Below are 57,671 nucleotides of genomic sequence, written 5' to 3'. Positions count from 1 at the left end.
ATCCTGTAGCTAAGCTGTACATTTTTCAACCGGATAAACGAAGCATCCCCGATTGCTGCCGTAGAATTCTGAAATAATGAATGTGCAGAGGTTTTTGCCGCCACATTCCCTGAACTGTACGGCATGTAAGTTCCCAAAGGATTGGAAGAAGACCACACATCCAAAACTTCAACAGGCTGGTTGTTCATCGAACCCGGAATGACCATCTGCTTATTGTAGTTCCAGTTTCGCTGCTTCACGAAATACCACAGGAATGATGCTGACCACGGACCATAGCTCAAGGTATTTGACCAGCCTCCGAAAAAGCGCATTCCGATCCTCTCGATCACCTTATTGTCATCAGGAGAAGATATCTTTCCGTCACCGTTATAATCCGTGAACTGGTAAAGCCCCGTCTGCGGATTGATGCCCTCGTACTGATAGACCTTTACCAGTGATGTCGGATAGCCGATCATATACTGGTTCGCATAGGTAGAACCTTCAAGATTCGGGAACTCCGTCAGCCTGTTATCGGGGATTGACATATTGAATGAAGTGTCGTACCTCAGCTTCGAGTTCCTCAGCACCTGAACAGAAGTTTCAAGCTCCCAGCCTGTATTTCTGACCTTTGCCGGAAGATTGGACTGTATGCTTGGAAACCCTGTGGTTGCAGGCAGAGGAATGCCCACCAGCTGGTTGGATGACGTATTTTCATAATAGGCTGCCGAAAGATTCCATCGGTTCCTGAACAATGAAAACTCAGCCGCTATCTCCTTTTTCAAGGTCTTCTCCCAGCTGAAGTCAGGATTGTAGAGCCTGGAGGGATTAAGCCCCGTCGTATTATTGTAAATATTGGTAGAGACCGTGTAGGTGTCAAGATACTGGTAATCACCGATCCTGTCATTTCCGGAAGTCCCGATGCTCCCCCTGATCTTGGCCAGGCTAAGCCATGAGATATTTTTCATCCACGGCTCTTCAGACATCAGCCAGGCAGCACCCACCGCCCCGAAATTCCCGAAACGGTTGTTCGGTCCGAAACGGCTTGAGCCATCCCTCCTTCCGGTCACATTCACGATGTACCTTTTCAGGTATTTATAATTGAGCCTCGCAAAAACAGCCGTATAATTATACTGGTTATTCACCTGGTCCCCGATCACCTTGGTCTTAGCCGCTGCAATATTTCGGATGAGGGCATTGCTCTCAAAGCCGTACCCCTGTATGGTTCCCGATTTGGTCTCCGACTGCTGCAATGTCGCGCCGATCAGCATTTCAAAACTGTGCCGACCTGCATGATACTCTCCCACGATCTGCGGCTCCAAGATATAGGAAAAAGCAGAGCTGTTGTTTTTCGAGGAATTGGAAGTCGAGCTGTTCAAACCGAATGAAGGATTGTACATCGTATGAGGCTTGAGAGAATATTCCTCAAAATTATTAAAGGTCAGCCCGCCGTTAAACTTCACAGACAGGAACGGGAACAACCGATAAGACAATTGGGTACCTGTATTGATAAAGCTTGAGGTATTGAGGTATTCGCTCACGAATGACGCCACAGGATTGGTAAATGTATTGTTCTCCCAGTTCAGAGACCCATCAGCATTATACAAAGCAGGCGCATTGGGACTCAGGGTAAGGCTCCGCTTGGTCAGGTCATCATTCACGACATTATTATCCTGAAATGAGACCGTATTGTTTAGATTCACCTCCAGCTTACGGTCAGGACTCCTGTAGCTGAAATTCCCTGTAAGATTATTGGTCCTGTACCGAAATCCGGCAGGTAATACCGTTCCCTGTTCAAGATGACCATAGCTGATAAGATAAGATGTGTTTTCAGAACCGCCGCTCAAGGAAAGCTGTACCACCGAGGCATCAGCCGTATTTCCTATCAATTCTTTCTGCCAGTCTGTATTCCTCTCCTGACTCCACGTATTGAGATCATAGGCATTAGCAGGAATTGCAGTGATCCCGTCATTCTGGAAGGCCTGCCTCCTCATGCCGAGATACTCTGAGGTATTCATCATTTTCAGACGATTGGCCACCGTACTAAGCGAATAAGAGGTATTGAGCTTCAGTTCCGTCCTGCCCTTCCTGCCTCTTTTAGTGGTTACGATGATCACCCCGTTTGCGCCACGGCTCCCGTAGATCGCCGTAGCATCAGCATCCTTCAGCACCTCGAAGCTCTCAATATCATTAGGATTGATCGCATTGAGAGGACTCACGGAACCATAAGGTAAAACCGTTGCACTGTACACAGACGGCGATTCAGATAGGATCGGCACACCGTCAATAATGTACAGGGGCTCATTCCCTTCCCTACGGATACTGTTCTTACCCCTGATCTGGATATCAAAACCTCCTCCCGGCGTTCCGGAGTTCTGCGTGATCGACACCCCGCTCATCCTTCCCTGCACCGTAGAAAGCACATTTGCAACAGGCTGGTTTTCGATCTCTTTTGCGGAAACCCGCACAATGCTTCCCGTCCGCTCTTTGTCACGAACCTTATAGTACCCTGCATTGAGCACCACCTCCTCGATCTCCTTCTCCTTACCTAGCGAAACGTTCAGAGTATCCCTGTTCCCAGGCATTACCTTTCGTTCAGGATAATCCGGATGCCGAAAGATCAGGACAGGGTTATCTCCCGTCACCTGCACGCTGTATGTTCCGGAACTGCCAGTAAGCGTAACAGCACTGCTGCCCTGCTGAAATACCGAAACACCGGAAACAGGCCTGCTCTGTTCCGTGACAATGCCTGTGATCACACGCATCTGCCCTATTGCCACGCCTGAGACGAGCAATGTTAAGCCAAGAGCCATTTGGATATGACCCAGGCTGCAAAAGTTTTTTTTCATACTTTTGTTATAGTTTAATTTATTAGACTTTGCTCTTTCCTGCGCGGCGTCAACTTTGCGGAAAGGGCTTTTTTTTGGTTTTTATGGTATTCTAAATACTTTCATCATACGGTCATCCTTTTTTCATTCTCTGCTTTTTTTTATAAGAATTATCTCTTCTTTTCCTTCCTCTAGCCAGAATCAGGAATGCGGCATCCAGCATTTTGGTTAGGTGGATACAAGGACCTACAATCTTACTCTCGGCCGAGTGCGTATAAACGCCCAGTGAGAAATACACCGAGACCGAGATATAATACTCGAAATCTTTGAGGCTGTATTCTGCAAAAGCCTTTTGGAATACAAGGAACGGATTACGGTACTCCTGATCAGAAAGCGACCCTATTATTGGAGGAGCATTATTTTCAGCATACATCTTTAGATAAGATTTCTCTTGCTTTAGACCCAGCACATAACAAGCACGCACAAATGAGCGCAGGGCCTGATGAAAGTGAAAGACTGCCGAATGATCTTCTTTGATCACGTATTTCTTTTTTACCGCACAGATCATAATATTATGGAGCATTTCCTTAGCCGTCGCCAGCTCATTGAACTGGAAAAAGGTTTCAATAAGCCCCAACCCGGAATACGTATCACTCCCGGACCAAAACCTGGCCTCAAAGTCAATTCTGTTGTTTTTCAATGGTTCAGTTTACATAATTTTTCAATAGCCGAAGGCAGGAAGTTCTACCAATACATAAAACCTCCCTACCCAAAGGCCATCAATATGAATAAAATTAACGTCACGTGTAAGCTCTAAAGCCGCAATAGGTTGTACACCCCATTGTATCGTACAGTCTGATACTATATTATAAGAAAGCGGCTTAGAAATAACTGTAGAGAAAAGCGGACTGCATTGGAAAATAAAACGGCGTGGAACTCTACAATATCCGCCCAGAGGTACTGCCATACCCATAACAACAGATAGAGAGAGCCCACGCCTAGGTCGTGAGCCTTCTGCTTATCCTCTCGTTGTTATTTGAAAATTGGCAGTTTTCTTAGGCGAGATTCTAAGCGAATAGCTTCCAATATTTTTGAAGGTTCGCAAAATTACAATTAAGTAACTTGTTTTACAAAGATAATAAAAAACATTTCGGTATACAAAACTATACCAAAATATTTTTCATTATGTGCTTAATTGCATCTATGATTAAGGAAAGTGAAAAAATTATAATTTTAAAGACAGCGATTACTTTGCGTAAAATGCTTAGTAAAAATAAGAGTTACTCGTCGAAAACTGATGGTAATTCTGATGTAGTTAATAGTTATGATAAAATAGCTGCTAACTCCAATTCAGAATTGACCAAAGCGACTGTTAATAGTGCCTTTAGTGGAAAGAAAAGGTCAACAATGGCAACTATTGTTCTTATAATTGAATCAATGGGTTACTTAATGAAAGACTTTTCAGAAATTTATGATAAACTTTCAGAAAAGGAAATCTCTAAATTCAGAGACGAAGTGATGAAGAAATAGAAAATGATTGCCAGCTAAGCGCATTCATCAAAATATTCGCTAGTTTACATATATCCTTAAGAGCTATTTTATCATTTCTTATTTCAAATAATACTACTCAGAATTAGATAAGTAAATCCTGACGAGAGTTGGGATTTTTCACAAATTTGTATATCAAAATATAATGTAGAACTTGTTCTATATATGTCAGTTTTTTTAATTTACTAAATCTTCTTCTTAAAGCATATATCAAATTGGCTTTACACTTACAGCAATTAAGGTAGTTATTGTAAATTTTATATGTTTCATGTCTGTAGACATAGTTAATTTTCAACTTCTTGTTCAACAATTACTTGAGCTTCAGATAATAACTTATAAAGTTCTAATTCTGTTCCTATAGATTCAAAAGAAACACAAATTGAATACTGTGTTTCATTATCTAAATTCCTATCCCATCCAACATGCCCAATAACTGAAATACTAAATTCCTCAGCAAATTGATGAGGTTCAATAATTGCCCAACTTTTTTGAGCCGTAGAATTATTTCTATTAATTTCATTCTTAGAGTAAGCAGGGTTTTCTCTTAGGCACCACCGTATAGAATTTAATCCTTCATCTACCCCATTTTGGTTTACTGTTAGATCATCTAATTGCAAATACTCAATTGTTCTTGTTCTAAAACTAACAAAGCGTTCATTATATTTAGAAGATTGCCATTCTAGCCAATTTGAGAGGTATGAATGCGATCCTTTTCTTGTTAACCTTGTTTTTGCAGTAAAAGTAAGAGTTACTTCAACTAAAATTTTATAATTCTTGCCTTCACCTCTTAACTCAGTAGGAATATTCAATTTGTATATATCCGCATTTTTTGGTTTAACTTTACCATTTTGAATAAAAGTAATTCGATTTGATGTATTGTTTAATGCTCTGTTTAAATCAGGAACACCATAACCATACCTTCTTATATCATTTAAAGTTGGATTATCAAAACAATGTCCAGGCAATCTTGCACTTTGAACCACTAATGCTCTATACATTTGTGAGCTTTCGTTAGGATATTCAGCATGAAGTCTAGAAACTATATAACTAACTTTAGGAGCGCTATAGGAAGTTCCATACGCATCTCTACCTACAGCGTTTGCATTATGTAAAGTTGAGTTTACTAATTCAGGACATAGCTCTGCCTGAGTTTTAATTTGTGATGAGTTCTTATTTATAACTAAATCACCACCAAACTCCACTACATCTGGTTTAATATTACCCCACATTCCTAGTCCGGTCCTGGAAAAGGGAGAAACGAAACCTTCGCCAGCAATCGATTTATAATCCTCATCTTCATAATTACTAATGGAAATAGAGCCTACCGTGATAGCAAAATAACTAACTCCAGGACTAGCAATTTGCGATGTAATTTCATCAAGATAGCTTGGATAAGCCCTATCATTATTAAGATGCTCAACAATACCCGGATTTCCTTCTACCTGAGAACTCTCAAATAAATTCCCACTAGCTAATATAAATAATACATCTTTTTCATGAATAAGTTTATCTATTGAAGCAGCTAAAGCCGGCATATGAGTCCCATAATATGCGGAATCTTCACAAACAGATAGATTAAATATTCTAGTATCAGTATAGTCTTCAACAATTTGTTCTAATAATGAAGGAACAAATTTCCTATCACTTATTCTATTTGACTTATCTAATATCCTTGCATTTTGAATAATACTTTCTAACTGATATTGGCCATCTTTTGGTATAAAATAGGGATACAATACAGCCCCTGCCACCTTCGTGCCATGACCGCTAAGCATTACATAATCAGCTTTTGAATCATCATTTTCGACGTAAGAGCGAGAACTAGCAGTATCAATTGCCAATGAAAGTAACCTGTGATCTTCTTGTATTCCGCTATCTATAATACAAACTTTTGGTGCATTTTCTGCGGGACGTTCAATTTCAAAATCATAATCATCAACTAGAACCTCTGAAGTATTATCAATGTTATAAGTTGTACTTAGCTTAACTTCAAACAAATACTGGTATGTAATAACAATATCACGTAAACCTGATCCATTTATTGATATTTTAAAGTACACTGCATCAGTTTCATTGTCCCATATATCATACAACTCCCCTCCATAAATTTGGAGATATTTTTCTATTTCTCCTTCTCTCTCCATTTGTTTTGAATCCCTTAGTATATTTAATGATTCTACGTGCTCATTAAATTCTTGAACTTTTTGAAAATATTGTTCATCAGTAAGATCAGCGGAATTAGTAGGATATTTTTTTTTATTATGAATGTAACAAGATACTCCCAATTCAACCATATAGATAGACTCATTATGTAAAGTACTCCATATAGACTTTAAATCTCCTTTTAACAATTCATCACGCCGCCAATTACTATCTGTTTTTACTTCCCAAATTTTCGAAGCAGTATCTTTGTATTTTCCTTCCTTACTTAAAAACTTATTTACTTTTTCTTGAAAACTGGCAAGATTATCAAAAGATGCTCCGATAATATACCCATCTGGTTCTTCTGAAATAACTTCAATTCCCCAGTTAGAGAGGGAATCAATGTTAAATGCACTCGTATCAACTTTTAGAAATACAGGAATATCATTTTCATTTGGTGTTAATATTCCTTTTCTCCGCTTCTCATCCTTTAGCTCAGTCCAACTTCTACTCAAAGATTGCGCTGAGTTACTTAGATAATTACCATGTTCTTGTCTATTACGTTTATTATGTAAAGTAATTTCATGTTTTTTAGTTCTTGGTCTTTTTCCTGAAGGTTTCAAGATACCATCTACCTTAAAAGGTAATCTCAAATGAGGAAATTCTGGCATATTTATTTTATATAAAAAGAATTTTCAGCTAATGATTTTTCTAAGTGCAACGGTGTTAATATTTGTTCATTACCAATAACTGCTAGTTTAGCGGCGTCATTAATAACTTTTACGACAATAGCAGCGCTATATCCGTCCATTCTTTCTGCAATATTATTCCAATCTATATCTTTTGCTTTCTCAATTGATGATAAGGTCAATTTTATTAAACGAAGTATTTCTTGTTTGCTTGGTTTAGGAATCTCAATTATATCATCAAATCTTCGAAATAATGCTCTATCTAATACATTTTCCAAATTAGTTGTAGCAATTAATAAACCTTTTGAATTATATTCTTCTAAAAGGCCTAGCAACATATTAACTATTCGATGCATTTCACCAACATCTTGGGAGCTGTTCCTTGTTTTACCTACAATATCAAATTCATCAAATAATAAAACGCAAGGATAGTCTTTTATACCCTCAAATAATTTTGTAAGATTAGCAGCTGTTTCTCCTAAGAAGGATGAAATAATTACATCAAATTTTACTTTCAAAAATGGAAGCCCTAAATTCCAAGCGATTCTTTCCGCACTCATGCTTTTTCCGCATCCAGGTTCCCCAAACAAAAGAATCTTTTGTTTATATTTTAATCCATGATTGGCAAGACGTTCTTTAGCTGCAAATTCTTTTTCTATTCTACGTATTTTTTCTTCTGTTTCTACTGGAAGCACCATCTCGTGCCTTAGCAGTTCTTTATCAATTAACGTGGCTAAGGGAAAGTTGTGTCTTTTATCAGTTGGAATAGAAATATTACTAGGTAACATTTTTCTAAACTCATTTTTGTACAACCGAGGAGAAGAAGTATTTTTATCCAGTATTATTCTTAATTTTTCAGCAAGCTTACCATGTCCTTTCTTGTTTTCATTATCAATAATTAAATTCGCAACAGAAACAATGTTATCATTTTTTTCACCTTCTATAGATCTAAATAATCTAATTAACAAGTCTTGATTCATTTTTATATGTATAATGGAATGAATTCTATATTTGATACTATAAAAGTTAACTATAATTTAAATTATAGCAACTCTAAAGCATTCACAGTTTTCAATTTTTATAAAACTAAATACCATTTGTTACAATATAACACCCAAATAATGAATATTATATAAACTATTTAACAAAGCTAATGAAAATTTATTTGAGCAAAGTAATGTTAAGTATAAAATTTAATTGAAGTATTTCTTTAGCAATTAAACAAAGAAATTAAGTCACCTGTATTAAATAATCTTATAAATCTAGTAACTAAGGAAATTCGGATTTTTCTGCTTTTAGAGAACGACTAGAATTCTTATTCGTAAAGAAATTCCGTAAAAATACTGACCGCCAATTTTCTAGCAATTTCTATTTTTATTTACGGAAAACCGTAACAAACCGATAATATTTTGATATACATTTGGCTATTAGATTCTTATTGCTAATTACTCATAATCAGTTACTATTAAAAAAACTAATAATGGAAACAAAAAAACGCTCTATTTTAAAACTAGACATTCCAAAATCTGATACTGGAATTTTAGTTTCAGATCTATTTAAATTATTAATTTCAACAGACCAAACAGCAAATCAAATTAAAGATATTTTGAACAAACAATTCGAACAAGATGAATTTATTCCCATTCCAGGAGCTCAAACCCTTGTAAACTCTCAAATTGTTCAGAACAATAATTATATCAAAAAAGATTTAATTTCAACACTTGATAATATTACTTTCTATTCAGATAATACTTTCACTATCAATTTTAATAACGTTAATGATCAAGAGAATTTTGGAGGTAAAACGACTCTAAACACCTATCCAAAATATTCTGCTCAACGTGATTTTTTCGGTAATTTGTTCAGCATGGACAAGTATGCAAAAAAGCTAATAGATAATGGATTTAAGAAAATTGTAGAAGCAAATCTAGAACTCTTAAAAGAAGAAAAAATAAAAGACAAAAAATATAGGTTAATACATTATAAACCCGATAACAATTATTATTTGCGTGCAATAGTTTCTACAGATAATTATTTTGATTACAATAATTCAATTGCAGTTGTAATAGCACTACTAACTCTATATAAAGAAATTAAATCCTCCGGCGTTGCTTATTCTCTTAAATTATGTGAGTATAATGAATCAAATATCAGAATGTTTTTTGATTCAACAGGCGAAAAAGAACTTGAAGGAATTGGTTATGTGAAAAATATCGTTGAAATTTCAAATGATGAAATTAAAAGAGAAGCATTACGTTTTTCAGGAGTCTGCACGATTAGCTATGATAACAACAAGCAAAAAAATGAAATTTATATCAAGCCAAAAGATGTTAAATCAAAAATATTAACTATTAAGCATAATCAAAAACCTAACAATGGATTAAAGAGTTTAACTGATTTTGAAAATGTAGATAAAGTCCATAATGAGCTTTACGAAGATATAAAAGCGATAAAAAATATTAAGAATACAGAGCAAATAAAATTTCTTGTGCGTCGAAAGATAGATAATGCCAAAAATGATGATATCAAGAGATTCAAAGCATCTATTTTGAATGAATTGACAAAAACAACAACTAAAAACATTATCGATCTTTTAAATGTTTTCAATAATATTCAAGTCTTAGCGAATGAAGATATAGAAGCCTCAGAATATTTGAGATATGTGATTTATGAAGCTTTGATAAATAAGAAGTAAAATATTTATAAAATTCAGTAAGAAAGCAGCTACAATTTCTTTTATTTTTATAAAATTATTAAATAAAAAAACAATAAAATTTCATTAATCGTGTAAAATTTGACCATAATTATATAATTATTATTTTAATGAATATTTTATTAATTTTGATTTAAAACTAAATAACTCATGGCATCAAGAAGTGCAGAGGCATCAATAAAAGGATACTTCTATCAATTTGACAGTGCAATTATGGAACTATTGCAACTTTCTAATAGTTCTGACTCAATTACTATAGAAGGTATAGAAGATGTTGACATAACTACTGCAACTGATAAAACCGCGATTCAATTTAAGTATTATGAAGGTACGGAGTACAATCACTCTGTAATAGCTGAGCCAATTCGTTTAATGTTAACCCACTTTTCAGAATTGAAAAAAACTGGTTCAACTAGTATAAAATATATTCTTCGTGGACATTACAAATCTGGTCACCATAAACTGACTCTACCTTTAGATTTAGCATTCCTCAAGACTAATCTCCTAACATATAAGGTAAAAAATATCAAGCATGAGCATTTTACAAATTTGTCACTTAGCGACGCTGATCTTATTGAATTTATAAATTTGGTAAAAATTGATATAAATGCAAAAAGCTTCACTGAACAATATGCTGAATTATTATCGTTACTAAAGCGTCAATTTAGTTGTGGAGATTTTTCAGCTGAACATTTCTACTATAATAATTGTTTGAAACAAATTAGGAATTTAAGCATTCAAGCCTCAATTAACAACAGAAAAATAACTAAAGAGGATTTCATTACTTCAGTTAATACACAAAAAGTACTTTTCAATGAATGGTTCATATTCTTAAAATCTAAAAAACAATATATCACTCAAATAAATAGTAATCTTAAAACAATTAAAGCTTTAGAACAAAGTAAATCGAAAATAATTCTAATTGGTAATAATATTTTAACAGCAGACAACTCAGAGATGCCATTTGTTCATTTTGTTGAAAATATAGTAAACAAATTTTACAAAATGAATTCGTCACTAAGAGATGCTAAGCCTTTAACATTTATTTTAGATTGTCATGATGCTGAAATAAAAAAAATCAAAGCACTTCTTATTAATGATAACTGGGTTTTTAATGATGGATATGAACATATTAATTTTTCGCCAGCAATTTTCAATGCTGATCCAGTAAAAAATATAAGTCCAAACTTGACCAAGATAATTAAATCATCATACTTTTTTAGAATTATATCCAGATCTACATTTGAAAATAGTTTTGATAAAATGCATACCCCTAAAATTTTCCTAAATTTTTCGAATACAGATATAGTTAAAAAAAATCAGGATAGCCAATTCTTTGATTTGAAGTATTGCGAAAACTTAAATGATATTTATCAGGTTCTAACCAAATAAAATATAGATTATGTCAGAGAATACATTAAATGATATTTTTAAAATTTTAACTGTTGCTCCAAACCTAATTCAAATAGAAGTTATAGATGCAGATAAATTTAAGCAAGATACTTCAGACTTTACAATTGGTAGTTATTTGAAAATTTCCGATGATTCAAATACATCTATAATTGCATTAGTTCAAAGCTTTAAAATTAAAGAGATAACTAATGGTGGTGGAGAAAATCATTTTGGAAACCCTACATTTATTCTAGATGCACAACCAATCGGATTTTTAGATGAAGACGGCAAATTTAGAAGAGGAGGACAACAAATAGCAATACCTCCAAATCAAGTAGCTATAGCAGATATTTCTATTTTGAAAAGTATTTATGCGGCTACTGCATCAGATAAAGAATTTATTTTCTCAAGTCTAGCGCAAAATACAAAAATTGATATTGCAGTAGATGGCGATAAGTTTTTTAGTAAACATATTGCTGTTATCGGATCTACAGGGTCAGGAAAATCAGGTACTGTTGCAAAAATTTTACAAGAAGGTATTAATCCTAGTAGCGAACAAGTTAAAAATGGGATTCTAAATAACTCACATATTATTCTTTTTGATTTGCATGGTGAGTACTCTCCAGCCTTCCCAAAAGCAAAAAAACTTGATGTTGATAATTTGGTATTACCATATTGGTTGATGAACTCTGAAGAACTTGAAGAAATGTTTATTGAAAGTTCTGAAAGTAATTCTCATAATCAGATATCTCAATTTAAAAATGCAGTTACATTAAACAAAAAACGTCATAATAAGCTTCTTAAAAAAATAAATTATGATACACCCATCTATTTCAGTATTGATGAAGTTTTCAGGTATATTTCTAACAATAATATTGCAACTAAAGATGCAAAAACTGGTGAATTGAAATTAAAAAATAGAGCTGAAGATGTAGATGATATTTATCAATTATTCGAGAAAATAGAATTTGAAGATAAAGCAACTGGAAAAATCAATGCAGGACCTTACGCAGGCGAATTTGATAGGTTTGTCCCTCGACTTGAAACAAAATTAAATGATGATCGATTAAGCTTCTTATTAAAACCAAGAAAAGAAGACAAGTCAGAATATAAAACCGATGATTTAGCTACTATCCTAAAACAATTCCTAGGATATAATGAGGAAGATAAAACTAACATCACAATCATTGATTTAAGTGGAATCCCCTTTGAAGTTCTAAGTTTAGTAGTTTCATTAATTAGTAGATTAGTTTTTGATTTTTGTTTTCATTATAAATCTATAAAATCTGGCACAAACGAAATTCCTTTTCTTCTCGTTTTAGAAGAAGCACATAATTATATTCCACAAAGTCAGGGCTCAAAATATCATTCTGTAAAAAAATCCATTGAAAGAATTGCTAAAGAAGGACGAAAATATGGTTTATCATTAATGATAGTAAGCCAACGTCCATCTGAAATTTCTGAGACAATATTTTCACAATGCAATAATTTTGTTGCTATGAGATTAACTAATCCTACAGATCAACAATATGTTAAAAGACTAATGCCTGATAGTGTTAGTGCTATAACAGATACATTACCGATATTGGAACGTCAAGAAGCTTTAATTATTGGTGACAGTATCCCAATTCCCACCATTGTGAAAATAAAAGATCTAATATATAAACCAGCTTCTAATGATATTGATTTTAGAACAGAGTGGAAAAAGGATTGGTCATCAGTAGCATTTGATCAACTTATAAAAAAAATGAAAAAAGACGTTTAAAAAAATAATACTTCTTAACTGAATGTTAAAACACGAAATATTGAAAAGAAATGAAAAAACATAATTTTAAAAATGGAAGACATATTTAAACCACAAAGTTTAACAATAGGTGAACTATTTGGTAACAAGGATGCTTTATATCAAATACCACGTTACCAACGTCCCTACTCATGGGGAGAGGATCAACTTAATAAGCTTTGGGATGACTTAAGGGAAGCTCAACAAAATGAACCTAATTATTTTCTAGGTTCTATAATTACTGCCAAGCCCGAAGAAGCTTCAAATTATTTAGATATTGTTGACGGGCAACAAAGACTTACCACTCTTTTAATATTACTTTGCGTTTGTAGAGACATGCACCCAGAACTTAATGCATCGATGTTAGAAAAAGATCCATTTGCTATTGATGGCTATACCATAAAATCGTCTATTAGATTGAATGATAGATTTGAACGTCTCAGATTAAAAACACATTCTAACCATGAGAGCGATTTTAAAGATTTAATAATAAAAGAAGGAAGGACGCTGGAAAATAAAAGACCCTACAAAAAAGATTTACGCATTGAACAAGAACCGAAATTTAAATTTCAAAATACCGCTGCATTTTTTAAGGAAAAAATGGATGATCTTGGGGAGCAAGAGACAGGAAAATTTATAAATTATCTCTTTAATTGTGTAAAAATCATCCGAATAGATTGTCAATCAGTAAGTTTTGCTATAAAATTATTCCAAGTTTTAAATGATAGAGGTCTAGATCTCTCTAATGCTGATTTAATTAAGAGCTTCCTTATCGAGAAAATCCATAAAAAATATGAAGATGAATCTGAGTTAAAAAAACATCACGAAGATCAATTTATGGATGATTGGAAAAGTTGTGAAAATATGGCGACAGACACTGACGAAAGTATGAATAATCTTTTTGTGATGTATGAATATTATTTATTAGGCAAAAACCCTGAACGTTCATTATATGATGAACTAAGAAATTTATTTGCAACTAAAGATGCGAATGATGTAATTAAACAATTTAAAGATTTTGTCTCAACCTACAAGCTAAAAATTTATAATTCAGAAAATACTATCATTTACTCATTGTACTATTTAAGATGGAGTGTTTATTGGCGAACTATTGTCACTACAGCTTTGTACGAAAAATATCCTGATTTTGAGAATTTCCTTATAAAGTTTAGAAGATATTACTATCTTAATTGGCTATCAGGCAATACTTTATCAAAAATCAAACAAACCTCGTTTAATCTCATAGGATATTTGAAAGAACATAAGCCTTTAGAAGAGATAGAAACAGAGTGGAATAGGCAATTGAATGAAGATATAATCCAACGCGCAATTAATAATTTGAATGGTGATATTTATTTTGAGCCTTGGTGTAAACCTTTGCTATTTATGATTGAATATGAACAACAGGATAATCCTCAGTTTTATTCAATGGGAGACAGAAATATTCAAACTGAACATATTTTACCACGTGCATACAAAAATGTAGAAGAATGGCAGTTCGTAAATAGTATAAGTAATATTGAAGATTGGATAAATACCGGCGCAAACCTAACACTATTGAGCGGAAGTAAAAACTTAAATGCAAGAAACTATGCGTTTGCCGTCAAGCAAAAATCATATGATGGTACAGGATTGGAAAATGCAGATGATAAAAAAATTAGCTCTTTTAAAATGACTCAAGATATCGTCAATGATTATCATGCTAATAAATATAATGGGGAATGGAGTGTCGAAGCAATTAATGCTAGATGGAATTGGTTTTGCAATCAAGTTGAGAAAATATTAGATATAGATTTAAGTAAAAATAAACTTATCCAACTTGAATACGACGTTTATGACAAAAAATAAGCAACACTATGCATAGTCAGAAGTTTGCCTTCAATATTATAATTTTCTTACCTTGTCACATTAAACTGTTAAAAATAGTATGCCCACACTTCATTGGATTGGAAAGGAAAAGATTATTAATCATCATTTAGAGGTTCCATATAAAATATTAGAAAAGAAATATTCGGTTTCTTCGAAAGAGATAAAGGACTCAAATATTTTGTCTGAAAATAAAATTATTCATGGCGATAATCTCGTAGCTCTCAAGTCTTTACTGCCTCAATACGAAGGGAGAATAAATTGCATTTACATAGATCCTCCATATAATACTGGTAACGAAGAATGGATATATAACGATAATGTAAATGATCCAAAAATTAAAAAATGGCTTGGTGAAGTTGTAGGTAAAGAAGAAGAAGATTTAACAAGACACGACAAATGGCTTTGTATGATGTATCCTAGATTAAAATTATTAAAAAAATTACTTCATCAAAATGGTTGTATAATTATAAGCTTAAGTCATCATGAAATATCATCATTACAGTTAGTTTGTAAAGAAATTTTTGCTGAAATGCAGATTACAATAGTAACAGTTCAGACATCGGGAGGTAAACCCTCAGGCGGATTTAATTATACTCATGAATACCTTATATTCATATTACCACAAGATTTCAAACCCAATGCACTATCTTTTTCAGGTGGCAATGTAAGATCTCCATTTGAGGGTATGACTTTAGCTACATTTAACAAAATTCAAAGACCTAACCAAGCTTATCCAATTTACGTTGAATCAAAAACAGGCTTGTTACATAGTGTTGGAAAATCACTTGCAGAAAGAATAAAAGACAAAACGTATGTTGGTAAATTGGAAGACTTTATTTATGATTATAATGAAGCACCTGAAAATTGTGTAGCAATATGGCCTGTTACAAGTAAAGGAGATGACTGTGTTTGGAGACTAATACCATCTCGTTTAAAAAATGATTGGGGCAAAGGATATATAAAAATATCTCCAAATCAGTCAAAAAATAATTTAAATTCATATAGTATACAGTATTTACCATCAGGAGTAATTAAGAAGATTGAGACGGGTGAATTAGTTACTTCTGAGAGTGATAATGATACTCCAACTTTAAATTTTGGCAAAAATAAAACTGTAGGAAGTCAAATACCTACGATGTGGATGGAAAAAAAATTTCATACTGTTAATGGCACACAATTGCTCAACGAAATATTTGGTTCTAAAATTTTCAATTACCCAAAACCTCTTTCACTCATTGAGGAAGTTATTAGAGCTGTAAGTAACAAAAATGATATAGTATTAGATTCATTTGCAGGTTCAGGTACAACAGCTCATGCCGTCCTAAATATTAATAAGGAAGATGATGGAAATCGCAAATTTATTCTTATTGAGATGGAAAACTACGCCGAAGCAATTACTGCAGAAAGGGTTAAAAGGGTCATAAATGGATATGGAAAAGGAGACAAAGCCGTTGAAGGTACTTTGGGGCATTATTCATATTACACACTTGGTCAAACAATATTTGTTGAAAACGGAATGCTCAACCAGGAAATAGAGTTACACAAAATTTATGAATATGTTTGGTATTCTGAAACTAAATTACCATTTGAAATACAATCAGAAAACTATTTATTGGGGGTAAAAGATGAAACTGCATATTATTTTTACTATGAGAAAGAAAAAATGACAACGTTAGATGAAAGTTTTTTGAGAACTATTAAAACAAAATCAGATCAATATATCATTTATGCAGATAACTGTTTACTTTCAAATGATTTGATGCAAAAATATAGTATTGTATTCAAGAAAATCCCTAGAGATATTACAAAATTATAATTACTCATAGACTATTGTAGATGGAGCTAAAATCATATCAAAAAGATGTCATAAATGATTTAGAAAATTTTCTAGATTATCTAAATAAATATCAACACCCTGGAAAAGCGTTTAACCAATATTGGTTTGACAAAATAGGTAGCTATAATCCGTTGACTAACACTGGAATGAAACCTTATAAAAATAGCATTCCTAATGCAGTACATATTGCGATAAAAGTTCCAACAGCAGGAGGAAAAACTTTTATAGCTTGTAATGCTCTAAGCTCTATCAATAAATATTTCAATCAAGGAAATCCCAAAGCAGTTGTGTGGTTAGTTCCGTGGACAAATCTTCTTCAGCAGACGTACCAAAATTTCACTAATCCTAACCATCCATATAGAGAAAAACTTAATTCATTATTTAATAACAAAGTAGAAGTTTATCAAAAAGATCAGCTTCTACAAGGTGCAAATTTTAATCCATCATCAACTAATGAGCAGTTAAACATTTTTATATTAAATTTTAGTAGTTTAAGAATTGATAAGGCAAAAAAGGAAGATAGAAAAATTTTTCAGGAAAATGGTGCCTTAGAACAATTTAGACATATAATTGAAAAAGACATTGTATTAGAGAATACTGATGAAACTGCTCTAATTAATGTCATTCGAAGTTTGAATCCGATCGTGGTTGTCGATGAAAGTCATAATGCTGAAAGTGACTTGAGCGTTGAAATGTTGAGAAATTTAAATCCTAGCATGGTTTTAGATTTAACTGCAACGCCTAAGGAAAACAGTAACATTATAAGTTTTGTTAGTGCTTTGAAGTTAAAAAAAGATCACATGGTAAAATTACCTGTCATTGTTTTCAATCACAATAGAAAAGAAGAAGTTATATCAAGTGCTTTAAATCTTCAAAGAAAACTGGAACTTCATGCATTAGAAGAGGAAAAAATAACAGGGAAATATATTAGACCTATTATATTATTTCAGGCACAATCTAATATTAAAGGAAAAAATAACACAACATTCCAAAAAATAAAAGAGCAGCTTATTAAACTACAAATTCCTGAAGAACAAATTAAAATTAAGGTCAGTGGTATTGATGAACTTAAAGACATAAATCTAATGTCGAGAAATTGTTCTGTCCGTTATATTATCACCGTAAATGCTTTAAAGGAGGGATGGGACTGTCCAAATGCATATATTTTGGCATCACTTGCAGATAAATCTTCAGCTGTTGATGTTGAACAAATTCTAGGAAGAGTTTTACGGCAACCTCACGTAGCAAAGCACAACGAACCATTATTAAATATGTCATTTGTTTTAACTGCTTCAGCAAAGTTCAATGAGACTTTAAGCAATATTGTTAAAGGTCTACAGGATGCGGGATTCAGTAAAGATGACTATTTTGCAAGAGATATAGCAGAATCAACGAAAACAAGAGAAGAAATTTTAAAAGAAGATTTATTTAGTGATAATATTAAAATGGCCACAACAGAATCTTGTGATGACGATGATTTTGATTTGAATGAAATTAAATTTAATCCAAATGATAATGTTACTCTTAAAGATTACGAAGACAAATCTCAATTTGAAAAATTATCTGACCTAACATTAAAAGCTGTTGCGCAGTCAGAGATCTTTGAAAAACAAGTGCAGAGATTGGATATGGATGAAAACACAATTCTTTTAATGGAAGTTATGAATAAAGAGCCAAAAAGATATTTTATAGAGGAATCATATAAACTTATTGCAAAGTCATTACTTCTTCCTCAATTCTTCATTAAAATAGAGGAAGAACTTGGTGACGGAATTCTTTTTGAAGAACTCAAAAAAAGTGAAAGATTACTTAACAAATTAAGCTTACTTAAAGGATTTAATTTGCTCCAATGTGATACTAGTATTAACTTTGATGCTACTTCGGCTGAGATGTATAAGGTTGATTTTGACGAACACAAAGGAACATCAACAATAGATAAAATAACTAAAAGATCAAAAGATATACTTTTAGATTCTATTTTATCAAAACCAAAAGATAGTCAGATCAGGCAAGTTAGCTCAATGATTGTTTCTAAACTAGGTGATATGACACCGATCTCTGATCAGGACTTAAAAAAATATGTTTCAAGAATATTTGAACAATTGACTGTTGAACAGGCAAGAGACATTGTAAATAATGACTTTTTATATATAAATAAGATCAAGGAAAAGATTACTCAGCTAACCAATATTTATGCTAAAGAACGTTTTAATATATTGCTAGATGCAAACGAAATAATTGTCAAAAAAAGCTATTCACTTTCTGACTATATTGTTCCTTTAAATCCGTCCTTACCAATTTCAAAATCATTGTATGGCCAAGAAGCAAATATGAATGAGTTTGAGAAAAAAATGATACTAGAAATTGCTTCGCTAGAAAATATTATGTTTTGGCATAAAAATATTGTTAAAGGCCAAGGATTTTACATAAATGGTTACAGTAATAATCATTATCCTGACTTTATTGCTTACACTAATAAAGGAAATATATTAGTAATTGAAACTAAGGGAGATGACAGAGCAAATGATGACAGTAAAGAGAAAAATAAATTAGGAAAGACATGGGCTGAAAAAGCAGGCTCAAATTATAAATACTTCATGGTTTTTCAGAAACTAAATGTTGATGGCTGTTATAATTCAAGCAATATTATCGAAGTTTTAAAGCGACTATGATTCCGTAATTTTCCTTAGAGTAATTATAAAATTCAAATTATAGTAAATATAGAATTGCATGTTTAGGATTAAATCTCTCTCATTAAGAAATCATTATAAATTTGGAAATTTAGATTTCGATTTTTGCAATTTTGATCAACAAGAAACTTTAAATTATTATACAATTCTAATCGGTCCTAATGGCACAGGAAAAAGCCTAATTCTTGAGATTATTATCAATTTATTCAAACTAATATCGAATAGACAATTAGAATTATTTGATGATTTTAGTTCAGGTTTTAAAATAGAATTCTATTATAACTCAAAGCTTTTTTTTTACAGTAATCTTGATGGTTTGACATCTACAAATATTAGTAATAAAGACGATCTCCCCAAAAAGATTATAGCAAATACATTTTCTGCAAATGATAGATTTCCATTTATTGATAAAAGGAGGATCATGGGAGAATTAGAGTATTTTGAAAAAGCATATGAATATCAGGGGCTAAGAACAATTTACAATGCAATTTATAAAGGAAGTAATCTTAAAAAGCTTTTTTATAGTATAGTTGGTATTAGCCAAAGAATCGAAAAACTGAAAAATCTTCAAATTTTGTTTGAAAACATTGGTTTTGAACAGATGATCACATTCAATCTTAAGCCTGGTAAAGGTTTAAAGATAAAACATAGAGATCAGAAAATCTATGATTTTCTAAGTGATGAAAATAGTTTTAAAGATTATTTTGACAATACTATTTTAAGAAAGTATTCTTCTTACTCCCGTAATAACAATCGCTACAACTATCTTAGAACATTTGTTGATGACAAAGATATTGTCAATAAAGCGTCTGTATTTTTACAAAGACTGCTATATAAAAATGACTTTTCTATAAAAAATAAAACTAACATAAAATATTTGCTAGATTTCAGTGATTTAGAATCTTTTGAAGAAATTCGTGAATTTGCAATATCAATTGAGTTATTGATCGAATTGGAACTTATTGATATTGCTGAGATTTCATTTATTAAAAATCAATATGAGTTAGGTATTTACAGTATGAGTTCGGGTGAGTTCAATATTCTATCATCTATAATCAATATTGCAGCCAAAATTGAAAATAACAGTATTATAATGGTTGATGAACCTGAAATTAGCTTACACCCTGAATGGCAAATGAAATATTTAACAATACTAAAAAAGGCATTTGAAAATTTCATAGGCATACATTTTATAATTTCTACACATAGTCATTTTATCCTGTCAAACTTATTTCCAACAAATTCAAAGATTATAATTTTAGATAATGAAGCAGATTACGTTTCAATTAATTATTTTGAAGATAGTACTTATGCAAAATCTGCAGAAGAGATCTTATTACATGTTTTTAAAACTCCTACAACCAGAAATTTCTATATAAATGATCTTGTTGGAAATATTTTAGATAAAATGGCAAACCCAGAAACACCTAATAATGTCATTATTGAGGATATTCAAAAACTAAAATCTCTAAAATTAGAATCATTAAATGACTCTGATCCTTTAAAAGATATTGTACTAAAACTTATTTCAAAAATTGAATGAGAATTGATCCGTTACGAAATAAAATTCAGAAGAGTTATCTTTGGAAAACAGTTGATAGGAATATAATACGTTCTTATCCACTCACATCTCACAACGATTGGACAAACTTAAATTATAGATATCAACCTATTAAAAATCGAATAAAGGATCACTACTCTATTGAGCAGCGAGATCACTGTGTATATTGTCGTCAAAAAATAAATTTCAAAGGATACGATGAACCAATAGAACATATAATTCCGAAGGAAGCAAGGTATGATTTAATGTTTACTCCACTAAATTTATGTTTATCATGTAGGACTTGTAATACCAAAAAGTCGACAAATTCTCCTTTATCAAATCGTTTCAGAAATAATTTATCTTTAAACTATGATATATATACATCAACTCACTTTAGAATACTCCATCCACATTTTGATAATTTTCACGATTATGTGTTTATAGATGACGGTTTATTTTATAGATCTTATAATAGAGATAAAGGACTACTTCACATATATTTCTTCGATCTTAATTCTCCTACTAAAATAATCGACTTAGCAAGAGATCAAAAAATTGATAAGTTTAATTTTCACAAGAAACTAACTCATAAAATGAGAGATCCATCCCTATCCCAAAAGCAAAAAAGAAGGATTAGAGAGATTTTATTAGAAGTTATAGACAGAAGACCTCTTTAGATTTTAGTTAAATACCTTATTTTATAAGAATGTAATTTCCGCAATTTTTTAGAAACATAGAAAAGCAATAGCTGGGGACTATTTTATAATAGGGTTGCTCCAAATTCCGCAAAAATGCGATTCCGACTATAGTGAGGAATCGCATTTTTGCCCCAAATTTCCCCGTCTCACAACCTCAAAAACCTGTGAAGCCATACACTCTACAGGTTCGAAAAGCAACATTAAAAGCTAAAATAATCCTTTTACATCAGATTCCTGAAGCCTCGATAATACAGATGATTATCTTGTGGGCTTCTTAAAAGAAAAGACAATCCTCGCAACCTCCTTATCAAAACGAATATACCCCTGATATCCCCTTCCTTTTTCACTCACCAACCCATTGATATAAGCCATCTCCCCCATCTTTAATTTCTGAATCTGCCAACGACGAAGCTTCATTCCCCTAAAAGTCGAAGGAACTACAAACTCAAAGCTATGTTCATCATTCCCTCCTTTCGGTTTCTTATTGAAGAAAAATTCCAACCACTGCTTTTCTGCATTAAACTGCAACGTCGCATTAAAAAGCCTTTTACTCTTAGATAACATATTTTCAATAAACAAAGGTTTTCCCGAACGAAGAAGCCCCTGTTGTTCCGAGCTCAAAACCACGCCACAGACCACCACAGGAACTCTGACAAAATTGATGGGCAAAGAAAACAGTTCGTTGGTCAGCTTATCCCTGCTAATCAATGACGGAACCAATTCTCCTGTGACAGGATTAACAAGATGCACAACCCTGCCCATATTTCCGATATTCAGAAGATTTAATCGATCCTCTTTTGAAAACTTATGACCCAAAAATTTTTTCCTGAAATCAGGCATTTTTTGTGATCTGTAAACGTGAAGCACCACTTCCCCATTGTCATTTAACTTTAACTGTAACCTGGCATTAACAGTACCGCTTTCTTTCTCATAATCATCTCGTACAGGAACCAATACCGAAGACTTAAATCCTTTCAGTAATTCATCCAAAACATTACACTTTTCCAACATCTGCTGATCAAGTCCGATCTTAGCTATCGCATTCCAGTCTACATCTTCGATCTGATAACGGTATCTTGGATTAATTACTTCAATAGATGGTCCCTTAGAATAAGAAATCCCATTCGAGCTATCACTGTCCAAATTCTTTTTATTCCTCAAAACCTCAACAGTATCAATCGAAACCTCATACTGCTTCAGGTCTTCTCTATTAACAGATGATGAACTATCAATATAATCCTGTAATTCCAACGCAGTTTCTACTGCTTCAAATTCTGTCACCTTAAAAAATGAGTAGGCTTCGGGATTTTTAAGCTGATTATAAAAATCCGCATAGAATTCGGTAAAAGACTCCGCTGATGAATCGATTCGTATCATTGAATCGACACCATCAGAATCTGGAGCAACATCGATAAGATGTCCATTTTGATTGACATTCTGAACCATTCCAACGGAATTAGTACTGTGATGAAGAACCAATAAGGTATTGGCTTCTGAAATTGATGTGCTATTGATTGTATTATTCATAACGTTGATTTTATGAGTTGTTATTATTGTCTTTAGTCTTTAATTAAAATTGATGTACAAACTTGTTTGAAATACCTGCAATAGTGTGATAGATTCTGCAAAGGATAGGATTTGCCGTATTTCAACAACATTGTAAGATGAATCGTTAAAAAAGCTGTCTTAAGAAAACCCGTTCTCAGAAACTCCCAACTTTTATAATTCCATGGCGTTATAAAAGCCTGAGCACTTTGCATTATATTCTAAGACAGCTTTTTAAGAATCTATATCATCCCATCATCCGCAAACGAGAAATGAAAATCCGAGGTCAGGATCACATGATCCAGCAGAGTCAGGCTCAGAATCTTTGCCGCCTCTTTGATCTGGGAAGTCATTTTGATATCGCAGGAGGATGGTTTCAGATTTCCGGAAGGATGGTTATGGGCAACAATCATTGTCGAAGCATTGCAAAGCAAGGCAGCCTGCATCACGATCCGTACATCCACCAGTGTGGAAGAGATCCCGCATTCAGAGATCTTCTTAATTCCCAGCACCTTATTCGACTGGTTCAGGTACAAGGCAAAGAAAGATTCCCGATAATCCATTTCCTCCGCATCAAAATGCGCCCTGAAAACCTCCACCGCATCCCTTGATGACGATATCGATCTTTCACAATTTCCCTTTCTTGAATAGCTCAGCTTAATTTCGTTAACAATATTGAATTTCATCTGAATTGCTCCGTGTGCGGCGGAGACCTGTTTTTCCCGCACCTGCTGTTAAAAAACCTGTAGATTGCAGCTTGAAGGAAATCTTGACCTTTCTATTTTACCTGATCGTATCATTCATTTTACGAATGGTTATTAAATGTTTTAGAGATGGTATCATCTGATCAAATGATCTTTTTACGATATATGAGAATGTTTTATAATCATTCAGATATATGAAATAATACCATGGTAATCATAAGAATCATAATTTCAATGAACTGCATTTGCATCTTGTGAGGTTTCTGACTTTTCTATGCAGATACACCATTCAGGCAGGCACAAGGAAAACTGGAATCAATTCCAAAAAAACAGTAAGAAAGTGTATTGATGTAAGCCTGAAATCTTTTTGCGGAGGCTCCGGGATCTCCGATCACGGATACCCAAAAAGATTTTTTTCAGCAGGGACAACGGAATAAATTTGCTATAGAAAATCGGATAGCCTCAGATAGAATTATGGCAGTAGAAATTATGATCAGTTTATTATGGCTTAAGAAGAATTAAGGTGATAAATAATTAAAATATTTATCTTCAGAAGAATAAAATATTGATGAAAAATTATTTAATCATCCAGAAAGAATTTTTAAGTGAAATTTAAGATCTTTTTCAGTGAGTCATACTTTAATAAATTTGTGTATATAAAAACTTTAAACGTAAGAATAGATGTATGAAACTTTTTCGTTAAAAAATCAGGAATGAAAAATATCAAATATCTTAAGAATTTATATTTTAATTTTGTAGTAACTTGATAGCATATCATTTTGTTATAAAATAGATAGATTTTTGAGTTAGAGCAAAAAACCAAAACAAAAACTATGACCGATCACTCCGAAACTATTATCACAAGAGAAATAAAGTATAGCATAACTGTACAAACAAATTTTCACATTCAAAACTATTTAAGTAATAACAGCAGAATTAATGATTCTTATTTTTGGGTGGAAGAAAGCGAATTTAACGACACTTTATGCTTTTCATCAATTCTACTTAATGAACTTACAGACGTACAAGAAATATATGATACTGCAAATCAAATTATTTCTATCTATGAAGGAATTTACAAATTACTTGATAGGACAAGACATAATCAACAATATTTTACTCTTTTAGAAATAGTCAATCTGGATGAAAGAAGGATCATTTCACGGTCAGGTCATTCAGAGCTTTATAAAATTGACATTAATCTCAAAGGGATCAAAAGCGAATCGCCCAAAGGTCCTGTCAATCCAATATATTCTTTGTTTGCAGAAATTGTAAAAGATGACTTCTTAACTAATTTATTTTTCCTACTATCAAATAAAGTAGATTTTAGAATGCTTTATATTATTTACGACGATATACGATTTTATCTAAAATCAATTGATGACAATGAATTTTTAAAAGAATTTTCGACCCCTTTAAATCGTTTTACTCATACAGCAAATAACTACGAAGTATTAGGTTTTTTTGCACGACATGGACGGACTAATCATGAACCACCCAAATCACCAATGCATTTAAAAGAATCAATGAATTTAATTTTTGACATCATAGTTAAATTGTTAAGAGAAAAATTTTCTATTGTTCTTCCTTCTTTTTGGGGACTTATGTATGTTGATTTTTCTGAGGGTGAAATTGAAAAATTATTTGAAAAATAATAAAAGTACCTGACAAAAGTTTGACAACATAGCTACTACATTGAATCTATGGTGGATTTTTGCAAGAATTCATAGCAGAAATTGTATTAGTTGAGTGGTTAAACAGATCCGACAAAAATGGTTATTGGCTAACAGCTAAAGAGGTTATGAATTAGTTTATTAAAAACTTAAAGCTTATGAGTCCTGAAGAGATAAATAAAAAATTATTACAGAAGATGAAAGATGATAAAAAGACTGAATTAGCGCAAAATTCAGTTTTGATCGATCAATTCATTGCGCACTGTAAAACATTGGGAATAAATATTTCCTTGTCAAATATTGACTATATCCAATCCATCGGAATCATTGCAGAGTTTCCTGACTTGGTACGATTGCTGAATCACGACATGGTTCCGGACAAAGAAGGACTGATCAACACAAAAACTTTGGAGGCACAATTCTCTAAAAAACAATTTGAAGGTTACTATTATGGAAGTAACTTTATGGTTATGGCAAACCATCTTTTCAGAAGAGGTTATTCAAAAAATGCGAATTTTGCACCAGAATTTTTAGATTTCTTTTGGAAATTGGAACAACCTAGCAATGACACTTACATTGCCATTGACCCAGACAGAGTCAGAATCAATGTAGACAGCAGAATGTACATGGAGTACGATACATGGTATGGTGCAAAATTCAAGAAGTCAATTCATGAAATATCCGATGGCGTTGTAAAACTACGGCCTCCAGCCGAGCTTACTGATTTTTATCTTGACTTTCTTTTTGCGGGAAGCTATTCGCTTGATATTTTATGGTATTCAACTATTGAAAATATTAATGATATACAAAAGAAGATCAAGGTATTTCAATCAGAAGAATTCAAAACAGACAATCATTTCCTATGGATTGATAAGGAAAAATATTATCCAGTCCGCTATGTTCATGCCGAATTTGACGTTCAAGAGAATCATTTCAGACACTTTGACGGTGCCATACATTTCTACACCGAGGAAGAATATATTCAGAGGAGAGATAGCGATCTCAACTTCAATAACAAAAATAATTTCAAATTAAAGACACAATCACAAAAATTATTTAAGATAAACGGTTCGGTTTCAATTGATGACTGGATCAGTTTAACCAGCCAATTCATGTCCCAGAATCCTTTAGTTAATGAATACTTTGAAGGAGAACTGCCCCAAAAGGTAACAGAAATCCTATCCGCATTGAAAAAAGAAGAAGAAGACCTTTAAATACTTTATAATTATCGTGTTGAGAAGCTCTTTAGAATTCCAAAAGGAAAGCTTTAAGCTAGTTTAATAATATTTTAATAAAATTAAATGACACTATAACTTTTAATTGAAATCATTAAATAATTCAAATCCCTATAAAAATCGGGATTTGTCTTGATACGGAAACCCGTAAAAGAAGAATTAATAGTTTTTTTACTTTTAAAGCTCCACATTTCAACTATGAAAAATCTAGTCCTGCTTTCTATCTTATCATTAATTTTATCATGTAGTGCACCTGCTACAAAAAACACGCTTAAATTCACCAAACAGGATTACATCGGTGAATGGCCATTTTCCGTCAATGAGATCGAGGTCTACTGTTCTGGTTACAAAGAGATCTATGGCAGAACGAGTAACGGAAAGGTCTATGCCATGAATGGATCTGCGAAAGGAGCCTCACACAATGACACTTCCATCAGCAAGATCGAAGAGATCTGGCTCGATGATCCGAAATGGGCCGGGCTAAAGATTTCCTATGGAGATTTTATTACCCAGGGTCTCACACTTTGTGAGAGTAAGTAATAAATTTTAAAATTGCAGAAATTAATCGGGTGGCTATCGATATCAATAGTCTCTGTATTAAGGAATATAATACCAAGACATCAAAATACCTTTGCCAAAACAAATCCGATGGCCAAAGCAAGTATAAATGCAAAGATGATCTTTGCATAATCAGTTTTGCTATTTTGTAATTCCTGATTAAGCCTAATATTATCCTTATTCAGTGTTTCCAGTTGCGCCTTCATTGAGGCTGTCTTTTCATTGACGGCAGACTGCAAATTCTTTTCATGCAAGGCTGAGATCTCCTTTTTGTAACTTTCCAATTCCTCCTTTCGTTGCTTCTCCTGCTCGGAGAAGTTCTTCTGCGTGTCCTGAAGCTGTTTGACAGACGATTCCTGAAGCTTCTGAAATTCTTCGTTTCTTTTGGACAGTTGTTCAGTTAAGGTTTTAACCTGCTCAGAAAACTGTTTTGAAACATCTTTTTTAACCTCATCGATTAATAGAGCTCTTGAGTTGGATCTTTCCAAAGACAGTTTTTCTGCTATGGCATGCAATCCTGCTCCATAATCATGGGGTAAATGGAAACGTTTATCCGCAAGTTTGTCAAGCAGGGTTTCATCGACCGTATGTCCGATTGCTGTAATAGTTACTGAATTAAGTCCAATGAACAGCTCAGAAAGCTGAATATTGTTAAACGTCTCCATGCTCTGACGGTCACCGCCTCCCCTTACCAAAGCAACTATATCATATTCCATCGATGAGATTTCATTCAATTTGGAAATGATTGCCGTTGAGGAGGTAATATTACAGCTATGGTCATCGATTTCAAAATATTGCACGGAAACATCCAGTCCTTCAGAAAAGTCTTTCTGGACAATAGCATTATTCCCATAAATATTGGCAATCTTTACCTTTTCATCTTTCAGCATCTTCTCTCTAATAAGGGTTTCAAGATCCTTTGATCCTGTTTCAAGCTTTTTCTGGATCAGCTCATATCTTTGCAATTCCTCTTCCGATATAGATTTTTCTTCCTGCTGGATGATCTCGTCCACTACAAACCGTAATTCAATAGATGAATTTTTGATGCTCTTTTCAATAAACCCTCTGAGCGTATAGATTTCATTATTGATCATCTTACTTCTCAACAGAGAAGAGATGCGAACCCCTATTGAAACGTGGTCACCTTCCGAGAATAGGAGGTCATAAAAATAATTACCGTAGGCTTTACCCCCACCGAAGGAATATCTACCTTTCAAATAGATGATATTGACCGTAGCATTCAGCTTCAAAGCATTGCTAAAGATTCCAATGACGGATGCCGGTGAATAAACCGGATACGTGATTTCTTGTTCTGACATAGATGAAAATCATTCAAAAAAATTCCTAACAAAGATATTGTTATTTGTCACGAAATAAAATACGATCGTTTTACAGAAGTTTCACCTTTTTTATGAGATTAAATTACCCTATCCTCGATTGGGCTTCAAGTAGTCTCGATTGGGTTACATTAATTTTAGTTTTAATATCCATCTTTGCTTCATTAAATTAAAACAATAAGATTATGCAAAACAATGAAAATAAAGTGGCACTGGTATCGGGCGCGAACACCGGTGTGGGATTCCAGATCGCTAAAGCCCTTGTAGAAAACGGCTATATTGTGTATGTGGGTTCACGTGACCTGCAAAAGGGTGAAGCAGCCGTGGAACAGCTGGGCGGATTAACAAAAGCAATCCAGCTTGATATTACGGATTCAGGGTCTATCCGTGCCGCGGTGGCGATCGTCGAAAAAGAACACGGATACCTGACCTTACTGGTCAACAATGCCGCAGTCTCTCATGCCGGTACTCCAGGACGTACATTGGAAGAGATCATGGGTGCACAGCGTGCGAGCATAGCACTGATCAGCGAATTAAAAAAGGTATGGGATACCAACGTATTTGGAACCCTAGCTTTGACCCAGTCTTTCTTGCCGCTACTGCACAAAGCTCCAAGTGCAAGGATCGTCACAGTTTCCAGTGCTCTAGGGTCGCTGACGATCAATTCCAACCCTGAAAACCCTTACCGTTCGAATTTTGATGCGGTATATGGCGCTTCGAAAACGGCACTTAACGGAATTTTTCTTTCACTTGCTATTGAACTGGAGAACAGCGGCATCAAGGTGCATCTGGTAAGCCCGGGATTTACGGCTACGGCGCTCAACAATTTTCAGGGAACGGATTCTGTAGAGGAAGGTTCGAAGGAACCGATCCGGGTAGCTTTGGCAGAGGATCTTCCGACGGGAAGCTTTACAGGTCCTGCTGATTTCAGCGGGAAAGACAACATCCTGCCGTGGTAGTTTTAACACAAAACCTATGATCTCTGGTCATAGGTTTTTTTATACATTTATAGTATGAAATCCAAAGAAGATAAGCTGATAAGATTTATATCTATATCGGAAAGCCATCAGGCCTTCGGACTGCCGGCACCTCAGCATCCGCTGATCAGCCTTGTCCATTTCAACCAGGACAACCCTTTTAATACGTCAATGGCACCGATCTATGATGTCCTGAGTTTTTATAAGATCACCTTTATTACAAGAAACAGAGGAAGGCTGAAGTATGGCAGAAACTATTATGATTACGATGAGGGCAGCATGCTGTTCATGGCGCCTAATCAGTTAGTAGGAAGTACAGATTACAACAGCGAGACCTATTGTTATATTTTACTGATCCACCCCGATTTTTTGCTGGGCCATCCCATCGCCCGTAAAATAAAGCAGTACAGTTACTTTTCCTATACCTCCAATGAGGCACTCCATCTTTCCGATAGTGAAAGAGAGGTCATTCTTTCCGTTTACAGGATCATGGAGCAAGAGCTGAACAGCCGCGTGGATGAATTCAGCCAGGAAGTCGTAATTGCGCAGCTAGAGCTGCTGCTAAGCTATGTCAACAGGTTCTACAAGCGTCAGTTTATCACCCGGAAAGCAGTCAATAACGACATTCTCCAGAGAACGGAAACTATTCTCGATGACTACCTTAATACTCAGACATCAATACATCAGGGACTCCCAACAGTACAATTCCTCTCGGATCAGCTGAAGATCTCACCCGGCTATCTGAGTGACCTATTACGCTCGTTGATCGGACAGAATGCACAGCAGTACATTCAGGGCAAGGTCATTGAAAAAGCAAAGGAGAGGCTAACCAACACTGACCTGACGGTGGCTGAAATTGCCTATGAACTAGGGTTTGAGCATCCGCAGTCATTCAGCAAGATGTTTAGGTTGAGGACCGGGCTCTCGCCTTTGGAATTCCGTACGTTTTTTGATTGATGGGCTTTATAACAACCTGGATATGGTTAATATCTTATCTCTTTATCATGATTTACGAAACAGCAATAAAAGTTAAACCATCTTTAATTCTTAATTTTTAATAAAAAGCAAAGTAATTCTGCACACTAAAGTATATCATTGGCAAAATAATTTTACACATCAAAGTATGCCATTACACAATAAAATTTTGTTGCGTTGATAATATATTATTGCCATGCACTAAACTGATTCGATCGATAAGCTTGTACAAATCACTCAACGTTTTCATTGAAGGGGTTCACACTGATTTCTATCAAGAGATATTCAAAATAGAAATAGAACCCAAATGTATTTCTGATCGATTTCGGTTCTCCTTCAAACCGTAAGTTTTCTTCCTTCCGTAGCTTTCTGTACATATTCCAGACAGCTTCCTGATCTTGCTGATAAAATCCGATATGGAAATTCTCGGGATACTCAGGTATATCTTCCTTTTTATTCAATACCTGTCCCCAGATCACAAGGGCAAATTGGTCTCTGTTTTCCAGGACTGCCATTTTACTGTTTCGGTTAACGATTGTGCTGAAGCCGAAATAGTTTGTAAATAAATGCAAAGCCTTGTCTACATCCTTTACCACCAGATTGATATGATTCAAACTCATTTGGTTTAATTTTATTTGTTCTATTGATCAAACAAAATTAGGTTTCTTACATCAGGCTCAATTGGATAAATCGGTCGTTTTCGTTTTTGTTCAAGATCGTAGGTTTTACTCCAGCGAATTTCTTTACTTCTCTGATAAAATGGGATTGATCACCATAATTAAGTTCCGGGTAGAAATCGCCCTTTTTCAATTGTTTCAATGAATTTGAAAAACGGATGATATTTATATATGATTTCAATGATACTCCCAACCAAGCATTAAAATAGCGGTTAATCTGCCTGCTGCTCCAGGAAACTTTTTTTGATAATTCCTCAACAGTTGTCTCTCCTTTTGATAAATAAATCAGCTCAAACAAATTCTTCTTACGGTCATCTATTTTCTTTTCAAGTTTTGCCTTAACAATCTCACAGGCTTTCTTATAAAATTGCTCAAAGTGTTCCAGATCGTTTTTAGAAAATCCCCAATAATCGCAAGGGAGAGTTTGTTTAGTATCTTTTAAATCCGCAATAGATTTTTTAAAGATATATTCAGCGGCTATCGGATGAAAGCTTATGGCAAACATCGTCGATCTGGGGAATGGTGGTTTGATGACAGGCCCGGTGCAAATCCCCGATATAAAGATCTCAAAATGCTCATCTTCTCCTGAAAAAAGGAATAGATCTATTTTCCCGTCAGGAACGATGATCCCTTCTCTTTTTTCATCAGTATGATTTTTTACCATCCAGACACTTTCTACTATATCTGAAAGGGAATTGTCGGGTTTAATCGATAAATACTCTAATTGATTTTTGGTGGTGTTCATGCATTAAAAATTGTATTTTGAATACCATACAGCAAAAGAACGCAAAATATTTACTTTATAGCCTTACAATATCAACGATTTCATTTTATTTACGTTACGAAACATTAAAGCAAATCGTGTTACCATATTTTATTGGCCAACGAAAGCCTATACTTTATCCGATAAATTCCCTACATCCTACATATGGTATCCTTAACCGATATACCTGATGCTCTATTTTTCATAGATACCGATGTCGCCTGTGAGATCCAGGCATTTGAATCCGCCTTTTCCATAATTGTTCATCACCAAAAAAGCAATAACCTGCAATTTCGAAAAAATAAATAATTGCAAGCCCAATGTGAAAGTCAAGCCTTAGCCTTCGCTTAAAGTAATTTTTTTTATGTAGCTTGCTGCAATGTTACTATATCCTATTTTGAATATGATCAAATCTTTTCTCTTCGCTATCTTTTTACTCATCTCTACTTCTTCGTTTTCACAAGCTTTAAAAAATGACAGCGTCAAATCATTTGTGGATACCTCCGTTGCCCTGATCAAATCAAACGCAGTTGATATTTCCAACATAAAAATGATTGAAAATATTTTATATACTAAAGCTAAAGACCTTAATTCAGTTTCTGAACTCGCTCCTATATATGCTCAGGTTTTCGAACTGCTCAAAGATCATCACGGCGGCCTGAAATATAAGGGTAAAAGCTACGGATGGAAAAAGCCTGAAAGCTCTGCAAATGTCTATCTGAAAGAAAAATTAAAAACTGAGAAGTCCGTAGTGAGCCAGGTCATCGGTAAAACAATAGCCTACATTAGAATACCAGGCAACGATGACTTCGCCTTTAAAAAAGTCGACAGTATTGCCAATGATATCACAGAACATATCAATAAAGTTAATTCAGCTAAAATTAAAGCTTGGATCATTGACCTCAGAGTCAACAGCGGTGGCAATATGTACCCTATCCTACTGGGATTGAAAGAATTTATCGGCAGTGATAATATTGTTTTCGGCGGTTTCAGGAATTCAAAAGGAGAATCTTCAGGAAAATGGGAGATAAAAGAAGGTAAAATGTTGATCGACGGTATCGAACTGGTTAGAAAAACGCAACTAAAAATTCCGATCAAGCAAGATGTTCCGATTGTTATTTTGACCAGCTGCTACACGGCCAGCGCCGGTGAAATGACGGCTATATCTCTGATTGGAAGAAAGAATACTTTTGTTGTGGGTGAGCCCACCGCCGACTACACGACCGCTGTCCAGGGTTTCAAAATAAATAAGGATGCCGGGTTGAATTTGTCTACCGACTATGTTGTGGATAGAAATTCAAAGGTCTACACCAACAATGTCCATCCTGATACTGAAGTTGTACAAGGTGATAATCTTGAAGATCTACTCAAGGACAAGAAAATCATACAAGCTTTGAGAATGTTAAAAAAATAAAACTGTCATCCATCGACAACTTATTATACATTTAACAACAGTTATTAAAATTATAAAAAATCGAGAAGATGAACATTTTCCCTATAACGGCAAGTATACTGTCAGAAACCGAACTATGCAATTTTATCAGGGAAAAATATGCTTTAAGCGGTGAGTATCATTGTAAACTGTTCCGGACAGGTGTCAATCATACCTATTTCATCTCAGGTGAGAAAGGAAAATTCGCGATAAGGGTCTACTGCCATAACTGGAGAACCAAACCAGAAATTGAGGAGGAACTTGAACTCCTCAACGTTCTTAAGGAAAATTCTCTTTCTGTCTCCTATCCAATCCCCGATAAAGAAGAAAATTTGATACAAGCTATCAATGCTCCGGAGGGTATTCGATATGCCGTGCTCTTTTCATTCGCTGAAGGTCAAAAGATGCGATATATGTCTAATCGGACTTGCTATTCCATTGGTTCACTTATGGCAAAAATCCACAACATAACAGAGCATAAAAAGGTCGACAGGGTAAGCTATAACTCTGAGATACTTTTATACCGGTCTTATGACCTTATCAAATCGTTCTTTGATGAAGACCTGTATGAAATGAAATACATCAAAGAAATCAGTCCTTTAATAGCCAAAAGATTTGAAAGCAGCCATTTATCGGAAAATCAATGTGGAATCGTCCATCTTGATATCTGGTACGACAATTTAAGTGTTAACGATGAAAACGAAATCACTATTTTTGACTTTGATAATTGCGGAAACGGCCCTTTTATCTTGGATGTCGGTTACTTCTGTAAGCAACTATTTTTTATCGAAACTAATAAACAGGAGTACGAATTAAAGGTGCAAAGCTTTTTAAACGGTTACCGGAAAATAAGAGCTCTTTCGGATCGTGAGATTGAATTGATTCCTGATGCCGGAGCCTCTATTTTTATATTCTATCTCGGCGTACAGGCTAAAAGATTTGATTGGTCCAATATTTTTTTCACCGAAAACTACCTTAAAATGTTTGTCGGAAGAATAAAAGACTGGAACGATTATTATCAGAAGGGAGATAAACGATTATCATAATAAATATAAAACTAAAATTTATTCTTGAAATAGATTAAGACCAACCAATTCATCAGTTTTCATTTCATTTGCTGAAAACTCATTGAGACCATCTGCATATTTTTTTTAAAACATTAATGCATAGCAAAGGAAGTATCATAACTGTTTTTTTAGTGAAACAAATGATCTCTTCATTTTGAGTAATAAAAAACAGTAATATTTGAAAGAGAAATAAATTAATAAAGTCCGGAAATTAAAAAGAATAAGATTGATCACAACAACAAGCAGATCTCAAAAATGGATACGGCAGATTGAGAGTTCTGGTGTATAAGATAAATATGATATAGCTATAATTCTCGACAATTAAAATTATTTAATGAGGATGTTTTTTGGTTAAATATAACCATTGACAGTATCTGCTAAATTAAAATAAATTTGCTCTAAAATAAAATCACCTTGCAAATCATCAAATATAGGCAGAAGTACAAGGAAAGATGTATACAGATCTTCAAAACCAACCTCCCAAAGTTTTTTGCCAAGGAAGAATTACAACAATTTAAAGAATTTTTGGATCAGTCTCCAGATCACTATTATATAGTTGAAATTAATGGCTTCCCGGTAGGCTGCGGAGGAATTTATTTCGATGAAAGGAGTAATGAGGCAGCACTATGCTGGGGCATGGTAGATGCTAACTCCCACGGGAAGGGAATTGGTAAATTCCTCACCCGTTTCCGTTTAGATCTTTTACAAAAACTGAATGCTGGTAAAATGATTACAATCGAAACTTCCCAACATACTGCATCATTCTATAAAAAGAATGGTTTCACCACTGTAGATATCATAGCTAACGGATTTGGTGACGGACTTGATAAATACATTATGAAGATAGAGGCAAAAACTTAAAATCCCAGATATTTAGATTTGTCTCATATTTTTTTACCCGATTACTTTGCATAACCTAATACCTTTTAAAATATGTTCTATAAATTACAACAAATTAAATTTATTCAATGGATGATTATTCATATCAGATATCTTGTTGCATTGGCATTCGTCCCTTCCGGGTTTACAAAAATAATTGGTGAGAGATTTACTCAATTACCTACAACCGGTTCCATAGGACAGTTTTTTGAAGTACTTTATCTTTCCGGGATCTATTATAACTTTATAGGTGCTATGCAGATCATTACCGCAATCCTTCTTATGACACAGCGATTTGCATTAATTGGAACATTTCTTTTTCTGGCAGTAACAGCCAATATCTGGATGATTACAATTTCACTGCATTTTACAGGTACCTGGATCATCACGAGTTTGATGATGTTTGCGGGTATAATTCTGCTTTATTGGGATAAAAATAGAATCGCAGAATTGAATTCGGAGTATGATTCACCAAAAAAAATGTATGCTCCAAAGGTATCAAGCATTTGGGTCAATGCGGGCATCATTTATATAAGCACCCTACTCATCCTTTGCTTTGTTGGTCCGAAGACCGATTTGATATCTAAAACCATTTACTACGTAGCACTATTTATTTTAGTCGGCACTGCACTTTACTCCAATTTAGTTTTCTGGAAAAAATCAAAGCAAAGCAAATAGAATTAACATGGACTTTACTTTTAAATTATTCAAAAAAAACAGTAAAAGCCGGGAATGTAATGAATTTAAACCAGCGATGTTCAATCCTGTATATAAATAACGGAATAACAAGACCCCGACCGATACAACGTCATACGGAAAATGTTATTCGTATAATCAGGATATCTTGATGATATAACTTAAAGCCCAGCAATAAGGTCGCTCTTATAAGGATTACCAAGGTTTGCAGGATAAAATATGTAAATTATCTAAATGAAATAACATTAATAGAATTTCTAATTAGATACTAAAATTATGATTTAGATAACAGACCTTTTAGTCAACATTTTGATAACCGCATTTAACGCAAGCAATACCGCGGTCATTATTGCAAAATAATAAACAGTCCCGTTAGTATTTTTATTGGCTGCTGCAATTGCGACCAATGCCCACACGGCAACCAGTACAAAAGAAACCATATTGCGTTTCCAGAGCATATAAAGGTGAACAAGCGCAGCCGCGACAAACATTATGACCGTCCAGCTAGTTTCGGAAATTCCAAATCCTGACCATTCGGTCTTTTTCAGGTAGGCTGCAACATCCGCAATTAAGGCCACCGAAATCCAGCCGGAGTAGATATAAAAGGGCAGGCGAAGAAATAAAAGTGTCCGCATACCTCTGGCTTCGATTGTCCCTCTATTATTTAAAATAATTTTCATCAGAGAAATAAAGAGTACAACCATAATCGGAACGGTAAGAAATGTATAGTTATAAAGCCATGTAACGATCCATAGACAATTTGTCATACAGGAAACTATAAACCACCAGCCGATATTTTTTACTATTTTTTCTTTGGCATCAGTATTTTTTGTAAAAGGACCATAATACATTACAAAACCGAAAAGTGCCAGGTAAATAAGTCCCCAGATGGAAAATGCATAGCCAGCAGGGGTAAAAAGATTTTGATACTTTGCTGAAATACTGGCCATTGTTTCATTATTGAACAATCCTGTATTGGAAAGATAGTTAATAAAAATTGTTACGACTAATGCAGCTATATTTAAAATTTGGAAAACTTTTAACATAATTAATCCTTTATTAGGTTAATGAGATTTTATTGACGAGTTAAAATAATTAAATTCCGTCAATGAAGAAACATCAGATGGAAAATTCTGAGTAATGATATAGATAAAATACCAAGAATACAACAAGAAGAATAATGAGTGTTTTTAGTCCAACTTTATATCCCTCAAAAAGCCTTTTTAACAAAATTTCTCTTTGCAATTTTTCATAGAGATGTGTTGTAAAGTCTACAGACTATTTTTCAGAAAATCTAATATCAGCGTTCCAACTTCCTGATGAACCTCTGTCCTTTCGATACCTTGTGGATCCTCAAAGAATATGGCCTCATCCGGTCCATATTTTTTTACTTTCGGCAAAAAAATGTAATGTCCAAGATTCCTTTTAAGTACTTGGAGCTGCGATGTAGGAATAAGACGATGATATTTTGCAGCATTGCGTTTTACCGGGGCAATCATATCATTCTCAGCCCCAAGAATAAGAACCGGTGCTTCTACCGTAAACTGATCTTTGGTTGAAAAGCCTAATCCTAAGGCAGGTGCAAGTGCTACAAAAGCCCTTATCCTATTATCCTTCAAACTCAACGGTATCCGACTACAGTCTATCTGATCGATAAGTGGCGTAAGGTCACCCATTTCCGGAATAGTGAGCTCTTGTTTTCCAGGCTTAGTTTTCGATTTTTTCTTGAGCAAAGCACAGTCTAATTTAGCTCCTGCCAACGCTAATGATGTGTATCCTCCAAGGGAAAAGCCCACAACTGCGACTTTATCATTATTTATTAAGTTTGAGAGTTTTGAATCATTCAATAGCTGATCTATTAAAAATGAAATATCCAATGGCCTTTCCCAATACCTCACAAAATACTCGGGAATTCTATTGTCTGTGGTATTTCCAAAATGATCAACCGCTGCCACTATGTAACCTTCTTGCGCAAGCCTCTTTGCCAACCAGATTAGACTCAATCTGCTGCCCCCGGTACCGTGTGAAAGTAAAACCAGCGGGTGTTTCTGTATATTTATTTTAGAAATGGCAGAAGATTCTTTATCTGTTTCAATAGCCAGATCCTGTGGATACCAAATCTCTGTAAGTAGTAAGCGATTCCCTCTCGAGATATCAGTGTATTCCTTGGAAATATGCTTGAAACTACTGGACTGTGCAGGCAAATGGGAACAAGCTAAAAATATTACAAAGTAAAAGATTCTTGTCATGCAATTATTTATATTTAGTAGACAACTGAAAACCTATTTTCATTACATTGCAATAATTTATTTCACTTTAAAATAAAATGGCAAGACCATTTATAACTGAAAAATATTCTGTTCAAAATTATAATATGTGATATAGAAATCGATCCCGTTTAGAAAAACAGTGTAATAATGCCTGCTAAAAACCTAGTATAGCACCACAAGTATATCGTCCTAACAAAAGTGATCAGCTTTTCGTAAATCCTTTTATATTGCCTTTTAGCCTCAACACCAAACCTCATTAATTATTTGGAGCAGATTCAATAAAAATATCTTTTTTTACTTTAAGATAAAACCTATTTTTATAAATTAAACTTTTTTTTGTAAAACATGAGATTGATTTTATGTCTGTTTTTTCTATCCTTCCATTTAATTGGGTACGGTCAAAGCTATGTAAAAAACACGGATAGCCTCTATAATGCTGTATATTCCAGCAAAGAATTTTCAAAAAAAAATGAAATGGAACTTGTACAGACTTGTAATGATCTTTACAGAGAATCGGTCGACAAGGGTGACGATAAAACGGCACTAAGCGCGTTGACGACAGCCATAAGGATTTATACAGAACGTGGCGAGAATTCAAATGTACTTACAAGAATTGAAAAAGCTATGACACTTGCCCGTGAACAGGATGACAATTTCAGGTTGAGCCTTCTTTACTGCTATCTGGGAAGAGCTTTCATGAAGGCCGGTTTTTTTAATAAAGCCAGAAATGCTTTCGATGCAGGTTTGAAAATTTCCTCTCAAGTAGACTCAAAGGACAGCGAACACCTATTAAAGGCTCAGCATTACGGGGGCATGGCCGCCTTCTTTGAAAATAGCAATCCCACTATTGGAGATCGGGAAAATACTTCTTTCAAAGATTCTATGGTATACTTTGCAAAGAAAGCGTATGCCGAAGCAAAGATGATAAGCGTAAAAAATGCAGAAAGACCTCGTTGGTTAGGTGAAAGAGCTCGTATTGTCGGATCCGTTCTGGTTGCAACCCTGGATTTTGGCCAGGGCCAGAAATATCTCAGCGAGGCTGAAAATCTGCTCTCCGGCCTTAACGATAAAAGGTTTTTGATCGGACTATACCGATTCAAGGGGCTGTTAATCTACAACTCACCTGTTGATAACCGCCTTGAAAGAACATTAGATCTTTATAATGAATCTTTTTATTTTTCAGAAGTATATGATATTCCCCAAGAATCATATTTTATTAAAGATGCCCTTGCCAGCCTGTATTCAGAAATGAGAATGCCCGTTCAAACAAGAATTTTTGCTGATGAAACCAAGAGAATAAAATATGAGATGGATAAAGCTGACCATGAGTCCGTACCGCTCGCGGCAAAGATTGAACTAATACCATCTAAGCGCCCTTACTATTTTGTTATTTTGATTGGAGCGATTACATGTTTGATCTCAGCAGCAATTATCTATTATTTTATCACTAGGAAGAAAACCCGCTACGCGTCAGCTGGCGCTGGGAACGAAGATATCGCACCTATGGATGTGCAGCCTCATACTGATCATATTAAGCAGCTTTTACAATTGGCAAAAGAAGATGAGAAATCATTCTACATCGTATTCAAACAGATATTTCCAGATTTTCAGAATAAATTACTTAGTATCAACAATGAACTCTCAGTTGCAGATCTGGAACTATGTGCTTATCTGAAGTTGAATCTTCAGACAAAAGAAATAGCGCAATACAGAAAAAATACAATCTCATCTGTAGATAACCGAAAGTCCAGGCTCAGAAAAAAATTAAACCTCCCATCAGATATCAACCTCTACGTATGGATTGATAATATATGATAAAAAATCAAAACCAAGTATAATAACCTGATTTTCAGTGAATGGATAAAAGCGGAGATAAATAGTAGAATATACCAGATTCAAAATTTCATGTGTTCCACACCGGCATTTACATTTGCAGAAAATTTAGAACATGAAAAATCAGATTATTCAGCTTTTGTTTTTAAGTATGGGGTTAAATTCTTTTGCCCAAGTGGGTATCAATACAACGAGTCCAGGAAGTACATTGGATATTAATGGTTCTTTTGCCACACCTTATAGAGCGCTGCCCGCGGCGTCAGAAAGCGTATCTACTTTGACAGATACAGACTACTATGTTAACTATACAGGCGCTGTCGATTACACAATATATCTACCCTCCGCCAATCCGACAAATCCTTTTAAAGGCAGAGAATATGTCGTTCGCAATCCAACCGATAAAGTACTGACGATCAATTCTGGTGGAAATGAAAAGATAGATGTTGCAGGATCGGAATATTCCAATATATCTGTCCCTAAAGGATATGTAGCCACTTTAAAAAACACAGGTAATACCACCGGAAAAACCTGGATTTTAACGTCTCTGGCATTGAGCGGCCTGCCTGCTGATCAAAAGGTTCTAAAATATGCCACAAAAACTACATCTCCCATTAATGCGTCCACGCCGACCGGGTCAGAAACCTGCATAGGCGTCCTTTGCATTCGTTTTGCAGGAACTTCTTCTAATACATATCAGAGCAGCGGACGATTTCAGGTGAAATTCAACACACAGACCAATTATTCTTTTTCCCGTTGGTTGTTCGGCGCCGGAACAAGTGCTAACACAGGTGCTGGTGGATACGGAAGGGGAAATATTGCCGCCAATACGTGGCTTAATCTCGACGGTGACGGATTAAACCCCAGCAATGATGATATGACCTCATACATTATTTCAGCTATTTCTTCGCAAAAATTATATCGGGTAAATACAATCTTGAGTAGTGATAAATCAACACCTTCTACCTTATCAGTTGTTAAAATATTTATTGAGGAGCTTGAATAACAAGGTATTGATGTTAAAGTCAAAAAGATTCTAAAAACACATTTTTTATAGTGAACTGTAAAAAACATTCACATTGCAACTAAACAAAAAAGCGGTTGGGATTATAGGGCCGTAGGATCTCTACTCTGTAAATTCCTTAGGAGTAAGTTAAGTCATTCAGCATATGAGCCTTTTCATCAGGCTACGATGTGGAAACTAGTCTTTTACGGTGTAAACTCATTGAATATCATTTTTTTTTAACTTATATTTCCAACCCATGTTGCTCTATAATCGAGCTCTCAATTTAAAACACACAGTATATCTTTAAAGCAAATATAACGATCATTCATCCTAAATGCTGCAAAATTATTATTAAACCTGTTATACATTTTTCTTTATAATATCAATTTGAATCGCTATATTAAGCATGAAAATTCTATATTTTATTTAAAACAGATGCGATTGATCCTTTTATCAATATTTTTTTCACTCTTCAATTCTGCTTATGGCCAAGGTTACAAAAAAAATACCGACAGCCTCTACAATGTCGTTTATTCAGCGGAAAAATTTCTAAAAACAAATGAGCAGAACCTGATAAAAATGTGCGATGACCTATACATAGAAGCAGACGATAACCATGATGACAAAGAGGCCCTACGTTCCATCACAACCACCATACAGATTTACAGTGAACTTGGTGATCACTATAATGTACTTAGAAGAATCGAAAAGGCGATAAATCTTGCTCAGGAGCAGAAAGACTATTATCGATTAAGTGTCCTTTATACCTATTTGGGACGTTCTTTTTTAAATCTGGGATTCCACAACAAAGCGAGAAAATCCTTTAATATTGGTCTGGAACTATCATCAAACGTTAGAACAAAAGATAGCCTTCACATATTAAAATTACAGCATTACAGTGGTATGGCGATGATATTTGAACACTCAAATCCACCTATCGGTGAGCCAAGAGCACCGTATAAAGATTCTATGATAAACTATCTTCAGAAGGCATACGCAGAAGCGAAGATGATAAATCCCGGTCATCCTGGAAGAGCACGATGGCTTGGTACGAGAGCAAAAATTTTAGGATCAGTTTTAATTTCAGCGTTATACTATGATGAAGGAGGAAAATATCTTAAGGAAGCAGAAAATTTATTAACAAATTTAAATGATAAAAGATTTATGATCAGTCTTTACAGATTTAAAGGGATCTTAGCTTATAATTCTGGCCTTACGGATAGCAATCGAAAAGCACTGCATTTTTATAATGAATCACTTTGCCTGGCGGAGATTTATGATATTCCAGCTGAATCATACTATATTACTGATGCACTCGCGAGCTTATCTTCAGAAATGAAAATGATCGTTGATGCAAGATTTTTTTCTGATACCAGTAAAAAATTAAAGTATGAGATAGAAGAATCAGAACGTAAGGCTATGCCTATTGCACAAGAGATAAATGTACCTACTCAGAATAAGTCTGAGTCAGTTACTATTCTTTATTTAGCAATTTTATTACTGATCGTACTTTCCGGATTTACAATCTACTACTTTTATATTTTCAAAAGACGTGTTAAAAATAATATTACGTATAATCAAGTTTATGAAACTACTGATGTAAAACCTGAAAAGAGGGATATCGAACAACTTTTACAAATGATTAAAGATAGCGACAGATCTTTTTATGTTGTATTCAAACAAGTATTCCCTGATTTTCAGAATAAATTACTTAACATTAACAATGAACTCTCAGTTTCAGATCTGGAATTATGTGCTTATCTGAAGTTGAATCTTCAGACCAAAGAAATAGCACTGTACAGAAAAAATACGATCTCATCAGTTGATAATCGAAAATACAGACTCAGAAAAAAATTGAATCTCCCATCAGATACCAATCTCTATGTATGGATTGATAGCATCTGATACTAAAATCATGAACTAACCAAAATTAACCAACTGATTATCAATGAATGGATAAAAACGGAGGTATACAGTAGAAGTTGATAGATGTAATTTTATGATCAGACTTTTTGATCTTATAAATTTGAGCAATTAAAATGATTGTATAAATTATTACCTGCTCAAACTTATGAATATAGACACATTAGTTTCTACAACGCACGGCAAGCTCAGAGGGTATGTAGAGAATGGTTTAGGGGTATGGAAGGGCATACCTTATGCAAAAGCGCCGATCGGTAGTTTAAGATTTAAGTCTCCCGAGCCTATGGATATCTGGCAAGATACAAAAGACGCAACGAATTATGCTCCTTCGTCACCACAATTACAACTCGATAATCCGATTGGCGATATAAGTGAAGATTGTCTTTACCTGAACATATGGTCCCCCGGTACAGACGGCAGAAAAAGACCGGTATTGTTTTGGATACATGGCGGTGCCTACATTAGTGGATCGGGATCCATAACTGCTTACGATGGCTCTGTATTGGCCAAAAATGGTGAAGTGGTAGTCGTAACAATTAATTACAGGCTCGGACCATTCGGCTTTCTTTATACAAAAGATCTGCCCGATGGAGATTTAATTGATACCAACATCGGTCACAGAGATCAGCTTATGGCACTGAACTGGGTACGTGAAAACATTGCGTGCTTTGGGGGTGATCCCGAAAACATTACCATATTCGGAGAATCTGCGGGGGGTGCCAGCGTAGTTAATCTTCTGGGATCACCATTAGCTAAGGGACTATTTCATAAAGCTATTGTTGAAAGTCCCTGCAGTTATCATATTGTGTATAGTGATAAAGCTAAAGCAACTCTGATAACAAGAAGATTTTTAGAACTCTTGGGTATTAAGGACCATAGTGCGAAGCTACTTTTAGATGTATCTACTGAGGATATTGTTAAAGCAGCTATAAAACTTGTGGACGAAATTGCCTTGTCACATCCGGGTACAATTGCCTTTCAGCCATTGATCGGTGACGATTTTCTTCGGGAGTCTGCACACACAGCCATTAAAAATGGAAGTGGAAGCCACGTTCCTTTAATCATTGGTTCGAATCAGGATGAGGGTACTGTATTTGCAGGTATGCCTGCACCTGTTATGCCTGTACAAGATAAGCAAATGGAACTTTTTCTGGAAAATGTATATCCTGACACTTCAACGTCTATTAAAGAAGCATATAGTACTATTCCTGCATCGTCAAGGTCGGTTAAAATGGGTGGAGATGCTATCATTTGGCATTCAGTTACAACCATTGCAGATGCAATGCAGTCGAAATGCCCTACTTATCTCTATCGCTTTAAATGGAGCAGTGACTATTTAAAAGCTGCAGGACTTCGAAGTTTTCATTCTTTGGAAATACCTTTTGTCTTTGGAACATTGGACGCCACGGATTCCAAGCCAATGTTGGAAGCTGCGGATAAGAACGAAGTGGAAAAACTTTCGACAATTATTCAGGATTGCTGGCTCAACTTTGCACGGACCGGAAATCCTAACTCCGGTGAAGGATTTCACTGGGAAAAATATGACTCAACGGATAGATTTGCAATAGTATTTGACAAAGAAATTGGTTTCGAGCACGATATTGAAGCAAGGTATAGAAAGGCATGGCAGGAACAGTAATATGTTAGATTTTTTTTTTCAACGATCTTCCATCTGCTTAAAGATCGATCCCTTTTATCCCTAGAGACACAGAAAATCAAAATCGGTCAATTTATTTGAAGTTATTTTGCTTACAGAACCTTCTAGTTCCTGTCAACAGCTAATGACAATAGGAGGTTCTTATGCAGGATTCCACGCCTTGTTTATCAATGTCACATAGTAGCCTCCGATCAATTCCGGGATTACTGATTAAGTTGATAATGATCTCTGCCTGGGAGTACTATTTACCAATAATTGATAGATCAATATTTATAGAAAGGTAAGTAAACCCATTTCTTCTATAAAAAACAAACTAATAAGCTTACTCAATTAAATTCATTTATGCAAAATCCCCTTAAAATGAAAAGAAATCTAATCTTAATTATTGCAGTGCTAAGCAACACAGCAGCTTTTTCTCAGGTAGGAATCAATACGTCTGCTCCATCTGCCACTCTTGACGTCATGGGAAACCCTGCAGAACAAACATCTCTTGACGGCATTATCGCACCGCGCCTTACCGGAAATCAATTGAGACAAAAAACATATACTACTTCGCAGACCGGAGCTTTGGTATATGTGACCGCCCCTGACAATGCAACAACGGGGCAGACCGTCCTTGTGAAATCCGCTGGTTACTATTATTTCAACGGCAATCAATGGATCAAAACTGAAGGAACAAACTCAAATGTATATAACTCAAATGGTTCACTATCTGATGTGCGACTATTGAATCTGGCCGGAAATGACCTTACGATTTTGGGAACAAACCAATCCACGGCTTTCAGCGCGTCCGGTGGATTTCAGCAGTCTGGTGTTGCAACATCAAGCAGTAAAATGGCATCAGGAACTTTTTCATCACCGGATAATGATGGAAATTCAGTCTCATCCACTTTGAAGCTTGAGATTATGCCGGAACAGCCTGGACGTATCACAGCCTCTAATGACGCTACGGCATTATCATTGGGTACAACCGCAACTACAAGCCCTGCACCTATCATATTTACGACAAGCTCAGGAAACAATGGTGTTGGAACTGAAAAAATGCGGATAACAGCAGAAGGTAATGTTGGTGTGGGAACAATCTCCCCTACTTCCAAATTAGAGATATCGTCAGGCAATAATGGAATCTCAGGTTTGAAATTCTCTAATTTCAACGCATTAACACCTGTTAGCTCAGGTCAAACGATCGGAGTAGATTCTGCAGGGAACGTCATTACCATGCCCAATGCTTCTGCAAGTACCATCAGTACTTTTGAACAGACATCAGGGGGACCCGGGGCCAATGGTTCTAATTTCAATGTTAACGGTGCTGCCTGGACTACAATTCCAGGTACGGTGCAAAACATCAATATCCCTTTGGGAGGAAAGGCCGTTTTTATCAACTTCATGTTAGGAATTGATTATTCTGCAGCACCTTCCGGATCAGGATATTCCTACTACACTGCGGCATTGTATATAGATGACGTCCAGACCAACGTATACCAGACAACACAGGAGCCAGGGCCTGGAGGGCTGCAAGCCCAGTATTCCTTGAGTTCAGTTAAATTTTTAAATGCAGGCTCACATAAGTTGGATATTCGCATGAAGCGTACATTTGATAATGGTGTGCAAAACAGTGCCAATATCACCTGCATACCTATTTCTTTATCTTTTAATGCGAGCTACATCAATTAGTGCAATCAATTTTTAAAGGTAAAATACGAATAAAAAAATTGTAATAACTATTAATTTCATGGGCTTTCATTCTACCTTGTCTTGTTAAAGACAAAGCACAAGCAGAAACTAAAGCAAGGATATAAGACAGAAAATTTTCAAAAAAAAATAATTGTATAGTGCTAACAATGTAATGTTAGCTAGTTTAACTGTGACAACCCCCTTTTTAAATAAGCAAAAATTGATTCATCATTACTATTTCAAAGATTATAAAAAAATACTTCTTTCATTTACTATATTTAGAATTGGGATAAGCCATTATTTATATCTTTTTATATTCTATTTTGCATCATTTTATGCTAATTCCCAGATTTTTCAAAAGGAAAATGGCAGCTTACACGTTACAAAAGGTACAATATTTATATCAAAAAAAAATATTGCTGATTCCAGCTCTGCTGTCAATATTTATATTGCGGAAGGTACTACAGTTACAGGACTTCAGGAGTTCACAAAATCTAAGATAAGCATTAACTATTTAAAGAATAAATTTCCAAAAAAGCATCTAAAATCCATTAAATTAAAAAAAAGCAACGCCCCTCTTGTTGCTAAAAATAAGGAAATCAATTCCAAGAGCTCTTTTAAGAATTGTACTAAAGGCAGAATGTTTTTGATGGTTTCGAAGAGTTTTTTTTCGGCAGTTATTCTTGATGTTACTAATTATCAAAAAATATCAGGTTTATTAAGAAAGATTACCCTCCATTTTTCAGGCAATTCTAAGAAAAAACTGTTTTTAAAAAACGTTATTGAGCCAAAATCATATTTGGAAATTTCAGGTTTCTACAGTGTCAGGCCGCCACCTGCTTTTATTCTTTATACAACCGTACTTTGAATTTAAAGTACAATTCAGTTTAGATTACAATTACATAAATTAAAAGATACAAATGAAAAACATATATAAAATGTTCATATTGATGTTTCTGATTCACATCAATACATATGGACAAGTGGGCATCAACACAGATAAACCTAACGCCTATGCAGGGCTTCATGTTTCTGAAAGAAAGGATCCGGCGAGTGCTAATCCTGACAAATACAGCGGTATTCTAATCCAGCGGTATACCGAAGCACAGCGTGACACACAGCTAACACCCAATATGGGCGCGTTACAAAACAGTCTGCTTATTTACAACACGACAGAAGACTGCTATAATTACTGGAATAATGCAGATCAGGAATGGAAAAGCCTTTGTGGAAAGTTGGGAAAATCTCAATTTACTTTTGACTGTGCTGCAATACAGGTAAAAGGAACTTATGTTCAGGGAAGAGAACTTACGATATCCAATTACCTTTCGATTCCCGTTACAGTAACCAAGGCAGGAGAATATACGTTTCTGGCAACAACAGCCAATGGATACAGTTTCTTTGCATCAGGTACTTTTTTTAATACCGGCTCTTACACTATACAGGCTGCCGGTCAGGGTACCCCTGTGGCAGTACAAACGGATAATCTCGCAATTAATGCTAATGGGATAGATGTTACATGCACACCAGTGAGAACAGTAACTGTTTTGTCAGCGGCAGGTAGCTATACGATGAGTTGTGGCTCTGCAATAGTAAACGGTGTTTATAAAGTCGGCACGGCACTTACAGGTAGTAATACCATAACCCTACCGGTGAATGTCACATCATTAGGAAGTTATACAGTTACGACCAATACAGTAGATGGAATTTCATTTAGTGGTTCAGGAACCTTTACAGCAACGGGTAATCAGAATATTACTTTAAATGGAACAGGAACACCAAACTCTACATCAACGAAAACATTAACAATAACTTCGGATAGTCAAGGAGGTATTTCAACCAGTTGTAATGTCAATGTGATCGTTGTTATTCCTTCTAAAAAGATCTTACATATCGGAAATGAAACAGTTTATGGATACAGCGCTTTTACAGGTCCTTCAAGAAGTTTGATGGATTCACCTACAAACTTCGGAACCTCAGCATCCAGCATTGTTAAGGCGGAGGGGTACACGCATATATCTCTGGGTACAAATCCGGCTAGTGATGCTGCTTTACTGACGGCTCTTAATAATAAGCCGGACATCGTTATCATAGGATTTGATAATGCATCTTTAAACACGACACAATCAGGATATCTAGTAGATTATTTAAACAAAAAAGGTGTAGTGATTGCCTTTCAGGACAGAACTGATGACATAGTTTCCCGCAATTTTCTCAGAGCTGTATTTTCTAATCCCGCCTTGACCGTGGGCTACGTAGGTGGAGGCGCCGGAGCAGTATACCCTCTGACAAATGCAAATGACCCTGTTCTTAATGGTCCATTTGGCGATGTGAGGGGTAAGAACTGGGGAGAAGATTCTTCAACAACTGTAGCTGTAACCTCAAGTATTTCAGGAATTATCCCGCTGAGCTATGCTCAACCTATCAATAGCAGTACAACCTATTCAGGTATAACAGCATTTAGGCACAGCGACTTAAACCTAGTGTGGTTTGGTGATGGTGGTTTTTTAAGCAACGAAAATGCCAACGGCAACCAATACCCAAGTAATACAATTGAGCCATTTGTAGCTCCAAGTTCAGGTGGGTATTTGCCGGCTGAAAAGACGGCTTATGGATTTGCAGGCAATGGACGTGCAGCAGGAAGTATGCAGGTTCAAAACTCAATCGTTTTTGCAAATATCCTAGCTTGGGCAATAAAGCAGGCAGAGTCTAATGGTATTAATACCAAATAATTATAATGATCAATGGATTTTAAAGATATCCATATTGGAAAACTTATCAATCAATTAGTTGCAGAGCGTGGGATAGAAATATCCCGCATCTGTAATTTTTTGAATTGCACTGTAAATGATATGGAAAAAATGTACGAGGCACAAAGTTTAAATACAGATATTCTTCTGCGTTGGAGTAAACTTTTAAATTATGATTTTTTCAGAATTTATACCCAACATTTGATTTTGTTTTCGCCCGTGGTAAGAGAAAGACCTAGCAGATCATCACAGAATAAAAAATCTGCTCTACCTCAATTTCGTAAAAATATTTACACTAAGGAAATTATAGATTTTATCTTAGAACAAATTAACAAGGGAGAAATGAGCAGAGATCAAGTGATAGAACGTTACAAAATCCCTAAAACAACACTTTACAAATGGATAAGCAAGTACAATCATTACAAATAAAAAATATAGAGGATTTTCTTGATTCAATTTCTAACACTTTAAATCTGGTTAAAGAACATAACATGAAAATGCAAGAACTTCAATCTCTTATTGCATTAAATTCAAAGGATTACCAGACTATCCAATCAATAGTTGACATTATAGTAGCAATGCCTGAGGATATTGAATTTGCTCCGTTTGCCGAGATTAAGAAAGCCTTGACATTTTAATACTAAGACTTAGAATGGTTTTCCTACAAAAATAGCTATGATAAAAATTCTTATAAATAATTATCTCTAAACAATGACTCCCAATTATAAACTTATTTATTCTGATCTTATTAATAAAAAGTTTCCTGAACGTATAGGAGAATTCCAAACCATACTTTCAAAAAACAAATTGTCTTTTTTAGATATTATCAATCTGAATGAAAAAATATTTCAAAATAAAAAAGCACAACAAAAAGTTAATCAAAAATATCGTTCTTACAGCAAATCTGATATTTTACGGATATTGGATTACCAGAAAAAACACGGACTAAATAATATCCAGCTGGCACATCATTTCAGACTTAGCAGAAATACAGTCACAAAATGGAAGAAAATGTTTTTGGTTTAATATAGGGAGGCTTTTAGCCTCCTTATATAAATTGAATAGAAATCCGGCCCACACAATATCATTTTAATCGGCAAATAATCGATTAAAATAAATCAATTTAAAATAAACCGAATATCTAAATATCAATCATTTAAGATATTAAAAATTTTTTGTAAGTAAGAAAAATTTGGTTTGTCGCTTTTTTTTAATTATTCGCTTTACCGTGCCGCCATAGCGTTCTTAGCTCTTCTCCGCTAAATGTTTTGAAAATAATCACATACTCACTTTGCGGTGAAGTAGAAAATGTATTGCAGGCAATTATTTAATCTTATAATTACGCTAAGTCATTGCGCTATTGATTCTTGATCGTACGTCTTTCGCCCCTGACATTTACTGCAAACCATTCACCGTTTTCAAATACTGCCGCCTGATGATCGTCCCCGTGACGGTCAACATCAATACCCAACACTTTTCCTCCATAATAGAAAGCCACATTCCCTTTAACAATTGTATGTCCTACTATTATTCGCTTTACGTTAAATACCTGCAGCGTCTTTGAAACGTCCGCCTCGCTCGCTTTGGGCTCAAAAAAATATCCCCTGTACCAGAATAACGAACTTGTTCCCATAAAAAAGGGATCGATCTTCTTATCACCTACGCCTTGAAGCATTTTAACCTGATCATAAAACGGACGGCATAAGTCATTGATCTGCTCTATAGTATAGTCTAACTCATTGATCACTGGAGAAACTCCCGCATGCATACAAAGATTATCCCCTATTTTTTCGATGGTATTCTTTGTACGGAGCCACCTTCCTAGCTCAGAGCTTTTATTAAATAATGACATGTACTCTAATCCCATTAGCTTTGCACTCTCCATATATTTAGGCTGTACATAACGAAGATCTCCTGAAAGATTCATAATATCATGGTTTCCCAAAATAGTATGGACATAGCCTCCTGCTTTTTTGGCCAGTTCTTCAAGCCTGTAGATAAGCCAAATGGTCTCCGTTACTGCAAGACCACGGTCAAACAGATCGCCACAGATTACTAAATGCCCTTTGCCGTAAATCCAATTATATTGCTCATCAATCACCTTATTGGCAATCAGCAGATTTCGGAATCCCATAAATTCTCCCTCTATATCCGAAACCACGAACATTTTTTTTGGCTGATCGTAAACAGCAGGTTCATTCTGTAATGATTTTTTTAACAAAACTGTATAATTCAGTTTGGGATCTGCAAAATTTACATGAACAATCCCTTCCTTTAGCTCAGATTTATCTGCTGCACCATTTTCTACAATCCTTTTCCATATCTTGCCACCCTCATACGATACATACGGTCCATCGTAAATCCCCTGGGCAAAAGTAATTACGCTAAAAAGAAGCATAAGTATGCTCAGTCCGTGTTTTCTCCATCTTAATTGATTGCGAATCAATGCAAATGATTGCCGCATATTTTTACTCATTGGTGATAACCTGTTTATTAGGGAAGCAAACCTATTTGCAAATAGTAATACATATTTTCTCATTGCATGGATTTTATCACGGTAATATACAAATATAAAATAAAACCTAAAATTGCTTCAAAACAGCGAAAATAATACAAATATTTAATTATGGACCTTTATATAGTCTTCCTCTGATACCTGCAAAAAACGAATGGACTTTCCTACCAATTCGCTCATTTGCCTGGCAATTTCATTATAGCTGAGATCTTCCGGACCGAGAACCGGAAATCCTTCATTGCCTATCCAGGTCTCATCCGTCAAAAATTCCACTGCTTTGGATGCAATATCTTTTACGGCGATTTGTGGCGATTTATAATTTCCATCCATTGGTAAAGAAAATGTGCCCTCTTCTCTTAGAGATGCAATCTGATACAAGAGGGTTTCAAAAAATACAGGGCAACGCAATGCTCTTACTGATGCACCGACAGAATGCTGCCCAACTTTCGGCAAAATTATCGATGAAATGATTAATTGGGGAAGAGAACACAGAAAAATTATTATTCTTGATAAGAAAATTAATTAAATTAAAAGAAATTATCATCTTCAATTAAAACGTTTTTACTGCTTTTCACAATAAATAATTTTTTCCCTTTCCATATTAAAAATCAATTCATTATTAATTTCCATCTTCTTAATAAGTTGAAAAAAAGAACATAAATAGTGATAAAGAAGTACTTAACTGCACTCAAATTTTAGAACTGCTTTAAGCGAAAGGATAAATTTAGAAGATTAAATTTTATGTGTTTCAAGTGCCCAGTTCTCAAAAAGTATTTTGCCTGTATTGTATTGCCCAGTGGGAACTAAAAGTGAAGTAGGAACAACAAAATGCATATACTTATTTTCATTGTCTATAATCACTTTTTTATCCTGACCGGTAATTTGAATATACTCAGAGACAAAAGCCTCCATTTTGCCACGTCTTGGTCCTGCAATTTCAATGGTGTTATTTTTAGGTTCTTCCAAAGAAAATTGTACTATGAACTCGGCAACATCATCAAGTGCAATTGGTTGATAGTCTAAGTTCGAAACAAAAACTTTATCCCCTTCTCCCTGAACTTGGATGATGGCTTCCACATGTTCGTGAAATTGTGTTGACCTAATTATAGTGTAAGGTATACTTGAGTTTTTAATAGTATCCTCTTGAAGTTTTTTTGCTCTAAGATAACCGATTTCCAATGCATCATCTGTTCCTACAATTGATAGAACGATATGATGCTTAACACTAGCATTCAATTCTGCTTTGACAAGATTCTTTCCCGCAGTTTCAAAAAATCGAAATGCATTTTCTCCTTCGGGAGAAGATGAATTTGATAGATCTATTACTATTTCAGTTCCGGTCAAGGCTTCCTGAAGCCCTTCACCAGTAAGGATATCAACACCTTGTGATGGCGAGCCAATCACCACTTTATGACCAAGTTTTTCCAATTTGTTAGTTACAAGCCTCCCTGTTAGACCTGTACCTCCTACTACTAAAATTTTCATATCTGATTTATTTAATATTGTAAAGTTTTTTAAAATAAACTGCGCACTTGAACACCAAAGGGATTTTCAAACCAATATCTCCAATATCCATCGGCTCCTCTTTTAGCATAATCATTAGATGTTCCTCGCATACATATTTTTTCACCATTATTCGCAATACCCGCTATACTCCAGTCCAAGATTAGTGATGCTAGATTGCCATCTACATAAACATTCCTTGTTGTAATTTTGATTGGCAATCCGAATTTAAAGAAGCAGTCCAATTCTCGCGCAATCTCCAATCTTCCTCTCCGAGGCTCACCGTTATCATTAATAAAGATTGCATCCTCCTCATAGAAACGAAGCATAGTCTCCGAATGGAAAGAATTCATATGAGCAAGAAAAGAGTCGACTATTCCCTCGGGAGTTTTTGACAATGAGAATACTGAGCTTTCAACAAAATTCTGTCCAATCATAAGACTTAAATTTTCTTTAGAAGTAATTTTTTTGTCTTACAAAATTGAGCAATTGGCATATGCAACGCCACTCACAAATTAAGGTAAAAGGTGGACAAAATAAGGAACAATTTTAATGATCTAAGATTTGGTCTGAGTTTTTAGCGTATTTCTTCCGATATTCACTTGGCGAACAACCTGCTTTTTTACTGAACAGTCTAATGAAATATTTTGTGTCTTGATATCCCAGCTGATAGGAAATTTCCTTGATACTTACCTCCGTATAGTATAGCAATCTTAACGCTTCGTTCATCACTTCCTTTTGAATCAGTTCCGAAGCTGATGATCCAGTCACTTTTTTTACTGTATCGCTTAGATGTCCAACAGTAATATTAAGCTTTTCTGCATATTCAAATGGACGCTTAATACTCCGGAAATGTGATTTTACAAGATTCCTGAATTCCTTTGTGAGACTGATAGAACGTAGACTGATACTTTCGGGATTAATGAATAATTGACGTTCGTAGCATAAAACTGCCTGTTCAATAAAAGCTGAAAGCAATGGTTCTTCAACTTGCCTGTAAGCGATATCGTTCAGATCTTGTAATTTCATCATTGAATCAAAGATTGTTCTAAACCAATCCCGCTCATTATTAGAGAGAGCGATAATCAAGGTTTCCTCTAACAAATTATCCAAACTGGTTTGTGCCGTTCTACCGATATGACGGCTTTCAAAAGACAGATAACAACCGGTTGCGCTAAAAGTCTCTAGAATCTGATGAACTTGTCCAGGAGGAGAGATAAAAAGTGTCCCCACCGGCATTGTTAAATGCTTAAAATCAAATACAACTTCAAGCTGATCAGCTTCAATTAGCATGCAAGTATAATGGTCGTGCCTGTGGGGTGAAAGTGCTTTTATAATACCTGGTGTAGATCCGTTCCAAATACCAACAGCAATCCCACTGCTGTAATCCATTCTATTTAATGTAATTGAATCGTTTTTAGGCATAACAATTTCTTTGCACAACTAATTTAGTTTTTCTTTATTTAATAGTGTATATTATTCAATACTAAAATTAAAGAAGCTGACGAAATCTGCAATTTTTTCATCCGTCACAAAATTAAAAAACATCTATTTTTAACAGTTATCTAAAATTCCAACGTTGCAAAAAGACAGAATCTATAAGTAAAACAAAAAAATTAAGTATATCGTTGCCTTTTATCAGTTGGACTTTCAGTTTATGAATCAATGAATTATTTAAACTTCATTTGAATTGTTTTAATAAAAACAGGTAGTATATAGTAACAAGCAAATTTTACTATTTCAAAAAATAACCGTTACCTTTACATCCTCTTTAAAACTAAAATAGTTATGCAAGGCAATACAGCGTACAGAAAGAAAATAATAAGATCCAGCTATGTTAAATTAATCGGGATATCCATTATCGTTAGTATTATCTGTTGTCTTATATCTTATACTTTAAAACATTTGACAGGACAAGTACAGGAATACCTCTTTGAAGAAATTATAGCCACGGAAAACAAATTGTTAATCTTTTTACCAAGTGTAGGCATTACAGCAATCTATTTCCTGCGCAAATATTTCTTTCAGAACAGAAAAAATAAAGGAATTAAGGAAATATATACAACCCTGGAAACAAGAAAGGATCATCTTCCTTTTTTTAAAATACCTTCTCATTGCATTAATGGCTTTTTAACGGTGATTTTCGGAGGATCTACAGGAGTCGAAGTATCAACAGTAGTTGCCACTGCAACAGTTGGCAATCAGGCCTACAAACATTTGCATAGTGCATGGGCCTACAAGACGGAGCTGATATGTGCAGGTATTATAGCGGGTGTAACCGTACTCTTTGGAAGTGCGCTGGGCGGTTTTCTATTTGCATTTGAAGTTATTGCACGTAAATACAATAAAACCTTACTGATCAGTGGAATAAGTTCGATGATTGTAGCTCATCTATTCGTACATTTTTATGACTCAAATCCACTGTTTACATTTAAGGTACAGGACTGGCGGTGGCAATCCATACCTTTTGCTATGATACTAAGTTTAATCGGAGGTATATTTGCCCTTTATTTTACGAAAATTGTCATCTACGCAAAAACATTTTTTGGTGGGATTAACAACAATTTCATACGCGTAAATTTAGGTGCCATAACTGTTGGGGTATTTATCTTTTTTCTTCCGGCTTTATATGGTGATAGTTATCACGGACTTGGTAAAATCCTCGAATGTAGTTCGTACGACATTGTTAATCTCGCATATTTAATTCCTCTGGTTTTGCTCATCTTTATAAAGCCATTGGCGGCTTCCCTCACTCTCGGTGCAGGCGGTGACGGCGGTGTATTTGCCCCGAGTATTGTTACAGGTGCGTTTTTAGGGGTATTTTTTGCCCAATTCTGCAACCATTATTTAGGTACCCATCTTGTGGTTATTAACTTTGCGTTATTTGGAGCCGCTGCCATGCTTTCCGCAGCTATTCATGCCCCTCTTACTGCCATGTTTATTATTTCCAGTATCGTACCTTCTGGCTATCTATTGCTGTTTCCTTTGTTCATTAGTAGTGTTATTTCTAAAATACTGGCAAAGAAAATCTATCCTTATAATGTCTATACTTACAAAGAATTTTCCAGCAGTCCGAACTTAATAAATTGAGGTGACAATACAAGACGATATTTAAATGTACCAAATCAAAAGAATAAAATCTTCGTTGTTTAATAATTGATCTAATTATTTTTTTAATAATAAAACTGACATTTTTACAAATATGATCTGGTACACCGGTGCACAAACTATGATGGCAATTAACTCATATTTACTTAAACAATCTTTAAAATTCAACTTGTATTAAAAATTGATCTGGTACACTAAAGTATATTATTGCCAAAATTAAATTGAATTTGAATTGGAGAAATTTAGATAATAATGTCCTATAATCTGCTCATTTAATAGTAAGAAGATCTTTATAAATATTAATCCTGGATATTTTTATCTAAATGCAATGTGAGAATTAGATAGTACCTACGGATAGATATTTTATTGCAACCTTTGTAAGTCATAAATACCAGCTGATGTTATTATAAGGCTTATGTCAAATAAAAATTTCGTATATTTGTTATTACATTATTTCATTCAAAAGACAGGAAAATGAAAACCAAAACAAAGAAATCACAGGATTTACGTCAGCAGATCATGAAATCAGCTGTTGCTTCTTTTAAGATTGAAGGAATAAAAATTTCTGCTCATATTGCTAGTGATTCGCTCAAAAAAGTTGAGGCGAAGCTGAGAAAATCATCCTAATAATTTCCGTCATAGGGTGGTAGTTTTTTAGTGATGCTTTTTGAACTGCTAATATATATTGCTCAAATACCTCTCCTTTTATTTTATCAAATTCTAACATTTCATAGCCTGCTTTTCTAACCATGAGGTTTGCAAGTATGCGTGCGGTTCTCCCATTCCCCTCACGAAAGGGATGAATAAATAATAATTCTGCATGTACGGTTGCAACATCTTCTATTAACATTTCTTTATCTGAGTATGTGATGGGTAGCTGCATGAGTATTTCATCTTCAAATTCTTTCATTGATTGCGGAAGATGTAATGCGGATGAGAACATAAAACCTCCTTTTGAAAGGTTTACATTGCGATATTTTCCTGCAAAAGTATATAAGTGAGCCAATGCTAACTTATGTATTTTTAAAATATATTTGGTATTAAATTTAGTTTTAGCTGTAAGGCTTTCTGTAAGCAAAATTTCGGTGTAATAGCCACGACTTTATCTGACAGTTAGGGGTTAAAAATAGTTGTCAGTTATCCAATATTGTCCTTACTTCCAAAAGTAAGGATTTTTTGTTCCTCTACAAGAGTTTCCAATAATTTCTC

Annotated in this window: 46 protein-coding genes (1 of these 46 running past the window's edge); 28 read left to right on the top strand and 18 right to left on the bottom strand. The window is 34.6% G+C overall.

Annotated features, from left to right (window positions below; translation table 11 throughout):
- From CRS_RS21455 to CRS_RS21445, 3 genes are all read right to left on the bottom strand, one after another.
- A protein-coding gene (locus tag CRS_RS21455; protein WP_142725995.1) for a SusC/RagA family TonB-linked outer membrane protein crosses the window boundary here: on the bottom strand, positions 1-2,825 show its 5' portion. It extends 160 nt beyond the left edge of the window; 2,825 of the gene's 2,985 nt are visible here — the first part of the coding sequence; it begins with the start codon at positions 2,823-2,825; the stop codon falls past the left edge of the window.
- 112 nt (positions 2,826-2,937) lie between these two features.
- Positions 2,938-3,504 (bottom strand): hypothetical protein, encoded by a 567-nt coding sequence (locus tag CRS_RS21450; RefSeq protein WP_142725994.1) that lies wholly within the window; start codon positions 3,502-3,504, stop codon positions 2,938-2,940.
- Between the two features lie 21 nt (positions 3,505-3,525).
- The gene (locus CRS_RS21445) at positions 3,526-3,771 is read right to left on the bottom strand and encodes a hypothetical protein (protein WP_142725993.1); all 246 of its coding nucleotides are present in this window, start codon (positions 3,769-3,771) and stop codon (positions 3,526-3,528) included.
- Positions 3,772-4,007: 236 nt separating this feature from the next.
- On the opposite strand from CRS_RS21445, the gene CRS_RS21440 reads away from it, so the two are divergent.
- Complete coding sequence (locus CRS_RS21440) at positions 4,008-4,334, top strand: hypothetical protein (RefSeq protein ID WP_142725992.1); 327 nt, start codon at positions 4,008-4,010, stop codon at positions 4,332-4,334.
- Positions 4,335-4,636: 302 nt separating this feature from the next.
- On the opposite strand, the gene CRS_RS21435 is transcribed toward CRS_RS21440, so the two are convergent.
- Positions 4,637-7,165 carry a S8 family peptidase gene (locus CRS_RS21435; RefSeq protein WP_142725991.1) on the bottom strand — a complete coding sequence of 843 codons (2,529 nt, stop codon included), beginning with the start codon at positions 7,163-7,165 and terminating at the stop codon, positions 4,637-4,639.
- Positions 7,166-7,167: 2 nt separating this feature from the next.
- A complete protein-coding gene (locus CRS_RS21430) occupies positions 7,168-8,163 on the bottom strand; it encodes an AAA family ATPase (RefSeq protein ID WP_142725990.1) in 996 nt (331 codons plus the stop codon).
- 500 nt (positions 8,164-8,663) lie between these two features.
- On the opposite strand from CRS_RS21430, the gene CRS_RS21425 reads away from it, so the two are divergent.
- The 8 genes from CRS_RS21425 (at position 8,664) to CRS_RS24860 (ending at position 21,687) form a co-directional block, all read left to right on the top strand.
- On the top strand, positions 8,664-9,878 hold the full coding sequence (locus tag CRS_RS21425; RefSeq protein ID WP_142725989.1) for a hypothetical protein: 1,215 nt from the start codon (positions 8,664-8,666) through the stop codon (positions 9,876-9,878).
- Positions 9,879-10,046: 168 nt separating this feature from the next.
- A complete protein-coding gene (locus tag CRS_RS21420; RefSeq protein ID WP_142725988.1) occupies positions 10,047-11,288 on the top strand; it encodes a DUF4297 family anti-phage-associated protein in 1,242 nt (413 codons plus the stop codon).
- A 10-nt stretch (positions 11,289-11,298) separates the two neighbouring features.
- Complete coding sequence (locus CRS_RS21415; RefSeq protein WP_142725987.1) at positions 11,299-13,053, top strand: ATP-binding protein; 1,755 nt, start codon at positions 11,299-11,301, stop codon at positions 13,051-13,053.
- Positions 13,054-13,125: 72 nt separating this feature from the next.
- Positions 13,126-14,919 (top strand): DUF262 domain-containing protein, encoded by a 1,794-nt coding sequence (locus CRS_RS21410; RefSeq protein WP_142725986.1) that lies wholly within the window; start codon positions 13,126-13,128, stop codon positions 14,917-14,919.
- Positions 14,920-14,998: 79 nt separating this feature from the next.
- A complete protein-coding gene (locus CRS_RS21405; protein ID WP_142725985.1) occupies positions 14,999-16,756 on the top strand; it encodes a site-specific DNA-methyltransferase in 1,758 nt (585 codons plus the stop codon).
- A 20-nt stretch (positions 16,757-16,776) separates the two neighbouring features.
- Entirely contained in the window at positions 16,777-19,449 is a 2,673-nt protein-coding gene (locus CRS_RS21400) for a DEAD/DEAH box helicase (protein WP_142725984.1), read from the top strand.
- Between the two features lie 58 nt (positions 19,450-19,507).
- Positions 19,508-21,010, top strand: coding sequence for an AAA family ATPase (locus CRS_RS21395; RefSeq protein WP_142725983.1), 1,503 nt, complete (start codon positions 19,508-19,510; stop codon positions 21,008-21,010).
- Positions 21,007-21,687: an HNH endonuclease gene (locus CRS_RS24860; RefSeq protein ID WP_142725982.1), complete on the top strand. Its 681-nt coding sequence runs from the start codon at positions 21,007-21,009 to the stop codon at positions 21,685-21,687. Before CRS_RS21395 ends, CRS_RS24860 begins: the two co-directional genes overlap by 4 nt.
- Positions 21,688-21,966: 279 nt before the next feature.
- Here the strand turns inward: CRS_RS24860 and CRS_RS21385 are convergent, their stop codons facing one another.
- Together CRS_RS21385 and CRS_RS21380 are read right to left on the bottom strand one after the other, a co-directional pair.
- Positions 21,967-23,235, bottom strand: coding sequence for a DUF4099 domain-containing protein (locus tag CRS_RS21385; protein ID WP_142725981.1), 1,269 nt, complete (start codon positions 23,233-23,235; stop codon positions 21,967-21,969).
- A gap of 260 nt (positions 23,236-23,495) precedes the next feature.
- Entirely contained in the window at positions 23,496-23,939 is a 444-nt protein-coding gene (locus CRS_RS21380) for a RadC family protein (protein WP_142725980.1), read from the bottom strand.
- Between the two features lie 851 nt (positions 23,940-24,790).
- On the opposite strand from CRS_RS21380, the gene CRS_RS21375 reads away from it, so the two are divergent.
- From CRS_RS21375 to CRS_RS21365, 3 genes are all read left to right on the top strand, one after another.
- Positions 24,791-25,612 (top strand): hypothetical protein, encoded by an 822-nt coding sequence (locus CRS_RS21375; protein ID WP_142725979.1) that lies wholly within the window; start codon positions 24,791-24,793, stop codon positions 25,610-25,612.
- 176 nt (positions 25,613-25,788) lie between these two features.
- Positions 25,789-26,844 carry a hypothetical protein gene (locus CRS_RS21370; RefSeq protein ID WP_142725978.1) on the top strand — a complete coding sequence of 352 codons (1,056 nt, stop codon included), beginning with the start codon at positions 25,789-25,791 and terminating at the stop codon, positions 26,842-26,844.
- Between the two features lie 219 nt (positions 26,845-27,063).
- The gene (locus tag CRS_RS21365; protein ID WP_142725977.1) at positions 27,064-27,405 is read left to right on the top strand and encodes a DUF2511 domain-containing protein; all 342 of its coding nucleotides are present in this window, start codon (positions 27,064-27,066) and stop codon (positions 27,403-27,405) included.
- 80 nt (positions 27,406-27,485) lie between these two features.
- Here CRS_RS21365 and CRS_RS21360 read toward each other — a convergent pair whose 3' ends face one another.
- Entirely contained in the window at positions 27,486-28,742 is a 1,257-nt protein-coding gene (locus CRS_RS21360; protein ID WP_142725976.1) for an exodeoxyribonuclease VII large subunit, read from the bottom strand.
- A 203-nt stretch (positions 28,743-28,945) separates the two neighbouring features.
- On the opposite strand from CRS_RS21360, the gene CRS_RS21355 reads away from it, so the two are divergent.
- Both CRS_RS21355 and CRS_RS21350 read left to right on the top strand, forming a co-directional pair.
- Complete coding sequence (locus CRS_RS21355) at positions 28,946-29,719, top strand: SDR family NAD(P)-dependent oxidoreductase (RefSeq protein ID WP_142725975.1); 774 nt, start codon at positions 28,946-28,948, stop codon at positions 29,717-29,719.
- Between the two features lie 54 nt (positions 29,720-29,773).
- Positions 29,774-30,694: an AraC family transcriptional regulator gene (locus CRS_RS21350; RefSeq protein ID WP_142725974.1), complete on the top strand. Its 921-nt coding sequence runs from the start codon at positions 29,774-29,776 to the stop codon at positions 30,692-30,694.
- Positions 30,695-30,945: 251 nt separating this feature from the next.
- On the opposite strand, the gene CRS_RS21345 is transcribed toward CRS_RS21350, so the two are convergent.
- Together CRS_RS21345 and CRS_RS21340 are read right to left on the bottom strand one after the other, a co-directional pair.
- Complete coding sequence (locus CRS_RS21345) at positions 30,946-31,332, bottom strand: VOC family protein (RefSeq protein ID WP_142725973.1); 387 nt, start codon at positions 31,330-31,332, stop codon at positions 30,946-30,948.
- Positions 31,333-31,378: 46 nt separating this feature from the next.
- The gene (locus CRS_RS21340) at positions 31,379-32,134 is read right to left on the bottom strand and encodes an AraC family transcriptional regulator (protein WP_142725972.1); all 756 of its coding nucleotides are present in this window, start codon (positions 32,132-32,134) and stop codon (positions 31,379-31,381) included.
- Positions 32,135-32,555: 421 nt separating this feature from the next.
- Here CRS_RS21340 and CRS_RS21335 point away from each other — a divergent pair, with 421 nt between their 5' ends.
- From CRS_RS21335 to CRS_RS21320, 4 genes are all read left to right on the top strand, one after another.
- A complete protein-coding gene (locus CRS_RS21335; RefSeq protein WP_172617131.1) occupies positions 32,556-33,566 on the top strand; it encodes a S41 family peptidase in 1,011 nt (336 codons plus the stop codon).
- Between the two features lie 68 nt (positions 33,567-33,634).
- Positions 33,635-34,630 carry a phosphotransferase gene (locus CRS_RS21330; RefSeq protein WP_142725970.1) on the top strand — a complete coding sequence of 332 codons (996 nt, stop codon included), beginning with the start codon at positions 33,635-33,637 and terminating at the stop codon, positions 34,628-34,630.
- Positions 34,631-35,065: 435 nt separating this feature from the next.
- Positions 35,066-35,512, top strand: a complete 447-nt coding sequence (locus tag CRS_RS21325; protein WP_172617130.1) for a GNAT family N-acetyltransferase — start codon at positions 35,066-35,068, stop codon at positions 35,510-35,512.
- Positions 35,513-35,623: 111 nt separating this feature from the next.
- Positions 35,624-36,208 carry a DoxX family protein gene (locus tag CRS_RS21320; protein WP_142725968.1) on the top strand — a complete coding sequence of 195 codons (585 nt, stop codon included), beginning with the start codon at positions 35,624-35,626 and terminating at the stop codon, positions 36,206-36,208.
- 299 nt (positions 36,209-36,507) lie between these two features.
- On the opposite strand, the gene CRS_RS21315 is transcribed toward CRS_RS21320, so the two are convergent.
- Positions 36,508-37,272, bottom strand: coding sequence for a tryptophan-rich sensory protein (locus CRS_RS21315; protein ID WP_142725967.1), 765 nt, complete (start codon positions 37,270-37,272; stop codon positions 36,508-36,510).
- Positions 37,273-37,497: 225 nt separating this feature from the next.
- Positions 37,498-38,475, bottom strand: a complete 978-nt coding sequence (locus CRS_RS21310) for an alpha/beta fold hydrolase (protein ID WP_142725966.1) — start codon at positions 38,473-38,475, stop codon at positions 37,498-37,500.
- Positions 38,476-38,970: 495 nt separating this feature from the next.
- Here CRS_RS21310 and CRS_RS21305 point away from each other — a divergent pair, with 495 nt between their 5' ends.
- The 9 genes from CRS_RS21305 to CRS_RS21265 all read left to right on the top strand — a co-directional run bounded on the left by CRS_RS21305 (position 38,971) and on the right by CRS_RS21265 (position 49,974).
- Positions 38,971-40,311: a hypothetical protein gene (locus tag CRS_RS21305; protein WP_142725965.1), complete on the top strand. Its 1,341-nt coding sequence runs from the start codon at positions 38,971-38,973 to the stop codon at positions 40,309-40,311.
- A 133-nt stretch (positions 40,312-40,444) separates the two neighbouring features.
- Positions 40,445-41,332: a hypothetical protein gene (locus CRS_RS21300; protein ID WP_142725964.1), complete on the top strand. Its 888-nt coding sequence runs from the start codon at positions 40,445-40,447 to the stop codon at positions 41,330-41,332.
- Positions 41,333-41,773: 441 nt separating this feature from the next.
- Complete coding sequence (locus tag CRS_RS21295) at positions 41,774-43,237, top strand: hypothetical protein (protein WP_142725963.1); 1,464 nt, start codon at positions 41,774-41,776, stop codon at positions 43,235-43,237.
- A 166-nt stretch (positions 43,238-43,403) separates the two neighbouring features.
- Positions 43,404-44,894 (top strand): carboxylesterase/lipase family protein, encoded by a 1,491-nt coding sequence (locus tag CRS_RS21290; RefSeq protein ID WP_142725962.1) that lies wholly within the window; start codon positions 43,404-43,406, stop codon positions 44,892-44,894.
- A gap of 378 nt (positions 44,895-45,272) precedes the next feature.
- Positions 45,273-46,586, top strand: coding sequence for a hypothetical protein (locus CRS_RS21285; RefSeq protein ID WP_142725961.1), 1,314 nt, complete (start codon positions 45,273-45,275; stop codon positions 46,584-46,586).
- 172 nt (positions 46,587-46,758) lie between these two features.
- Positions 46,759-47,454 (top strand): hypothetical protein, encoded by a 696-nt coding sequence (locus CRS_RS21280; RefSeq protein WP_142725960.1) that lies wholly within the window; start codon positions 46,759-46,761, stop codon positions 47,452-47,454.
- A gap of 52 nt (positions 47,455-47,506) precedes the next feature.
- Entirely contained in the window at positions 47,507-49,318 is a 1,812-nt protein-coding gene (locus tag CRS_RS21275) for a hypothetical protein (RefSeq protein WP_142725959.1), read from the top strand.
- Positions 49,319-49,330: 12 nt separating this feature from the next.
- Positions 49,331-49,765 carry a transposase gene (locus tag CRS_RS21270; protein ID WP_142725958.1) on the top strand — a complete coding sequence of 145 codons (435 nt, stop codon included), beginning with the start codon at positions 49,331-49,333 and terminating at the stop codon, positions 49,763-49,765.
- Positions 49,735-49,974 (top strand): hypothetical protein, encoded by a 240-nt coding sequence (locus tag CRS_RS21265; protein WP_142725957.1) that lies wholly within the window; start codon positions 49,735-49,737, stop codon positions 49,972-49,974. The genes CRS_RS21270 and CRS_RS21265 overlap by 31 nt, the downstream gene beginning before the upstream one ends.
- 719 nt (positions 49,975-50,693) lie before the next feature.
- Here the strand turns inward: CRS_RS21265 and CRS_RS21255 are convergent.
- From CRS_RS21255 to CRS_RS21230, 5 genes are all read right to left on the bottom strand, one after another.
- Positions 50,694-51,800 (bottom strand): metallophosphoesterase, encoded by a 1,107-nt coding sequence (locus tag CRS_RS21255; protein ID WP_172617129.1) that lies wholly within the window; start codon positions 51,798-51,800, stop codon positions 50,694-50,696.
- Positions 51,801-51,956: 156 nt separating this feature from the next.
- On the bottom strand, positions 51,957-52,304 hold the full coding sequence (locus tag CRS_RS21250) for an NmrA family NAD(P)-binding protein (RefSeq protein WP_142725954.1): 348 nt from the start codon (positions 52,302-52,304) through the stop codon (positions 51,957-51,959).
- Positions 52,305-52,583: 279 nt separating this feature from the next.
- Entirely contained in the window at positions 52,584-53,336 is a 753-nt protein-coding gene (locus CRS_RS21240) for an SDR family oxidoreductase (RefSeq protein WP_142725953.1), read from the bottom strand.
- Between the two features lie 29 nt (positions 53,337-53,365).
- The gene (locus tag CRS_RS21235; RefSeq protein ID WP_056015210.1) at positions 53,366-53,791 is read right to left on the bottom strand and encodes a nuclear transport factor 2 family protein; all 426 of its coding nucleotides are present in this window, start codon (positions 53,789-53,791) and stop codon (positions 53,366-53,368) included.
- A 112-nt stretch (positions 53,792-53,903) separates the two neighbouring features.
- The gene (locus tag CRS_RS21230) at positions 53,904-54,779 is read right to left on the bottom strand and encodes an AraC family transcriptional regulator (RefSeq protein ID WP_142725952.1); all 876 of its coding nucleotides are present in this window, start codon (positions 54,777-54,779) and stop codon (positions 53,904-53,906) included.
- 480 nt (positions 54,780-55,259) lie between these two features.
- On the opposite strand from CRS_RS21230, the gene CRS_RS21225 reads away from it, so the two are divergent.
- Positions 55,260-56,444 carry a chloride channel protein gene (locus CRS_RS21225; RefSeq protein ID WP_308463720.1) on the top strand — a complete coding sequence of 395 codons (1,185 nt, stop codon included), beginning with the start codon at positions 55,260-55,262 and terminating at the stop codon, positions 56,442-56,444.
- 607 nt (positions 56,445-57,051) lie between these two features.
- On the opposite strand, the gene CRS_RS21220 is transcribed toward CRS_RS21225, so the two are convergent.
- Positions 57,052-57,540: a Fic family protein gene (locus CRS_RS21220; protein WP_228451319.1), complete on the bottom strand. Its 489-nt coding sequence runs from the start codon at positions 57,538-57,540 to the stop codon at positions 57,052-57,054.
- Between the last annotated feature and the right edge of the window lie 131 nt (positions 57,541-57,671).

This window comes from Chryseobacterium sp. ON_d1, from assembly GCF_006829085.1.
Classification (GTDB): domain Bacteria; phylum Bacteroidota; class Bacteroidia; order Flavobacteriales; family Weeksellaceae; genus Chryseobacterium.
Note: the sequence above shows the minus strand (reverse complement) of the source record. Positions and strands in the feature narration are given on the sequence as shown.

Excerpts from the sequence above, each read along its gene's own strand:
- CRS_RS21240 (WP_142725953.1), bottom strand. The coding sequence starts at position 53,336 with ATGAAAATTTTAGTAGTAGGAGGTACAGGTCTAACAGGGAGGCTTGTA.
- CRS_RS21255 (WP_172617129.1), bottom strand. The coding sequence starts at position 51,800 with ATGCGGCAATCATTTGCATTGATTCGCAATCAATTAAGATGGAGAAAA.
- CRS_RS21315 (WP_142725967.1), bottom strand. The coding sequence starts at position 37,272 with ATGTTAAAAGTTTTCCAAATTTTAAATATAGCTGCATTAGTCGTAACA.
- CRS_RS21410 (WP_142725986.1), top strand. The coding sequence starts at position 13,126 with ATGGAAGACATATTTAAACCACAAAGTTTAACAATAGGTGAACTATTT.
- CRS_RS21405 (WP_142725985.1), top strand. The coding sequence starts at position 14,999 with ATGCCCACACTTCATTGGATTGGAAAGGAAAAGATTATTAATCATCAT.
- CRS_RS21380 (WP_142725980.1), bottom strand. The coding sequence starts at position 23,939 with ATGAAATTCAATATTGTTAACGAAATTAAGCTGAGCTATTCAAGAAAG.
- CRS_RS21335 (WP_172617131.1), top strand. The coding sequence starts at position 32,556 with ATGATCAAATCTTTTCTCTTCGCTATCTTTTTACTCATCTCTACTTCT.
- CRS_RS21320 (WP_142725968.1), top strand. The coding sequence starts at position 35,624 with ATGATTATTCATATCAGATATCTTGTTGCATTGGCATTCGTCCCTTCC.
- CRS_RS24860 (WP_142725982.1), top strand. The coding sequence starts at position 21,007 with ATGAGAATTGATCCGTTACGAAATAAAATTCAGAAGAGTTATCTTTGG.
- CRS_RS21370 (WP_142725978.1), top strand. The coding sequence starts at position 25,789 with ATGAGTCCTGAAGAGATAAATAAAAAATTATTACAGAAGATGAAAGAT.
- CRS_RS21395 (WP_142725983.1), top strand. The coding sequence starts at position 19,508 with ATGTTTAGGATTAAATCTCTCTCATTAAGAAATCATTATAAATTTGGA.
- CRS_RS21415 (WP_142725987.1), top strand. The coding sequence starts at position 11,299 with ATGTCAGAGAATACATTAAATGATATTTTTAAAATTTTAACTGTTGCT.
- CRS_RS21275 (WP_142725959.1), top strand. The coding sequence starts at position 47,507 with ATGAAAAACATATATAAAATGTTCATATTGATGTTTCTGATTCACATC.
- CRS_RS21235 (WP_056015210.1), bottom strand. The coding sequence starts at position 53,791 with ATGATTGGACAGAATTTTGTTGAAAGCTCAGTATTCTCATTGTCAAAA.
- CRS_RS21445 (WP_142725993.1), bottom strand. The coding sequence starts at position 3,771 with ATGGCAGTACCTCTGGGCGGATATTGTAGAGTTCCACGCCGTTTTATT.
- CRS_RS21270 (WP_142725958.1), top strand. The coding sequence starts at position 49,331 with ATGGATTTTAAAGATATCCATATTGGAAAACTTATCAATCAATTAGTT.
- CRS_RS21350 (WP_142725974.1), top strand. The coding sequence starts at position 29,774 with ATGAAATCCAAAGAAGATAAGCTGATAAGATTTATATCTATATCGGAA.
- CRS_RS21290 (WP_142725962.1), top strand. The coding sequence starts at position 43,404 with ATGAATATAGACACATTAGTTTCTACAACGCACGGCAAGCTCAGAGGG.
- CRS_RS21385 (WP_142725981.1), bottom strand. The coding sequence starts at position 23,235 with ATGAATAATACAATCAATAGCACATCAATTTCAGAAGCCAATACCTTA.
- CRS_RS21430 (WP_142725990.1), bottom strand. The coding sequence starts at position 8,163 with ATGAATCAAGACTTGTTAATTAGATTATTTAGATCTATAGAAGGTGAA.
- CRS_RS21425 (WP_142725989.1), top strand. The coding sequence starts at position 8,664 with ATGGAAACAAAAAAACGCTCTATTTTAAAACTAGACATTCCAAAATCT.
- CRS_RS21280 (WP_142725960.1), top strand. The coding sequence starts at position 46,759 with ATGTTAGCTAGTTTAACTGTGACAACCCCCTTTTTAAATAAGCAAAAA.
- CRS_RS21365 (WP_142725977.1), top strand. The coding sequence starts at position 27,064 with ATGAAAAATCTAGTCCTGCTTTCTATCTTATCATTAATTTTATCATGT.
- CRS_RS21375 (WP_142725979.1), top strand. The coding sequence starts at position 24,791 with ATGACCGATCACTCCGAAACTATTATCACAAGAGAAATAAAGTATAGC.
- CRS_RS21345 (WP_142725973.1), bottom strand. The coding sequence starts at position 31,332 with ATGAGTTTGAATCATATCAATCTGGTGGTAAAGGATGTAGACAAGGCT.
- CRS_RS21305 (WP_142725965.1), top strand. The coding sequence starts at position 38,971 with ATGGAACTTGTACAGACTTGTAATGATCTTTACAGAGAATCGGTCGAC.
- CRS_RS21265 (WP_142725957.1), top strand. The coding sequence starts at position 49,735 with ATGGATAAGCAAGTACAATCATTACAAATAAAAAATATAGAGGATTTT.
- CRS_RS21435 (WP_142725991.1), bottom strand. The coding sequence starts at position 7,165 with ATGCCAGAATTTCCTCATTTGAGATTACCTTTTAAGGTAGATGGTATC.
- CRS_RS21330 (WP_142725970.1), top strand. The coding sequence starts at position 33,635 with ATGAACATTTTCCCTATAACGGCAAGTATACTGTCAGAAACCGAACTA.
- CRS_RS21400 (WP_142725984.1), top strand. The coding sequence starts at position 16,777 with ATGGAGCTAAAATCATATCAAAAAGATGTCATAAATGATTTAGAAAAT.
- CRS_RS21360 (WP_142725976.1), bottom strand. The coding sequence starts at position 28,742 with ATGTCAGAACAAGAAATCACGTATCCGGTTTATTCACCGGCATCCGTC.
- CRS_RS21310 (WP_142725966.1), bottom strand. The coding sequence starts at position 38,475 with ATGACAAGAATCTTTTACTTTGTAATATTTTTAGCTTGTTCCCATTTG.
- CRS_RS21300 (WP_142725964.1), top strand. The coding sequence starts at position 40,445 with ATGAAAAATCAGATTATTCAGCTTTTGTTTTTAAGTATGGGGTTAAAT.
- CRS_RS21355 (WP_142725975.1), top strand. The coding sequence starts at position 28,946 with ATGCAAAACAATGAAAATAAAGTGGCACTGGTATCGGGCGCGAACACC.
- CRS_RS21230 (WP_142725952.1), bottom strand. The coding sequence starts at position 54,779 with ATGCCTAAAAACGATTCAATTACATTAAATAGAATGGATTACAGCAGT.
- CRS_RS21285 (WP_142725961.1), top strand. The coding sequence starts at position 45,273 with ATGAAAAGAAATCTAATCTTAATTATTGCAGTGCTAAGCAACACAGCA.
- CRS_RS21340 (WP_142725972.1), bottom strand. The coding sequence starts at position 32,134 with ATGAACACCACCAAAAATCAATTAGAGTATTTATCGATTAAACCCGAC.
- CRS_RS21420 (WP_142725988.1), top strand. The coding sequence starts at position 10,047 with ATGGCATCAAGAAGTGCAGAGGCATCAATAAAAGGATACTTCTATCAA.
- CRS_RS21440 (WP_142725992.1), top strand. The coding sequence starts at position 4,008 with ATGATTAAGGAAAGTGAAAAAATTATAATTTTAAAGACAGCGATTACT.